Here is a 57,671-nt window from a genome sequence, read left to right as displayed (position 1 = left end):
CAATAAAATCTTTCTGGAATAATATTGCAGGATATATCAATGCCGCTCAAACCAATACCCCTTACTTAGTAAACGAAGAAGAAGGAGTATTCATAAGACGTTTACGCTGGACAAATATTAAGAAAAAAATATACGCATAAAAAAAGCCATCTAAATAGATGGCTTTTTTTTATTATATAGGTTTGAATTAGAAACCTAATTGTTTTTTTACATCAGCCAAAAGGTCTTTACCTTTTGCAACGATTAGACCACCACCTGCTTGCGCATCAATTACGTAATCAAATCCTTGTGCTGCAGCAACTTTTTCAATAGCTGTTTTAGCTTTTTCTGAAATAGGAGCAAACAATTCAGCTTGCTTCTTCTGAAACTCTTGCTGTGCGGCTTGTTGAGCTTCACCTATGTTCTTTTCAAAACCTTGAAGTTCAACTGCTCTTTTATCGTTTTCTTCTTTTGATTTTGCACCTGCTTCATTTTGATATTGAGTAAACTTGTTACGCAATTCTGTCATTGAAGCCTGGATATCGGCATTGTAAGTTTCTTGCAATTTTTTAAGTTCAGCTTCTGCTGCCTTCATTTCAGGCATAGCTGACAATAATTGAGTAACATCTATATGAGCTACCTTACTTTGGGCATTTACAAAACTTGTCGTTGCTACGAACAACAATAAGACTACCACAATTTGTTTTACTTGTTTCATGAGTTAAAATTTAATTCTTATTTGAGTGTTAATTCTTATGGTTTTTAAACCTATTTAAATAGTACCGTTATTATCTTTATTATCGGTATCGCTATTTCTTTCCTTTAATTTTTCTTGTTTCTTAGCTTCACGCTCTTCTAACAATTTTTTTCTTCGCTCTTCGTACGCCTTCTTTCTTTCCTCTCTTAACTTCAACTGCTCTGATCTTGTATCTTCAGCACTCTTCTCTCGTGCTTCTGCCGCCTCAGTAGCCTTATCTAAACGCTCTTGTAACGCCTCACTCACTACTTCCGGCTCCTCATCACCTTCAAAATCATCTAATCTACTTCGATTATCCGCTTTTTTATTTGGTTTACTAACTTTTCTTGTCCGAGCGATACCTCTTAATATCAAATCACTGATATCATGTCTTTTTTCGGAATACAACATTACAACATCCGCAGATTTATCAAAAATAAAATCATACTTTTTATTTACACCTATTTTCTGAACCTCATTAAATACTTGATCCTGTATAGGTTGTATCAATCTCCTTTTCTGCAAAACCAAATCTCCTTGTGGCCCAAAGCGATCTTGTTGATATTCAATCATCTCTTTTTCCAGAATTTGAATTTCCTCTTCTCTTTCTGCAATAAGCTCTGGCGTCAACAACACTTTTTCTGCCATTAGATCTTTCTTCATCTGCTCAACAATACTTTGCTTCTGCTCAATCTCAACCTTCCAACGCTGTACTTTCACCTCTAACTGTTCAGTAGCATCTCTGTACTCGTCAACATTCTCTAAGATATATTCCATATCTACATAGGCCATTCGCACCCCTCTTTGGGCAAAACTCCCGATAGTCATGAACATGACCGAAACTAATAAAAGAACTTTTGTTTTTGAACTCATTGTTGATATCGTTTAATCCTATAGAAAATATCGTGCCAAATTTACTAAATCTTTTAAAATGAAAGGATTAGCATATTGCACAATTATTATATTTCAATGAAAATTAAAACTGCTGACCAATTATGAAGTGTGTTTGCCACCCACTTGGGCCTTGCCCTGCAGATTGTGGCTTAAGATCTTCATCAAATCCGTAACCAAAATCAATACCCAACAAACCAAATGCTGGCATAAAGATACGCAGACCCACACCGGCCGACCGTTTCAATTCAAACGGATTAAAGTCTTGAAAATTGTTGAAGGCATTACCGCCTTCTAAAAATGCAAGTCCGTAAATAGACGCAGAAGGCTTTAATGTTAATGGATAACGTAACTCTAATGAAAATTTATTATATATCAAGGCTCCATCAGGTGTAGTAGCCCCATCAGTATACGGCGTTATAGATTGATTATCATATCCTCTAAGCTGTACAACATCACGGCCATCTAATGTAAAGTTCCCAAGACCATCACCCCCAACATAAAATCTTTCGAATGGCACATTACCTACCGCACTATTATAGCTACCCAAGAAGCCAAATTCTGCGTTACTACGTAATACCAATTTATCAACTAAAGTTGTATACCAATCACCTTTAAACTTCACTTTGTAATATTCCAATAACTTGAAACGTTCTTGGTCGATATCTTCCAATTCCGTGTTTTCCGAGGAAGTTAACCCCACTGTATTTTTCTTATCATCCAACACTTCTGATCTGTTTTGCAAATCTCTATAATCCTTATTACTAAACAAAGACCAAGGTGGAGTAAATTTAGCGGTCACTTCAAAATTAGAACCACCTCTTGGGAAAATACGACCACCTTGTGTCGCATTTCTTGAAATACCGAAGGTATATGCCAAAGAATTTGCCTTACCATTACCAAAATTAAACAAGCCAATATTGTAGTTTCTAAAATCATACAATTGGTAACCAAGCGAATGCGAAATTGTAAAGAAATCATCTGGCCATTGCACACGCTTAGCTAAACCAGCAGTAATACCTGTTATAGAGAATTGCTGATCCTTATTAACCTGAATACCACCACTACCACCATAAGAAGCAGCAAACTGTTGCGTTCTTGATAGACTTAAATTGAAACGGACCGGTTTTTTTCCACCCAACCATGGCTCTGCAAAGTTTAAGCTATACACCCTAAAAGTTCTACTTGCCTGTAAACGCAAGGCAAAGGTTTGCCCATCACCCATTGGTACAGGTTTATATTTCTCACCTTTAAATAAGTTCTGAATAGAAAAGTTACTAAAGGACAACCCTAAAGTACCTATGAAACCACCACCACCATAACCACCTTGTAATTCTATCTGGCTAGATCCCGACTCAACCAAGCTCCAAGCTAAGTCAACAGTCCCTTCATTAGGGTTAGCATTAAGAACATCTGGTGTAATTTGTTCTGCATCAAAAAAGCCTAATTGACCTAATTCACGAATACTTCGAATAATATCTGATTTATCATATTTTTGACCAGGTCTGGTGCGCAACTCGCGGTAGATAACATGATCATTGGTCTTATCATTACCAGAAACGGTAACATGGTTTAAGAATGTCTCTTTACCTTCTATTATTCTTATCTCAAAATCAATAGTATCATTAGCTGCAGAAATCTCAACCGGATTTATTGTTGAAAACAGGTATCCATTATTCTGATACAAACTGGTAACATCAGTTGGGTCAGGTTTCGAATTATCAGCAATTCGTTCTCTTAATAATACACCATTATAGGTATCTCCCTTTTTAACACCTAATACTTGATGTAATTGGCGATCAGTATATACGGTATTTCCAACAAAATCAATATTACCAAAATAATATTTATCACCTTCTTCAACCTTTATTCGCAGGTCAATATTATTCTCGTCTACCTTTATAACTGAATCTGAAATAACTCTAGCATCTCGATAACCGTTCTCTGCAAATTTATCTACCAATAAACCTAAATCATCTTCATAATCATTCTGAATGTATTTAGATTTTTTCCAGAATCTACCAAATTTTTTCTGTTTGGTGCTCTTTAAAGCCTTACGTAATTTCTTATCGGCTAATTGTTCATTCCCTTCAAATATAATCTTGCGTATTTTAACCTTATCACCCTTTTTCACATTGACCACCATACTTTGAGTATTGGTGTCTACTGTATCTTTCGCAGTAGCAATATTTACTTGAGCATTTAAATAGCCTTGCTTCTTATACTTATTTGTAATATAATTTTTAGAATTGGATATAAGACTTTCAGTGATTTTCTTACCCTTCTTTAGATCAGTATCTTTAGTAAGCCCATCAATCTTACCTTTCTTTACACCATAAAAAGTAACATTACTTAAGGTAGGACGCTCAATGATGTTCAATTCTAAAAAGACGGTGTTTTCTTCTATATTGTTGATGTAAAAATCAATTTTGCTAAAAAGCTCAAGTCCCCATAATTTTTTGATGACTTCACTAATTTGTTCACCAGGTAAAGTAATAGGTTGACCAACCCGAAGACCGGTATATGTTTTTACCGTTTGTTCATTATAACTTTGTAGCCCCGTAACATCTAAACCTCCAAGAATATAGGTTGTGCCATCCTCATAGGTATCATCCTGTGCGGTAACAATAAAGGTTGCTAATAATAAAAGGGTAGTTAAAATGTGGTTCAAGGATATGAACCTAGTCATATCTTTAAGTGAGTTGTTCGCTAGTTTTTCCAAATCTTCGTTCTCTGTTCTGGTAATTTATTATGGCTTCTGCCAAATGATTTTCCCTAAAATCGGGCCAAAATACCTCAATAAAATATAACTCGGCATATGCAATCTGCCACAATAAAAAATTGCTGATCCGATGTTCTCCACTAGTACGGATAAGCAAGTCTACGTCTGGCAAATTGTGCGTGTAAAGATGGTTATTAATAATGGTTTCGTCAATATTTTCAATTGAAATTATATTATTTTTAACTTTGGCACTTATCGCTTTTACTGCAGATTGCAACTCTTCACGAGCTCCATAACTTAAGGCCAAAGTAAGCGTCATACCTGTATTTTGCTTTGTTTGATCCATTACCTCAAGTAATTCTTTGTAGGCTTTAGAAGGCAATGCAGATATATTACCTATTGTATTTAAACGTATATTGTTTTTGTTAAAAGTTTTAAGTTCTTTCTTTAACGAGGACACCAATAAGCGCATTAATGTTTGTACTTCTACCTTTGGGCGATTCCAATTTTCAGTAGAAAACGTGTACAAGGTTAAAAAATCGATACCTAATTCGGCACATTGCTCAACAACAATTCTCACCGTTTTTACGCCATGCTCGTGACCAAATACTCGTAGCTTACCACGTTGTTTAGCCCATCTTCCATTGCCATCCATAATAATAGCAAGATGCTTAGGAACATTCGTTTTATCAATATCGTTTATATCGCTCATTTTTATTTTACTCAAAACAATCCATACACGGCTTTCTGCCAAAAGTGTAGGTTAATGTCAACCCTGAAAAAACATACCAATCGTCGCTAAAAATATTTCCAAATTGGAATTCTTCAAAGTTCGAACCTTCGGGATTGCTGGCATCTAAGTTATCAGTAAATGTATACCTAGCACCTATTTCAGCCCCAAAAATAAGAAACTGATTGATACGATACTTAAAACCTGCCGTCATTGGTATAGCAAATGATCCATCTTTTTGTTCGATTTCTTGCAAAACCCCTCCATTAAAATACTCATAATCATATCTAAAATAAGTAATACCCGTATATAAATAAGGGGTAAAAGCTGGCCCCAATTTGTGCAGATTATAATCTACAAAATTAAACTCAAGACCTACAGATCCTTCTAAAACAGAATTATCAACAACATAACCCCTTTGTTGCCTTGCCGTTGAACTTGATTTATTATCATTTGCAGTAAATTGGCCATACATTAGACTTCCACGCCATGCATATCTCTTACTGATATTCCATTTAAACAAACCGCCAAAAGCAATATCAGAAGGTAAAATATAATTTGTTCTTCCTACATCACTAATTGTATTAGCTCCTCCTAAGAAAATACCTGCTTCATAGGTCTGTGCTTTAATCATAAAAAATGAAAAAAGTAGTATTATCAACGTTATGTAACGCATAAATTAGTTTTTACAATGACACCTATCCCCTATTAATAATAGAATATGAGATGATTTTCATGTTCTTATTGGATAAACAGCGATTAAGGCCATTTATTGTTTAAAACCAGACTCAATTTCGCCTATCCTCACCCCAAAGTAGCTTATTTCTTAGGGTCTTTAAAAAACTCTCTGAAGTATACTCTATCATTTTAATAGTAAAGGGTGCTTTACTAATTGTAATCTCCTCTCCATTTTCCAGTGAAGCAATTCTAGAATCTAATGAAACCAAATGATTTTCTTCTCGACCGGACACTTTTAAGCGTATAACGGTATCATCTGAAATTACAAGTGGCCTCGCATTAAGGTTGTGTGGCGCAATGGGTGTTAATACCAAAGATTTTACAGTGGGCACAATTACAGGACCACCACAACTTAATGAATAACCCGTAGAACCGGTTGGTGTCGAAATAATTAATCCATCAGCCCAATAAGAAGTTAGATACTCATTATTTAAATAAGTTTCTACCGTTATCATCGACGTAGTATCTTTTCTACTAACGGTAATTTCGTTAAGTGCAAAATTGAGATCACCAAATTCAGCATCTAGTTCTTTGGTATTCAATTGAACCAAACTTCGCTCAACAATAGTATATGCTCCTTCTTTAAATTCTTGAACTACTTTTCTAACATCTTCCTTTTTAAAAGTGGAAAGAAAACCTAATCTTCCTGTATTTACACCTACTATCGGTATACCCAAATCTTTAACAAAGGTCGTTGCCCTTAAAATTGTACCGTCTCCACCAAAGCTAACGAACATATCGAAAGTAGTGTCCAACCCACTACCCATAGTGAACGTAGAAAAAGATTTTGAGGATTCTAATTTACGATACAGCTCATAGAAATCATGTTCTATAAATACTTCTGCTGACTCTTTATAAAGCTCATCCAATAATTCAACCAAATATTCTATGGCGTTATCTTGATATGTTTGACCATATATAGCTACTTTCATACTATACATTAAGATATTTATCTAAATAATCTGAACGATCCTTAAGATCTTCAAGAAACTGATCATCACTATTACCATAAAGAATATGGTAATTATACCTTCTAAAGGTCTGAACGACCTTATTATAATTATTTGTGGTAATCTTTAAAGTAACTTGAATAATATCATTTTGCGTATCGGTAATAAAACCACCTATTAATTTAGCATTATTACTCTCCACAATTTGGGCAATTTCACTAAATGAATAATCTTTAATACCCGTTGCAACTACTAGAATACTGCCGGGATCTGTAAAAAACGGAGTATCTATAAAAATAGCAACTATATCGGTAAGGTCATAATAACCAACAACTTCTTCTTTCTCATTCAAAATTGGTAAAAGATTAGCCTCATTTCTAGCAAAAGCTTCTAAAACATCAAGCCAATTCGTATCGCCTCGCACAAAAAAACTTTGAAGATCATACCTAAACTCCTCTATTTTTGTCTCAGGAAGCAATGCTTCAGAATCATTTTCCGAGAAAACACCCAAAAACCGTCCATCTTCTACAATAGCTACATGTGAGTACGTCGTATCCTGAAAAAATTCCAAAACTTTTTCAAAAGTATCCTTTATTTCAAAGACAGGTATATTCGTAATGATATGTTCTTGAATATGCATAGGCTTAATTATAACGCAAAATAGCAATTAATAATATCAAAAGGCGTGCCTTATTTGTATTTTTGAAACTCTTAAAAGGTAAATCAGACATAATGACAAAGCTTAGCGTTAACGTAAATAAAATAGCAACTCTCAGGAATGCCCGTGGCGGCAATGTACCTGATTTACTAAAGGTTTCGAGCGATCTAGAAAGTTTCGGAGCACAAGGCATAACTATACACCCAAGACCAGACGAACGACATATACATTATCAAGATGCCCGAGATTTAAAAAACATTGTAAAAACCGAGTTTAATATTGAAGGAAATCCAATTCCGAAGTTTATTGATCTAGTACTCGAAGTAAAGCCAGAACAAGTAACTCTGGTACCCGATTCTATCGAAGCAATAACGTCGAATGCAGGTTGGAACACCATAAAATATAAAGATTTTTTAACTGATGTCATCAAAACCTTTAAAGAAGCTGGTATTCGCACTTCTATATTTGTTGACCCCGACATAAAAATGATTGAAGGAGCAAAAGCTGTTGGCGCCGACCGAATTGAACTTTACACCGAAAGTTATGCTACTGATTACGAACTAAATAAAGAAAAAGCCATACAGCCATTTATTGAAGCTGCCATAAGCGCAAATAATTTAGGACTCGGAATTAACGCGGGGCACGACTTAAGTTTAGACAACATTCAATATTTTGCGAAAAATATTCCTAATTTATTAGAAGTATCAATAGGGCATGCTCTTATTAGCGAAGCCCTGTATTTAGGTCTAGACAATGTAGTGAACATGTATTTACATAAATTAAAATGAAGCAAATTTTACATTCATTAATTTTAGGAGAAGGCAAACCTATTTGTATTCTACATGGGTTTTTAGGGATGCTCGATAATTGGAAAACTCTAGGTAGCTCTTATGCCGAAAACGGATTTCGTGTTCACTTAATTGATCAACGAAACCACGGTAAAAGTTTTCATTCACCCGATTTCAATTATGATATCCTATCTGATGATTTACTTAATTATATGAATCATCATGAAATTGAAAGCACTATACTTATTGGTCATTCAATGGGCGGGAAAACGGCGATGCAATTTGCATGCACTCATCCAGATCGAGTCAGTAAACTATTGATTGCCGACATTGCTCCTAAATTTTACCCTCCGCATCATCAAACAATAATTGATGGCCTAAACGCTATTGATACTAATAATTTGAAATCGCGTAAGGATGCAGATGATCAATTAAAAAAATATATTTCTGATAATGGTACACGTCAATTTTTACTAAAAAATCTCTTTAGAAACGAAGATAAAAAACTATGCTTCAGGTTCAACTTAGAGGTATTGAGTGAGAAAATGGAAGAAATCGGCGACAATATCAATAGCACTGATAACTATAACGGACCCACACTTTTTTTAAGAGGTGACCGATCCGAATATGTAACAAAAAGCGATATTGAAATAATTAGTAGACATTTTCCAAAAGCTACAGTAGAAACTATTAGTAACGCGGGCCATTGGCTACACGCAGAAAATCCTGAAGAATTCCTTGATAAATCTTTAACCTTTTTCAATCAACCTATAAATTTATAATTATGAAACTAATTCTAAGAGTACTTTTAAGCGCTTTATCCGTAATCATTTTAGCAAATGTACTTCCCAATGTTTCTGTAGATAATTTTATGACTGCTATTATTGTAGCTGTTGTTCTAAGTTTACTTAATTTTCTAGTAAAACCAATATTGGTTATTTTAACACTCCCTGTTACTATAGTCACATTTGGTCTTTTTTTACTGATAATAAATGCTATAATCATTTTATTGGCAGATAAACTTATAGATGGTTTCTCTGTAAGCAATATATGGTGGGCATTGATTTTTAGCCTCTTGCTATCCTTTTTACAATCGATCTTCTTTTCATTGCTAAAAGATGACAAGTCTTAGTCGCTTTTGATTTGAAATTCAATACTTTAAAAAATTGGTTGACTTTGCAAAAAATCGTATTTTTGCATCCCATTTTATACATGCAAATAGATAATAAGGAATGAATATTACGAAAGAGCAGATAGACGATTTAAATGCAGTAGTTAAAGTTGCTATCACAAAAGACGATTACCAAGACAAGGTAGATACCATATTAAAGGATTATAAGAAACAAGCTAATATTCCTGGTTTCAGAAAAGGTCAAGTACCTATGGGCCTTATCAAAAAACAATATGGCAAAGCTGTTTTGGTTGATGAAGTGAATAAATTGTTACAAGACAATCTTAACAAATACCTGACTGAAGAAAAATTGGATGTTCTTGGAAATCCTCTTCCAAAGCAGCAAGATAATTTTGATTGGGATCAAGATGAGTTAGCTTTTGAATTTGAACTAGGTTTAGCGCCTGATTTCGAAGTTTCTTTGAAAACTAAAAAAGCGATAACGCAGTACAAAATTGTTGCAGACAAGAAAACGATCGACGAGCAAATAGAACGTATTCAAAAGCAATACGGCAAGCTTGTAAGCAAAGATGTTGTTAGTAAAAATGATGAGGTTAGCGGTACTTTCTTTAACGAAACTGAAGAAATTGACAACAAAACCATGCTAGAAACCGACAAGCTGAAAAGCAAAAAAGCTTTAGATGCACTGAAGGGTAAAAAAGTTGGCGATGTAATTACACTGAAAACAAAAGGGCTATTTAATGAAGACCATATGCTGTCAAATGCTTTGGGCATTGACAAGCAAAAAGCAGAATCATTGGATACAGAGGTAACTTTCACGATTTCAGAAATAAATGAAAGAGAATCTGCCGAATTAAACCAAGAATTATTCGACAAACTTTTTGGACCTGACAGCGTAAAATCTGAAAAAGAATTAAAAGAGCGTATCAAAGAAGATTCTGAAAAACAGTTCGAACAGCAGTCTGATCAAAAATTATTGAACGACGTTACTGAATATTTTATTGATAATACCAAATTTGAACTACCAAGCGGCTTCTTAACCAAATGGATTCAAATGACAGGTGAAGAGCCATTATCTGATGAGCAAGCTACTGAAGAGTATGCAAAATCAGAAAAAGGGTTACGTTACCAACTTATAGAAGGCAAAATAATTCGCGACAATGAACTTCAAGTTCAGTTCGATGAATTAAAAGAATTCTCTAAAGGCTTCATTCGTTCGCAAATGGCTCAATTTGGCCAGTTAGACCCTAAAGAGGAAGAATTAGATAACATTGCAGCACGTGTTCTTGGTAACCAAGATGAAGTAAAAAGACTTTCAGAACAATTGATGAGTCAAAAGCTATTGAATCTTTATAAGGAAAAAGCAAACCTTAAGACAAAGGAAGTTACCTATGAAAATTTCGTGAAAGAAGTTTACGGATAATTTCGAACAATTAATTAAGTATCTTTTCGGTGCCGGAAATGAAATTTTCGGCACCTTTTTTTACTCTAAAAAATAGACATACAATTTATGGATTACGGAAAAGAATTCAAGAATTTCGCAATAAACGATCAAGGCATTAGCAGTACATATTACGACACAATAATGAGCAGCATGTACCCTACCAACATGACGCCTAATATTATTGAAGAAAGGTCTATGAATATTGTTGCCATGGATGTTTATTCGCGTTTAATGATGGATCGTATCATATTCATGGGTACGGGTATCAATGACCAAGTTGCAAATATTATACAAGCACAATTATTATTTTTGGCTAGTGTTGATGCTAAAAAAGACATTCAAATCTATATAAACTCTCCAGGAGGTAGTGTTTATGCAGGTTTAGGCATCTATGACACTATGCAGTTCATAACTCCTGATGTTGCTACTATTTGTACAGGCATGGCTGCTTCAATGGGAGCTGTATTATTATGTGCTGGTGAAAAAGGCAAACGTAGTGGTTTGCAGCATTCTCGTGTTATGATTCACCAACCAATGGGTGGCGCTCAAGGTCAAGCAAGCGATATTGAAATTACTGCAAGAGAAATTTTAAAGCTGAAAGAGGAATTATATCAAATTATAGCGCAACACTCTAATACCGATATAGAAAAAGTACGTGAAGATAGTGACCGTGATTATTGGATGAAAGCTGATGAAGCTCTTAAATATGGAATGATTGATGAAATTTTGGTAAGGGATAAGGAATAATTCCGACTATTTGAATCAAATAAATAAATGATTTTTAAACCAAAAACGAATTTCATTCGTTAAGGAATAGAATAGAGAAGTAAGATAATGGCAAAGGAAAATTTAGAGTGTTCATTCTGCGGTAGAAAAAAACCAGAAACAAATTTATTAATTGCTGGTCTCGACGCACACATTTGTGATCGTTGTATAGAACAGGCACACGGTATAGTTGCTGAAGAATCGAAACAGACAAAGACAAATGATCTTTCTTCTGAACTAGTTTTAAAAAAACCCCAAGAGATAAAGGAATTTTTAGACACTTTCATTATTGGCCAGGAACGCACAAAAAAGGTAATGTCCGTAGCCGTTTACAATCATTATAAAAGATTACTTCAACCTACGTCAAAAGAAGATGATATAGAGATTCAAAAAAGTAATATTATAATGGTAGGGCAAACCGGAACCGGTAAAACCCTAATGGCGAAAACTATCGCAAAATTACTTAATGTACCTCTAGCAATAGTTGATGCGACGGTATTGACCGAAGCTGGTTATGTTGGTGAAGATGTAGAAAGTATTCTAACCCGACTATTACAAGCGGCAGATTATAATCTTGAAAAAGCCGAAAGAGGAATCGTATTCATTGATGAAATAGATAAAATTGCCCGAAAAGGTGATAACCCATCAATTACCAGAGATGTTTCTGGAGAAGGTGTACAACAAGGACTTCTAAAATTATTAGAGGGTACTGTTGTAAATGTTCCACCAAAAGGCGGTAGAAAACATCCTGATCAAAAATTTATTGAAGTTAATACTGAAAACATTCTTTTTATTGCCGGAGGAGCATTTGACGGTATTGAGCGTGCTATTACCAAACGTTTAAATATGCAGGCCGTTGGTTATAGTGCCTCGAAAGCAGATAACTTTTTGGACACCTCTAATATGTTGCAGTATATAATTCCTAGAGATTTAAAAGAATTCGGACTTATACCTGAAATAATTGGTAGACTACCTGTTCTCACCCATATGAATCCGTTAGATAAAAAGACGTTAAGAGCAATCTTAACGGAACCTAAAAATGCAATTATAAAACAGTATGAAAAACTGTTTGCAATGGATGATATTACTTTTACCATCACTGAGCAAGCATTGGATTATATTGTGGACAAGGCAATTGAGTATAAACTTGGCGCTAGAGGTTTAAGATCTTTATGTGAAGCAATCTTTACCGATGCTATGTTCGAGATGCCGAGTACTGGGGAGACTAAATTTAAGGTTACGAAACCTTATGCTGAGGAAATGTTATCTTATGACACCGTAAAGAAGTTAAAAGCAGTTTCTTAATAATTAACTAGAATAGAATATAAAAAAAAGCGTGGATAATTAATTATCCACGCTTTTTTTATGCTTCAAACTTTATATATCTATTAGACCACTTTCTTAATCTGAGGTGCTATTTGCGTTACTTCTTGTAGTAAATCTAAACATACTTTCTGAATTATTTTCTCATCAGAGTAAAGTGTATGACCATAATTGGAAACAATTTCCATATCGATTCCTAATCTGTCAGCCCATTCTTCGCTCGGCTTAAACGAATCATTTTCACCGTATACTAATTGAAATGGCACATTAGGCCTTTCATTCTTTAATCGAATTCTTGTTGCTGAAACACTATAAAACGACTTAACTGGCAAGCCTTTTTTTGCGGCTTCCCAAACGATGGTAGCCCCTGTACTAAAAGCTAAATAATAACATGGTTCTTTTTCCTTTTTCAATAAATGAGAAACAGCTGTATCTATACCACCATCAACAAAAGCACTATGAACATTCTCTTCTGACTGTACTAAAATGTCGAGGTTGGCTAATTGCTGGCTATCATAAAAGGTAATATCAAAATACTGTTGAAGATATCCTAAATATGAAGTAATCCATAAACCTTTCTTAGCGCCCCACATATCTGAAACAATCACTAATTTCTGTGCCATAATAATAGTATTTTAAAGTTTGGTTAAGTTTTCCTACAGCAAGTTGGATTTTTAGCTTCACATAACATCATTTAATTGTTTACTCGCTTAAAATTATCGATGTAGTTCATTTAGTAGAGAATCTTCACGATAAATTGCGATAGTTAAAGTAGTTATACTAAGTCTCTTAAACATTAGTAAAGTTAAGGCAACTATTGAGCCAAAATAAAAGTTTGTTGTGATTAGACTAAAAAATAGTGTATATAGAGCAAATTACTTGTTCATTCGCAAAAGCTCCTCTAAATAATCGCGTTTATTAGATAGACGTGGTATTTTATGCTGGCCACCAAGCTTACCATTTGACTTCAACCAATCATAGAATAAGTTCTTACGAGCAATATGTACCAAGGGTAAGTTTAAAGTAATGTTATTATGCCGTTTGGCTTCGTAATCTGAATTTAGCGATTTCAATGCATCATCAAACACCTTTACGAATGAATTTAAATCTTTTGGTAAGGTTCTAAATTCCATTATCCATTCATGAGCTCCTTTTTCCTTATCTATCATAAAAACCGGACCAGCGGTATAGTCCATGATTTCAGCTTCGGTTTTAGAACAAGCTAACTTTAAAGCTTCCTCTGCATTTTCAATAATCAGCTCTTCACCGAAAACATTAATATGGTGCTTCGTACGACCAGTAACTTTTATTCGATATGGACTTTTTGAAGTAAACCTAACTGTATCTCCAATTTTATAGCGCCACAATCCAGAATTGGTCGTAATTATAATTGCATAATTTTTACCGAGTTCAATCTCCCATAGGGGAATAGCTTCTTGTTGTAACGTGCCATAAACATCCATCGATATAAACTCATAAAAAATACCATAATCCAACATGAGCAGAAGATCCTCTTCATTATTTCTATCTTGAATAGCAAAGAATCCTTCTGAGGCATTATAAATTTCGTAAAATCTAAAGTTATCATTGGGCAGTATTTTTTTATACTGCTCTTTATAAGGATTAAAATTAACCCCTCCATGAAAATAGACTTCCAGATTCCCCCATACTTGAAATAAATTTTCCTTACCTGTTTCTTCTAAAACCTTATTCATTAATACCAGCATCCACGAAGGAACACCCGCAAGGCTAGTAACATTCTCTTGTACACTTTCATGAATAATTGCCATCAACTTACTTTCCCACTCACTCATTAGAGAAACCTTATTACTAGGCGTACTGCTATATTCCGCCCATAAAGGCATATTATCAATAAGAATGGCAGATAAGTCTCCGAAATACGAGCCATTGTCTTCATAGAGCTCTTTACTGCCTCCTAATCTCAAACTTTTGCCTGTAAATAATTGTGAGTTTTCATTATTGTTTAAATAAAGGCATAATAAATCTTTACTTGATTTATAATGACAGTCTTCTAAAGCCTCACTGCTAACAGGAATAAACTTACTCTTGGCGTTAGTTGTTCCACTACTTTTAGCGAATAATTTCACCTTAGTGGGCCAGAAAAGGTTTTGCTCTCCTTTTCTAGTACGTTCGATTATCGGTTCAAATTCTTCATAAGAAACTATCGGCAAACGTTCTTTAAATATCCTATATGATTCAATAGATTCAAATTCATATTTTCTACCAATTTCCGTGTCTTCTGCAAACTCAAGCAATTGTAACAACACTTCTTCCTGAACCTCTTCTGGGTACTTTAAAAAAAGTTCTATCTGATGATAACGCTTCTTCAATAACCAAGAGGCAATGGAATTAAATAAAGTAATTGGCATTTATAGGTATCTTTGTGTTGCTAAAAATAGCGTATCTAAGTATCATTTTCAAATTGATTACCTAATAAGTAAACTAAACATGCAATACGAAGGAGTACTAAAAAAAATGCAAACAGAAATTGGTCATCCAATACAGTATTACATGTTGTTTGAATCTGATTTTCTAAATGTAAATCAAGTTCTCGATAAAACTCTAAAAATAGAATTTATAAAATTTCAATGTCTCAATTGTGGTAATGACAGACCTATCTATAGGCAAGGTTTTTGTAAAAATTGTTTCTTTGAAATACCTTCTGCCGGAGATTGGATAATGCGTCCAGAATTGAGCACCGCACATTTAGATAAAGAGGATAGAGATTTAGCTTATGAAAAAAAGGTACAGCTGCAGCCACATATTGTTTATCTGGCTAATTCGAGCAACATTAAAGTTGGTGTAACTAGAAAAGGACAAATACCAACTAGATGGATTGACCAAGGCGCGCATGAGGCAATCGAAATAGTAGAAGTACCCAATAGATATCTAGCAGGTATTACTGAAGTTGCTTTAAAAAATCATGTAGGAGACAAAACGAATTGGCGTACCATGCTCACAAATAATGTTGTTGATGAAAACCTACAAGAATGGCGCGACAAACTAAAACAGTATATTCCTGATGAGGCAATACAATATTATCTAGAATCTAATCTTGAAACTGAATTAGAATTTCCGGTATTGCAATACCCAACTAAGGTAAAAAGTCTAAACCTCAGCAAAACACCTTCTTTTGAAGGTAAATTAAAAGGTATTAAGGGTCAATACCTAATCTTCGAAGATAATACTGTATTCAACGTACGTGGTAGCGAAGGATATTATGTGGGGCTTACCGTTAATTAATTAACAGTATCCTTTTTCTTTTTACCGAATAGACCCCCAATTATATCTTTTGCTTTTTCTTTCACAGCTTCTTGCTCAGTTTTAGGAGGAATTGAATCCTTCTTAACTGATGTAGTAACGGTATCTTTTTTAGTTGCTAAAATACCGCCAAGAATATCTTTAGCACTAGTTTTGGTAGAATTAGCCTCGTTATTAGTTGAATCCTTAGTTGTTTTATTTCCGTTGATCAAACCGCCAATCAAATCCTTGGCCTTATCAGTACCTTTATTAATAAGTTTTTGTTTTTCTACTTCAATTAACTTTGTAGTTAATTGTTTTACTCCTGATGATAAATCAGTAGTTATTGCAGGACTATTGTATAGACCTCCTATATTGGCAACAACAGGTATGGTTAAATCTGTTAAAGCCGAATCATCTATTTTAGCTATTAGATTGGTAACATCAGTACCTAAATATTTAGCAGGAACCTGCATGGTAGCCTTATAATTCAATTTCTTATCGAATGTATGATTACCCTCTACATTAATAGAAATATCTTTATAATTAAGCGTAAAAGGCTTTACAGTAACTATACCATCTTTAAATGAAAGTGACGTCTTCAAATCTTTCAAATCTAGTTGCTTTAAATCAATGAAATTTAATTTAGAAACAAGCGAATTCAATACAGGTGCCGATTCCGTGCTAATTTCATCAGTCATTAAATCTGCAAACAAATTTCCGCTTAATGACAATAGGTCAGGCAATAAATCATCTGTTAAATTACCTGATAACGAAATATCGGAAGTTAGTTTTCCTTTTAATATTTGCGCGATTGGTGCTATAGTTTGAAATAATTCTATTGAACTGAACGTTTCTTGAATGCCTAACTGATTTAAGTCTAATTTCATGGCAAAAGTAGGAGTATCATTTTTTGTAGATACTTCACCATTAAAAGCCATTTTACCACCAAACAAACCAGACGACATGTTACTTAATGTAGCTGTTTCATCTTTAATTCTCAATACCCCAGTTACATCACTTAGTACGATATCATCATATAATACCTGCTTTGCATTTGCATTTATGGTGGCATCAAGAAATGAAGGGATTTTAATTTTTTCCTCTTGAACTACTCCCCCACTATTACTATCGCCATTTCCAGTTGTCGTTTCTGTTTCAGCGACCATAAAATCACTCAAAGCAAAAGTGTTCGATTTCAAATTAAAATTACCTTCAACCTTTTCATCGTTAAACATGAATCCTAAAAGGTTATTAATAGTACCTGTTACATCAAAGTCAGTTTTACCCGTAGTTCCGTTTAAACTGTTTAGTGTAACAGTTTTCGGATTAAAGGTTAAACTAGCCTTAGTAAACTTAACAGGGTTAGCAAGTTCTTCAGAATTGTATTCGAAATTCGTAACACTTAGATCTCCTGTGGTATTCGTTTTCTCATATTGCTTTTTTTCTACAGAAGCCATATCGAAGGCAGTTGTAATATTTGCTTTCAACAAACCCTTTAAATCATATTCAGCAGGTATAGGGTAAGCTTTTGAAATATTAGCTAAATTCATTGCACCATCTATATGTGCTTTTACCTTAGTATTACCCATTAGCTCAGTAATATTTGAGGTAAGATTAAACTTATCCTCATCAATCATAAAAGAAGCCTTATTGATATCTACGTAGGTATCTTCTGTAATACCTGTTTTGTTATTTAATTGAATATCAAAAAAGACGTTTCGAACCGCCTTTGGCAAATCAGGATATTTAAATGAAGCATTATCTGATTTTATTTCAATATTGAATTTCGGAATATGAGTATCATCTACTATACCATTGAAATTACCATTTACAATAAAGTCGCCAGTGGTAGTAACATTCTCAATATTCTTAGAATAAATCTCTGGAATTACACCTAAGAAATTTTTAAAATCAGAAGAAGGTGTTTTAAAGGTTAAATCTATTTCTTGATTATTATCATTAAGAATAACGAAACCATCGAATACCAATGGCAATTGATTAATTAGCGCCTCGTTCTTTAAAAAGGAATATTTGTTTTGGTTTAAATCTATCCCGATTAAGGCATCCAATTTTATTTTATTTTTATTCAAGTAATTAACACTATCCATCTCAAACGAAACAAAGGCATCGGTATGCGTGTCTAATTCTGATGTCGCTAAAGACAAATCACCAGTTCCTTTATGCTGAAAATCATCTAACTTAAAGGTAATGCCTGTAGATTTATCGGTATAATAAATTCTTGAGTTTGAAATTTCATAAGATTGTAAATCAAAAGAAAAACCATCTGTGGTAGTTGGTTCATCTACCGCAACAGTTTCAGAAGCAACTGCAATATCATAGTTAGCATTTTCATTTTCATCAACAACAACATTCACTAATGCACCTTCTAAATAAATATTATTAATTGCGATGGCATCCTCCGTACCTTTAAACAATTGCATAATACCCATAGTCAAGTCCAATTCATTAGCCTTAAACAAAGTATCACCTTCAAAAGGTGCTTTATTAATTAGAACTACATCTTTAAATTTCACCTCTGCATTAGGAAAACTGCTTATCAAACTCAAATTTGCATCTGAGAAATCTAGTGTAGCATTCACATTCTTATTGACATTATTTTTAATAATATCGCCAATCTTTGCTTCTAAGAAAAAGGGAGCCGCAATTAAGATTGCGATAATCAATAAAAGAATTACACCTACAATTTTTAGTATTTTCTTACCCATAGTATATTTTTATACTGTTTTATTTTATGCTATTACTCTAATATATCTAACTCCAATTCTTCATTTGGTTTTAGATTAAAACGTTTTCTCATAATATATACGAAGAAATAGAGAAAAGGGGTGTCTAGAAATGCTATAAAAATCTTAAAAATAAATCCGCTTACCACTAGTCCGAAAAATAGTTCCCACGGTAGTACTTTAAATACGCATAACAGACCCACAACGGTAAACGTGTCTAGAAATTGTGAAAGAAATGTTGAAAAGTTATTACGTAACCATAAATACTTTCCATTAGTCAATTTTTTCCAAAAATGATAAATTGCAACATCAACATATTGCGCTAATAAATAAGCAATCATTGAAGCTAATACAGCAATGGGTGATAAAGCAAAAACCTGAGTAAAGGTTTGGTCATCTATTGGTGAAGATGGTATTGCAGGAGCCGCTTCTGCTAGCAAAATAATACTCATTGAAAAGAAAGAAGCGAAAATACCGGCAGTCACTATTTGATTTGCCATTTTTCTACCATATATCTCTGATATAAGATCGGTAATTAAAAAAGTTATTGGGTAAGGTAAAATACCAACAGAAACCTCAAAGAGTGAAACACCTAATACCGTAAAGTCACCAAACGGATTCCAATAAATAAATTTTTGAAATATGAGATTTGATACCACTAAGGAAGTAATAAACAGTGCCCCTAAATACAAATAAATACGCTGTGCTAGCTTCCTATCCTTTAAGGTCATAGTTTATTTAATATCCAAAGCAAAAGGCATTCTAGCCTGTATCCCTTTTTGTTCTTTGAATGACTTCAACTCTTTAAGAATCAAATAAGCTTCATCTCCAATTTCATTTTTCACTAAATTTTCTTTCAGTTGTACACTAGCTCCTTCCAAATCTTCCATGAAACGTTCAAATCCGCTTTTATATTTTGGAAATTTCTTCACCCCATAAGACTGTAAAGAAGCAATCTCTGCAGCGGCTGAAATAGCATCATCTAAATTACCCAGCTCATCTACCAACCCTATCTGCAATGCCTCAGTACCGCTCCAAACGCGACCTTGAGCAACACTATCTACTTGCGCCATGGTCATATTTCGACCTTCAGATACACGTTGTAGAAATGTTTGATATGTATCTTCTATACTTTCTTGAATCTGATTTTTAAAACTCTCTTGCATCGGTTCGAACAAAGAATATTCAACGGCATTCTTATTGGTACCAACCTGTTCTGCATTTATTCCAATATTATCTGCCAGTTCAGTCAAATTCGGTACTGTACCAAAAACACCAATGGAACCTGTAATTGTAGTTGGTTCAGCAAAGATCTTATCTGCACCAGCTGCAATGTAATACCCACCAGATGCTGCAACGTTACCCATAGAAACAATTACTGGTTTCACTTTTTTAGTAAGCGCCACTTCTCTCCAAATAATATCTGAAGTCAAAGCACTACCTCCAGGAGAATTTACTCTTAATACAATAGCCTTAACACTTTCATCTTCTCTTGCCTTTATTAAAGCTTCATTGATAATTCCTTGTCCTATAATATTTGGACCACCCTCACCGTAAAAAATTTCTCCTTGAGCAAAAACAACTGCAATCTTATCATCACCAGATTTCAAAATCTTTTTATTAGAATATTTCACATAATCATCTAGCGTACTAATATTGATTTTATCGTCTTTCTTAATAGTTAATGCTTTAGCTAATTTAGCTTCATACTCATCATAAAAAACAACATCATCGACAAGCCCAGATATTTTGGCATATTTAGGAGATCTACCACCCAAAGTGTCAGCAATGATATTTAAATCAGATTCTGAAATACCCCTTGTATGTGAAATATCAGTTACCATAGAATTCCACAGCGACTGAAGCAAAGAAGACAATTGACTTCTGTTCGCCTTACTCATATTATTCTCTAAATAAGGTTCTACCGCACTTTTATATTTACCATGGCGAATCACCTCCATTTTCACACCCGACTTTTCCTGCAATTTCTTATAATACAGAACTTCAGTAGAAAGCCCCTTAAAATCTAACACACCCACAGGGTTCATAAAAATTGAATCAGCAACACTTGCTAAATAATAATCGCGTTGCATATAAAAATCTGCATATGCATATATAAACTTACCTTCAGTTTTAAAATTTTCTAATGACTCTCTAATCGCTTGTGTTTGGGCCAACCCAGCGATAATAAAATTATTGTTAATACTAATTCCTTTTATGCGATCATCATTTTTCGCTACCTCAATGGCATGAATAATCTCATCCAAACCCTGCTTTTGTTCAAAGATGCCAGAAAAGGGATTAAGCTCGTTTGTGCCTGTATAGTCTGAAATAGGACGTTGTAACTGAAGCTCTAATACTGAATTATTTTTCACCGCAACAGTATCTTCCCCACTACTTACAAGCGTGACAAATATTAAAAACATAACAAATAAGATTCCGAATGCGAATAAGGAACCCAAAATAGAAGCTAAAAAATTTCTCAAAAAATTCATGCAAATCTTTCTTTTAAATAGTTAACAAAGATAACCAATGTGAATATGTTTTAGTTATTTTGTTCCAATATTATGGGAGTGTACAAAACAGCATATTTATCTATTGGTAGTAATTTAGGAAACAGAGAAATTCTGTTACAAAAAGCCATTTTCGAAATTGACAATAAAGCAGGTGATATTAGACAGGTTTCTAGCGTTTATGAAACACCTTCATGGGGTTTCGAAGGTGAAGACTTCCTAAATGCGTGTGTTGAAATACAAACACTTCTTTCACCTGAAGAATTGTTATCCAAACTATTAACGATTGAAAAAAGTTTTGGAAGAAAAAGAACCGAAAGCCATAGTTATCAAAGCAGAACGCTAGACCTAGATATAATCTACTATGAACATGATATTATTAAAACAGAAACCTTAACGATACCGCACCCAAAATTGCAAGACCGTAAATTTATTCTTAAGCCATTAGCTGATATTTCTCCCCAATACTATCACCCTATATTAAATAAGGATACTAGGAACTTGCTTCAAGAATGTAAAGACAAAAGCATCATCACTAAACAAATTAAAAAACTTTTCAAAAATAGACATACGTTTTTTGCCAGTTTCGAATACGTGGCTATTGAAGGTAATATTGGCGCCGGTAAAACAACCTTAGCTACTAAAATATCAGATGATTTTAATGCAAAATTAATATTGGAACGATTTGCTGAAAATCCGTTTTTACCAAGTTTTTATGAGGACCAGGCTAGATATGCTTTTCCACTAGAGATGTCTTTTTTAGCCGATCGCTACCAACAGTTTACGGAAGACACAAATCAGCTTGATCTTTTCAAAAGTTTTATGGTTAGTGATTATGACATCTATAAATCATTAATTTTCGCAAAGGTCACCTTACAGCAAAACGAATTTGAGCTTTATCGCAAAGTTTTCAATTTCATGTACAAGGAGGTTAAAAAACCAAGAATATACGTTTATCTGTATCAAACCACAGAACGCCTTTTAGAGCAAATAAAGAAGCGCGGCAGGGATTATGAACAAAATATTGAGCTCTCTTACTTAGAACGAATAAATAGAGGTTATTTTGATTTTTTAAAGACCTATCCCAAAGAAAATCAGCTAGTTATAGATGTTAGCGATTTAGATTTTGTAAGTCATGATAGTGATTATAAAACAATCTTAACAAAGATTGAAGACTTTGCATTATCATCACTATAGTGCAAAATATTGTGTGATTTCTTGCGTAAATGAAAAGGATTCACTTAATTGCAACAGCACAAGTGCAACTAACTAACTCAAACTATACTTGAAAACCTGGTCATTGACCAGGTTTTTTTATGCATTTAATTTATTCCAGCAATCCCACACTACAACACCAACACTAACCGAAATATTCAAAGAATGCTTTGTTCCAAACTGAGGTATTTCTAAAATTTCATCACTTGCGGAAACAACATTTTGTGCAACCCCTTTCACTTCGTTACCAAAAATAAGAACCTGTTTTTTATCTTTCGCGGGTGAATAATTATTTAATTGAGTAGCATTCTCTGCTTGTTCAACCGATATAACGTGACAACCTTCATTTTTTAGCTTTTCCACTAAATCAATGGTCTCAGGCACATACTCCCAATCTACACTTTCAGTGGCACCCAAAGCGGTCTTATGAATATCTTTATGAGGTGGTTTTGCCGTAATACCGCACAGATAAATTTTTTCGACCAAAAAAGCATCTGCTGTTCTAAATACTGAACCAATATTATTTAAGCTACGAATATTGTCCAAAACAATAATTATCGGAGTTTTACCGGCAAGTTTAAACTCCGCAACATCTTTTCTATCTAGCTCCTCATTTCGTAATTTCCTCATGCTTTAATTTAAATTTCTATAGACAATTCAATATGATAAACTTATCGGCAAATATCAACAATGATTTAAAATCCATGGATAAAATCATACTTTCGTGAGGGTGCAAAATTAATGAGATAAAGATAAAGTGGCGGATAAAAGCAAGACAAAAAAGGTAACACCTTTAATGAAGCAGTATAATACCATCAAGACTAAATATCCTGATGCATTATTACTTTTTAGAGTAGGTGATTTTTATGAAACCTTTGGTGAAGACGCTGTTAAAGCTTCTCGCATTTTAGGAATCATTCTTACTAGCAGAAATAATGGTGGTGAACGAACCGAATTAGCGGGTTTTCCTCATCATTCATTAAACACCTATTTACCTAAATTAGTAAAGTCAGGTCTACGTGTTGCCATTTGTGATCAGCTCGAAGACCCTAAACAAACCAAAACCATTGTCAAAAGAGGTGTTACTGAATTGGTAACCCCTGGGGTAGCAATGAATGACGACATACTTCATTCAAAAACTAATAATTTTCTTTGCGCAATTCACTTTGGAAGAAAGAAAATTGGAATTTCTTTAGTTGACATATCTACAGGCGAATTTTTAACCTCGGAAGGTGGTGAAGAACAAATTGATAAATTACTACAGAATTTTTCTCCGAATGAGATTTTAATTTCTAAAGCTCATAAAAAAGAGTTCACTGAAGTTTTTGGTAAAAATTATCATCTATTTCATTTAGAGGATTGGGTTTTTCAAGAAGATTATGCCCTAGAAAATCTTACTTCACATTTTAACACTAAAACCTTAAAAGGATTTGGTGTTGATCATTTGAATTGTGGTGTTATTGCATCTGGTGTGATATTACATTACTTAGGTGAGACGCAACATCGTCAATTACAGCACATTTCGAAATTACAGCGAATTGCCGAAGATGATTATATATGGATGGATAGGTTTACCATCAAAAATTTAGAACTATACCATTCTACGAATGCAAATGCGGTAACACTTTTAGATGTAATCGACAAGACCATTTCACCAATGGGCGGCCGTATGATTAAAAGATGGCTAGCCTTACCCTTAAAAAATCTTGAGAAGATTAAAAGAAGACAACAAATAGTTTCATTTTTATATAAGGAGGAAGTAGTTCTTGAAAAATTTCAGCACCACATTAAACAGATGGGTGATTTAGAACGCTTAATTTCTAAAGTAGCTACAGGCAAAGTCAACCCTAAAGAAGTTGTTCAGCTTAAAAACTCATTAGAAGCTTTAATACCGGTTAAACAACTAGCAACAGCTTCTAAAAATGAATCTTTAGCATTAACAGGTAATCAAATACAATCTTGTGACCTGCTAAGAGCAAAAATAAAAGAAATGCTTAGCGAAGAAGCACCTGTCAATATTTTAAAAGGTAGCACTATCGCAAAAGGTTTTTCTGAAGAATTAGATGAGCTTAGAGGATTAGCGACCTCGGGTAAAAATTATTTAAACAGCATGTTAGAAAGAGAGACTGCCGCAACTGGCATAAGCTCACTAAAAATAGCATCTAACAATGTCTTTGGGTATTATATCGAAGTAAGAAACACCCATAAAGATAAAGTGCCAGATACCTGGATACGCAAACAGACCTTAGTTAATGCTGAACGTTATATTACTGATGAGCTAAAAGAGTATGAAGCAAAAATACTAGGGGCAGAAGATCGTATTTCAAGTTTAGAACAACAACTATTTTCACAATTGGTAGTTTGGATGCAAGAATATATTGCCCCAGTACAAAACAACGCATATCTTATCGCACAACTTGATTGCCTTTGCGGATTCGCCCAGTTGGCAAAAGAAAATGCTTATAACTGTCCAGACCTTAACGATTCTACCGATTTACAGATTAAAGATGGAAGACACCCTGTTATTGAAAAACAATTGCCTTTAGGGGAACAATATATTACCAATGACCTAGAGTTAGACCGATCAAACCAGCAGTTCATAATGATTACTGGGCCGAATATGAGTGGTAAATCCGCATTATTAAGGCAAACCGCGTTAATTGTGCTACTTGCTCAAATGGGAAGTTTTGTACCGGCTGAAAGTGCCAAAATAGGTGTTGTAGATAAAATATTCACCCGTGTTGGCGCTAGTGATAATATTTCGATGGGAGAATCTACGTTTATGGTTGAAATGAACGAAACCGCATCAATACTTAATAACCTTTCTGATCGCAGTCTTGTTCTACTAGATGAAATCGGCAGAGGCACCAGTACTTATGACGGTATTTCAATAGCCTGGGCCATTTCAGAGTACTTACATGAACACCCGGCCAGGGCAAAAACAATGTTCGCAACACATTATCACGAACTTAATGAGATGACCAACACCTTTAATCGCATTAAGAATTTTAATGTTTCTATAAAAGAATTGAAAGATACTGTTCTCTTTCTTCGAAAATTGGTGCCTGGTGGTAGTGAGCATAGCTTCGGTATTCATGTTGCGAAAATGGCAGGTATGCCACAACAAGTAATACAAAAGGCAAATAAAATTTTAAAGAAGCTAGAAAATAAGCACGTTAACGAAGAAATTGGTGACCAGCTTAAAACTACTTCTAATGAAATGCAATTGAGTTTTTTTAATTTAGATGACCCTTTATTAGAAGAAATAAAGGAAGAAATCACTCATTTAGACATTGATACCCTTACTCCAGTAGAGGCTTTAATGAAGTTAAATGAGATTAAAAGGCTGTTAACCAAGGACAAGAAGGCAACCTCTTAATTTTTTTTATTCTTTTGCTTAAAATTACTTTGGTTTTTACAGAATTGTATTAAATTTGCACCCGCATCTTTTAAGAGATGCACGTTCATTAAAATTGCGAAAGTAGCTCAGGGGTAGAGCATCACCTTGCCAAGGTGGAGGTCGCGGGTTCGAATCCCGTTTTTCGCTCAGAAAATGTTGTTAATCAGCATTTTTTATTCAAATGCCAAATATGCTCGAGTGGTGGAATTGGTAGACACGCCGGACTTAAAATCCTGTGCTCTTTGGGGCGTGCGGGTTCAAGTCCCGCCTCGAGTACCAAAACCCTTGTTAATCTTATGATTTTCAAGGGTTTTTTATTTATAATTATGTACTATAAATGTACGGTAACTACGCGAAAAAATTTCGAGGTTTTTATTTATATATTTGTTGGTATATAAAATAACACCTAGAGTGGAAATAAATGATTTTTCAATAGTTGATTTGTTTTGCGGGGTTGGGGGACTTGCCCATGGCTTAGTGAAAGAAGGATTTATAGTGGATGCAGGAATTGATTTTGATAAAACTTGCGAATATGCATTTGAGAAAAACAATAATGCTAAATTTTACCATAGAGATATTACTACATTAACTAGCAATGAACTGCAATCTGTTTATAAGGGGGATAAAAGAAAAATCTTAGTAGGTTGCGCTCCATGTCAACCATTTTCTATCTACAATCGGAAAGGAGTAAAGGATAATGAGGATAGTTCTAAAAATGAAAAATGGAAACTATTGTATTCATTTGCTAAGTTAGTTGATGAAACTGAGCCTGAAATTGTGTCTATGGAAAACGTACCTCTCCTACTAAAATTTAATGGAGGTAAAGTTTTTACTGATTTCAAATCAAAACTGGAGGGTAAAGGGTATAAAGTTTCTTGGTACATTGTAAATGCGCAAGATTATGGTGTCCCACAAAGAAGGAAAAGACTAGTTTTGTTTGGCTCTAAATATGGTAAAATTGATTTAATAGACAAAACAGTTTGTAATAATCAATATGTAACTGTAAAAGAAGCTATTGGTCATTTACCACCTGTAGAAGATGGTGTCCCACATCCCAATGACCAACTCCATAGAGCTAGAAAGCTTACCCCTTTAAATAAGAAAAGAATTCAAGCAACAAAACCAGGAGGAAATTGGAATGATTGGGATGAAAGCTTAATATTAGAGTGCCATAAAAAGGAAAGTGGCAAAGGTTTCAAAAGTGTATATGGTAGAATGAAGTGGGATGAAGTAGCACCTACGATGACAACATATTGTATTGGACTGAGTAATGGTAGGTTTGGTCATCCTGAACAGGACAGAGCAATAACTTTAAGAGAAGCTGCATTAATTCAAAGTTTTCCCCAAAATTATGATTTTATTGACCCTAATAGTCAAATGTCCAATGCTGCTATCGCAAGACAAATTGGAAATGCTGTTCCTGTAGGACTAGGGATAGCTATTGCTCAAAGTATAAAAAATCATATTGAACAGATTGAAAACAACTAATAATATAGAAGAAGTTAACCAATCATTAAAATGGAGAGTAGACGTTAACGCGTTTCGCCTTTTAGGAAGGGAACTTATCACTGATAGAATTACTGCAGTATTTGAGTTGGTAAAAAATTCTTATGATGCTAATGCCGAAACAGTAACAGTTTCCTTTTTTGATATAGCAGAAAACCCTAGTAATGGTCAAATCATTATTAGTGATAATGGAACAGGAATGTCTTTTAAAGATATTCAAGATAAGTGGATGGTGGTAGGCACCAATAGTAAACGTGCCCAACTTTATTCTGACCCACCATATAAGAGAAAGTTTGTAGGTGAAAAAGGAGTGGGACGATTTGCAGTGGATAAACTTGGTGAGCGCGTTCAAATTAAAACTAAGCAATTAGGAGATGAAAATTGGCTTTGTGTAAATATAAATTGGGATGAGTATGAAAAGCTTTCTGAGGATTCTAATGAGGGACAACTTTCATTATTTACAGATGTAGAAAACAAGTACAATTATGAGCCTGCTTCTAAAAATGAAAAAGGAACTAAAATTGTTATCACAAATATTTATGATATTTGGACTACAAATGATTTGGAACGGTTATATAAAGAATTATCAAAGCTTGTTTCTCCTTTTTATCCTGTCAACCCTCCTTTTGATATTTTTATCCATTCTAATGATTTTTCTACATATAGCAACAGATTTGTAGAAGCTGACCCTGTTAAATATTATTCGCATTATGCTGAAATTGAATTTAATGAAGCAAAGGGGATGCAAGAATCTTTAATATTTAATAACGATACAGGTTTAATTAATAAAACTTTAATTCCGAAACAAATTTTCGGAAAAGTCAAGTTGAAAATATACCACTTTAATGAGAGTGCTAAGAGAAAATATAGAGCGGCTTATAAAAATGATGATACTCGTATTGATGGAATTAAAATTTATAGAGATGGCATAATAGCTACCCCTTTCGCCGAATATGAAGAGGCACTTGATAAAAAAAGAGATATTCTAGGATTAGACAAAAGACGTTATAGCGGTGCTTTTGATACAGTAGGAACAAGGGAGGTTATAGGCATATTAGATATAACTAAAAAAGATAATCCACTAATAATTGACGCCACAAATAGGCAAAATTTTATAGATAATGCAGAGTATAGAAAATTAAAGGAGTTTATAATCAAACAACTTTCAGCATTTGAAGATTTAAAAAAACACGAAAGAATAATTAAAAGAAGTGATGTAGAAAATAAGTTAATTGATGCAAGTTCGGATGTAAAAACCTTTGAAAAGGAATTACAGAAAATTGAGAAAGCAATTGAAAAAACCAACCCAAAAGCTAAGGAAAATATAGTTCGATTAAAGGAACAAGCAAAAGGATTACATCAAGCGATAAGCAAAGGCATTTCAGAACAGAAAAAGTTTCAAAAGGAAGTTGAACGAAAAGAAAAAATATTATATCGTATTGTTTCAATGCAGGAGTTTGCAACCTTAATTACCCATGCAGTAAGAACTTCTATAGCTAAAGTGAAACACTTAGGGGAATTTTTTAAGCTCAATTATCCAAATCCAAAATTAGATAAATATTTCAAACAATATGCTGTTTTAATTTACACGGAAATGGAAGCACTGTTATCTGTTACAGATTTTATGCTAAATTTTGCAAATGTTGACCCTTCAAATTACGAAGAATTTAATGTATCAAAACTTATTACATCTTTACTTAAAGACCAGTATCAAAAAGTATTTAAAAAAGAAGGGATTGATTTAGAAGTTGATATTAAAGATGACTTCGTAATAGAAACAAATAAAAATGCTTTTCAAGATATTTTTCAAAATTTAGTTTCAAATTCTATAAAAGCTCTTAAAGATACTCAAGACAAAAAAATTAAATGTACTGGATTTTTGAATACAGATAGTTTTATAATTTATTTTTCTGATAACGGCTATGGTTTAGATATGGATGATAAAGAATGGATTTTTGGTCTTTATAATACTAGAACTGCAGAACAAGGAGGAGCTGGTGTTGGCTTATATATTGTAGAGAAACAAATACTGGCACTTAACGGAAAAATTGAAGTTATTGAGAATGAATTTAAACCAACAGGTGCTACTTTTAAAATAACTATTCCATTTAATAATAAATAAAAAATGAATCAATTAGTTCCAACTAAAATTGTGGTTATTCACGATGACATTTTTGATGAAGAAAATAATACTTCCCCGATAATGGTTAGTTTGAAGATGAAGTATGGCGAATCTAATGTGATATTATTTAGACATTCCCAAGTAGGCTTGGATTATGTGTTAAATAATCTTGGTAAAAAAATGGTTGTTTTGCTGGATAGGAATTTTCATGATGGAAAAGAAATTGATGGTATTGAGGTTTTTGAAAAAATTAGAGAAGAAACCTCATTAGTGTATGTTATATTAGTTACCGTTAGTAAAATTTCAGAAATCGATGGTGAGGTATTAAAGAAATTAATAAATAAAGACCTTTTCAAACTTGAAAGTTTTACAGCAGATTATAGTAAAATAGTTAATCTCATTGATGAAGCTGTTAAAGTTCTTGATGTAAGAGTAGACGCTGTTATTGAAGAATGGATAGTTAGACATCCAATCGAAAAAAGAGACCAAGTAATTCTCAAAACTAAAGACGGTAGTACTTATACAATGAATGAATTACTTGAAAGCATAAGAAAGCAAACAGATATAGGTATAACGTTTGAAAAAAATTTATTAAAACTAGCTATTGAATTATTCAGTAGACAAAAATTAAAATTGGATGATTAATTTAATTGTCAGTTATGATGACAATGATGTATTGTTAGGTGATTACTTTAATCTCAGTTATCAAGATATTACTACCTATTTCTCAGCAATTAGCGATGTTACAATATTCCCTATAAGAGGTTTAGACTGTACAGAAGTAAATGTCATCAATTTAATTGGATCCTTAAATCATGATAAATTTGGTTTTATAGGATTATCTCATGGAAATGAATCTCAATTATTAACTGATAATGAATCATTTGTAGATATTGAAAACGTAGCTCATTTTAAGAAATCTTTGTTTTATACACCTGCTTGTGATACCGGTATTAAATTAGGAGATAAAATAGTTGATGATGGTTGTTATGCCTTTATAGGATGTATTAATGAAACTTGTGTAACCTTTGAAGAATTTAATCACATCTATATTGAATGTGAAAACTATTGTATTAAAGAATTTTTAGGTACAGACATCACAATTAAAGAAGCGTTTCAAAATATGTTGAATTTTTTTGATGACAAAATCATTGAACTCCTTGACCAAAACGATGATGAAATATTAGTTGCAATGGAATTAATTGGCAATAAAGATAGTTTCGTTCTGTTAGGCAATGAAAATCTAGTTAAACAAGATTTAAAATAATATTGCTTTAAATTCTACTATAAGTATTGCAAATTATTGGATTACAAAACTAAAGACACAACATGATTTTCATAGCTTTTTCCGTATTTAGTAACTAAACAAATTTCTCACTTCTAAAAATATACTTGTACCTTAAGACAATTTCAAATAAGATTATTAAAACTAAATATTATCATTTAACATAGAAAAACAATTAAGTTACTCCGACGGGTTTCTTTATGCACTGCAATATGTTGCGCTCTTCATTTTAGATTTGGTTTACACGGATTTGAAGTCCTGTTATAAAATATGTTATATCTAATCGTTAATATGAACTAAAAAAATAAATACCACTATACCACAAAGCCAATATTTGAAGAGCTTACTCGTTTTTTTATAACAATAACTAACAACTAAATAACAGTATAAAAAATGAGGGCAACTAAAGACAACACTACCCTCTTATCACAAACCACTAATCTTTCGACTTATTATAAAGCATAATAATTAAGCTACCACTTCTTTTTACCATATTCCCTTTGATTTTCTAGGGTTTTTTATTAAATCTATTTTTTATAATTAACCTATGACTTTTTAAATCAATAGAACTCAAAGCCATTCGGTATTTCTTACCTTTAAACTTGACTTTATTACATGCTAAGAAAAATTATTAAAATTTTAGGTGCGTTAGGTCTAGCACTTGTACTAGTGATTTTGGCCTGCAATTTTATTATTTCAAACACTACTGAAGACAAAACGTATTCTGACATTAACGCAATACCTACAAACAGAGTAGGACTCATATTAGGCACATCTAGCCGAACATCAAATGGCTCGTCCAACCCTTACTACACGCACCGTATAGACGCTACGATAACGCTTTACAAAGCACATAAAATTAAATTTATATTGGTTAGTGGTGATAATGGCACCATCTATTACAATGAGCCAGATACGATTAAAAAAGATTTAATCAAGGCAGGTATACCAGAACACGTTATTTTCTTAGACTATGCCGGCTTTCGAACCTTAGATTCTATGGTTCGTGCAAAATTTATTTTTGGCCTGGATAACGTTACTGTAATATCACAGAAATTCCATAACGAAAGGGCTATATATATAGCCAAACAAAAAGGGTTAAACGCAATTGGCTTTAATGCCCAAGACTTATCCACATCTCAAGGGATGAAGGTACAACTAAGGGAATATTTCGCTCGCGTGAAGGTATTTATAGACGTCCTACTAAATACACAACCTAAATTCTATGGAGATCCAATACAAATTAAATAGTTTAAATTTATAGGAACCAACTAATCCTATAAACTGTGTCAAAAACAAAAACTCTACTAAGAAATTTAGGCCCAGGATTGTTATTTGCTAGTATGGCTATAGGAACTTCCCATTTAGTTCTATCCACAAAGGCTGGCGCACAATATGGTTGGATGATGATTATCCCCATAATATTAGCTGATATTTTAAAATATCCATTTTTTGAATTTGGAGTGCGCTATACTAGTGCCACCAATAAAACCTTAATAGAAGGCTATCTAAACCGCGGTAAAAGCTATCTGTGGTTTTACGCAGGCATTACATTGTTTTCGACTTTCACCATTTTAGCTGCCTTATATACAGTTACAGCTGGCTTGTTAATAAACCTATTTGATATCAACACTAGTTCGATTGCAACTGTCGCCCTTTGGCTTTTTATACTTATAACCGTTATTCTAATTTTTGGAAAATACAAGTTCTTAGAAATCAGTCTAAAATTCGTGGTTAGTATTCTTTTTATTGCATTAGTAATCACAACAGCATTAGTAATACTACAAGGTCCTGTTGCTCATGTTCCCGATTTTAAACCTACCCCTATTTTCAACGAGGTTGGTATTCTTTTTTTAATTGGTTTAATGGGCTGGATGCCTACAGCGGTCGAAGCCTCAAGCTGGGTAAGTCTATGGAGTATTGAGAAATGGAAAAATCAAGAGAAACCAAGTTTAAAAGAATCACTACAAGAGTTCAATATTGGGTACGGAATCACTGCTGTACTAGCGGTTTTATTTATGATTATTGGTTGGTTCACACTCTATGGCACAAACATACAATTAAGTGATAATGCCGTTAATTTTGCCGACCAAGTAGTCTTATTGTTTACCCAACATATTGGGTCATGGGCTTACATATTTATAGCTATTTCTGCATTTGCTACTATGTTCAGTACATGTATGACCGCTCATGATGCTATAACCAGAGTTAGTTTGGACATAATAGCCCTTTTAGAACCCGAATTGAAATTTAATAATACCAAACTGGCATTTGCCATTGGAGTGAGTCTTCTAGCTATTATTAACTTTATAGTAATTGCTGCTTTTGGCGCAAATATGGGTAAGCTGGTTGCTTTAGCAACCTTCGTTTCTTTTATAGCGGCACCACTAATCGGTTATATGAATTTAAGAAATGTGACGAGTAAAGACCTTGACCCAAAATATTGGCCGAGTAAGAACTTGAAATTATTAACCTATATAGGAATAGTCTTTTTGACTTGTTTTTCTCTTTACTATTTTTATATAGTAATTTTTTAATTAGAGTACTTAAACTTATGGATTAACCACAACAAATAAAGTACGTTCATTTTGCTTGTGAAGAAAATCTAGGCAATAGGCCCCATTTGTACAATTATTCTTTATCATCTCTTCTCCATAACCTATTGCATCAACAATATTATTTGAAGTCAGACCATTTTTCAGTAAATAATCCTTTATAACACTGGATCTATCTTGTGATAGTTTCTTATTATATGAATTACTACCTCTGCTATCTGTATATGTTTCGATCTTTAATTTTAATTGAGGAAAACGCAACACCGCATCAACAACTTTTTTCAATTCTGTTTCTACCTGAGCATTTAAACCTGCCTTTCCTTTATCAAAATAAAACTTGTCAAGTTTCAATATAGTTTTCCCTTCACTTTCTAAAACTAAATCTTCCAACTTCGCAAGTCCTAAAACATAGGTACTGGTTTGAATCTCTTCCATACCTTCTTCTGAATAAGAAGTAGAGAAAATAGAATAACCATCCTTTACAGCCTGAATAGTCACTTGTTTTTGCCACGGAATTTCAATTCTAAAATCACCTTCAACCGTAGAATTCACCTCCTTTAACAATACACCCTCATGATTTAATAACCTAACTTGTACTTCCCCTAGACCAACCTTTTTCTTAAGATTAACAACCTTTCCTCTTAAAGAAAATGTCTTTAACCCTGGCGCATTCTTTAATGAAAAACTATAAAGATCATCACCACCTTTACCACCTTTTCTATTTGATGCAAAATAGCCAGACCAATCTTTATTTTCATTTTCTTTTATAATAAATCCGAAATCATCTTTTGTGGAATTTATGCCTTCTCCTAAATTTACCGGTATGGTAAAAGAATCAGAACTAATAATATTTGACTTATAAACATCCATACCGCCAAGTCCGTAAAAAACATCTGAAGAAAAATACAGACTTCCATCAAAAATAAACGGAGATATTTCATTGCCTGGAGAATTTATTCTTGGTCCAAGATTAACTGGCGCAGACATTATTTGACCGTTATTGGTATACACATAGTATAAATCTGTACCACCATAACTATCATCGAAATTGGCAGCAAAATATAACCTTTCTGACTTGTCATCAAAATATGGATAATAAAAAGATGTACTTAGGTCTTTTAATATAAATCTAAATCGGCCACTATCAGTTAATGTTCCAATTGCCAATGCATTCTTACCATTTTCATCGTAACTCAGTTCTTCATCTTCGGTATTCGACAAAATGTAGAAAAATGTAGCTAATTTATCAGAGTAAAATGGCGTTGATTTATGAAATTTTGTCTCAGGTATTTCACTAAAAACGGCTACATCTACCAAGTTATTATCTGATGTCAACCTCGCAGAGTAAATATCTAAATAAGAATCTCCTGTGGGTTCATATACGCTTTTTGATTTCTGTACTCTACTACTACTAAAAAGTAAACCATTCTTATAAAAAGCCGGTGAAAAGTCACCTTGCGGGCTATTAATAGCCGTTTCTTTAATTAAACTATTATCGTTTGAAGCAGGAATATCTAAAAGGCTGTAATTGAACTCTGCATTCTCTAAAAGCTCAGGAGACAACATAGCTGCTTTTGACCTTAAAAAGGTCTTTACTCTATCTCTTTCAGAGTTTTTAGATAAACTTTGCAACATTTTATTAAATCGGTTAACCGACATAATAGTATCGTTCTTATTTACCTCTAAATAGAGTTCTGAAGCATCATCAAACGCACCTGTATTAAAATAAGAGTCCGCAAGATTTAATAACTGGTGATTTGTTAACGGATTCTTCTCCATTTCAATTTTATACTGCGCTATTGCTTTTTGATATTGATAGCCATAATATAGATTATCAGCTTTGGATTTTTTATCCTGCGCCGAAACCATCAATGGAACAAAAACTAGTAATATTATGATTAATTTAACTCTCATGTTCGTGCACTTTAAAAGAATCGAGGTGAATCAATTTGTTTAGGTTTACCTTTTGAATTTTTGTCACTACTATCCTTGCTAGTGTTCGCTCCACCTCTACCTAAATAGAATTTAAAGATAACCTCATGTGACCCATTATTATACTCACCAAGTAAATTTGTGTTATAATCATAAGAGTATCCTACAAACATAGAATTTGAAACTTGAAAACCAGCCAAACCACTAAATGCATTCTCTATTCGATAAGAAACGCCAGCGGTGAATACATCGGAAATTAAAAAGTTACTAGATAAGTTCACATTCACTGGTGAGCCTGCAAGTGTGTTTATTAAAAAGGCAGGTTTGAATTTAAGATTATCTGACAAATCAAAAACATAACCTCCAATAAAATTGAATTGTAATTTATCTTCTACAATAGACGCTACATCATCATTATAAACACCTTCGGTCAAGAAATTAGGAACTGATGCTCCTAAATACCAATTTTCAGAATACAAAAAGGCTCCCGCACCAACGGTAGGGTAAAACTTGCTTAACATTTCACCATTAAGATTTTCACCTGGATTCTCAAAAGTTCCTTTTGTTAAATCAACATTTAAAAAAGAACCTCCAGCATCGATTCCAAATGATAATTTAGTTTCATCTGAGACCATCACTTGGTATGAGTACGAAATATCGGCATAGGTTTGCGAAACAGGCCCTAGTTGATCACTGACAACATTAAGCCCGAGTCCAACTTTTTCATTCTTAAAAGGCAGATTAGCACCAAAACGAAAGGTTCTAGGTGCACCAGGTATATCAATCCATTGCGCCCTATAAAGCCCAGATAATTCTGGTGTCTCAACGGTGCCGACATAGGCTGGGTTAAAACTACCTATATTATACATGTATTGAGTATACTGCGGTTCTTTCTGTGCAAACGTGTTAAAGCCTAACAGAGAAAATAGCAAAAGTGCTACAGTATAACTCGATTTATTAAAGTTATAATCCATCATATATTTTATCTAATAAGCTGTATCCAACCCTTATCTAGAATTGCAGGTTCGTTATTAATACTATAATTCATAATATAAAAATAGGTACCCCTAGGCACTTCCTTACCTTTGTATGTCCCATCCCAGACATCGCCATCATTTACTTTTTCAGTTTCGAACACAAGATTACCGTAACGATCATAAATCTTTATGTTATACTGCAAAGTTACCTCTAACCGTGTAACAGGATCTGTACGGTTAATGCGCAAAATTTCGTTCTGGTTGTTTCCATTAGGCGAGAACTGATTATATAAGAATCCTGGGTCTGCCTGACTCTTTTCAATAACCTCAACTTCAACAGTAGCCTCATCGTTCAAGGGGTTACCATCTCTTGGAGAAGAACGTACAAGATTAACTGTATTATTGAATACCCCAGTTTGAGGAACTCTCGCCATAATTCTCAAAGTTGCAGTTTCATCAAGGTTTAGTGAAGGTATGGTCCAATTTCCTGTAGAGGCATCATATACACCATTTAAATCTGATTCTGCGGAAACAAACTCAAATCCGTTTTCTACTAAAATAAAATCGTTTAGAATAATATCAGTAACTACATCTGTTTGAGAAATATTAGTAACCTTAATTATGAATTCCACCTCATCACCTACCAACACCTTATTTGGTCGCGCTTCTTTCTCAACTAATAAATCAACACCTTCTGGCACCTCTGTATTTAAAGTTACAGTAGATTCATCATTGGCAGTATTGCCATCTGATGGTATAGACTCCAACAAAGTAGCCGTATTTTCGTATGGCCCTTCTTCAGAAACAGTAACTGTTATGGTAAGTACTGTAGACAAGCCCGCTTCAAGTTCCGCAATGTTCCACATACCTGAAACTTCATCATAATCAAGAGAGGATTTAGAAACAAAATCAAATCCTAGCTCTAATAAATCACCCACGACAATAGCTCTTGCAGTTCTATCAGATAAGTTTGTAACCGTTATTTCAAAAACAACAGTATCACCAATTTGTGCATCTTCATTATCCACAGATTTCAAAACTTCTAAATCTATTGGATCATCACAGTTTGGTGTTGCAACAGGGTCACAAGGGTCATCTGGATCAGAGCCATTTGTTTGTTCATCCAAATCGGACAAACCATCACCATCTGTATCACAAAACCCATTAAAACGGTTAGGTATACATGGATTGTTATTGGCCGGATCTTGTTGATTATTTACTCCGTCATTATCGGTATCCTCCGTATTTGAATCTAAAGCATCTATAACTCCATCACTATCCTCATCCAACGGATTCGCTATATCAGGACCAACTTCTACACCATCTTCAATTCCATCACCATCAGTATCTGGATTGTTAGGGTCTAAGCCTAAGGCAACTTCTTGACCACCTAAAAGTCCGTCGTTATCGTCATCCGATTCACAATCACTAACATTAATTATCACCTCTACCGTTGGGTTCACACAAGGTGCCGTAGAATTTGTAGTTGTAAATCTAAAAATATATGCTCCTGATGCCAAATCTTCAAAATCAACAACATTGGTAGAACTTATATTAATATTAGTCTCAGGCCCCGAAACGAATACCCAAACTCCAGGATCGGCACCAGTAAGTCTAGTATCTAAATCTATACTCGTTAGTCCGTTTGCCGTAACATTACAAATAGCGCCATTTTGTGCCGTACCTGTAGTTGCCTGAAATCCTATTCTAGCAATTACTGGTTGCCTTTCTGTAGTACATTCGTTTTCGGTAGCCTCTACATAATAGGTAGTTGTTGCAGTTAAAGATGGCGTTGTGTATGTTTCGCCCGTTGCTATTGGTGTAACTGCATCTAAAGAATCATACCAATTAACGGAAGCACCATCACTTGGCGTAACACTTAATAACAATGTTCCTGGCCCACAACGTTCATTACCCGTAATTGAAAGTATTTCTGGAATAATATTTCGAACAATTTGAACTTCAATATTACCACTTGCACAATTATTTGCCGCATCATAGAAAAAGCCATAATAGGAGGCCGGTGTGCTAATATTTTGAGCTTCTGCAGGGCTTAAGTGAGAAGTTATAGTTAGCGGATTTGAAACTCTACTCCATGTCAGAACGGTACCGCTAGGAGCTATACTCGTAGTGAAATCAAATAGATTGGCTGAAAAAGCACTACCCGTATCAACTACACAATAAATTGGAGAAACAGATGCATCTAAAACTGGCGCAGCAACACAATTATCATCATCATTTATTGTACCTATAGCTGTACCTCCATTTACTAGCTGTACATTATTGGTCGGTAAGCCTAATTGAACTTCAAAAGTTTCTGTATTTTCTAAAACTGCATCATTATTAATAGGTACCGTAATCGTCTTAGTTTCATTTGCTGTACCCGTAAAAATCAAGTTGCCGGGAGTACCAGTATAATCTGTACCACCTCCTGTAGCCGTATCATCAAAAAATGAGTATGATACTTGTGTACCGCCAACCACTGCAATATCTAAAACAACATTAAACACTAAATTCCCTGATACATCATCTTCATTTTGGGCATTATTTAAAATTGTCAATGTTGCAATATCATTATCTACATTGGTTACCGCAACATCTGCAATTGTAGTTTCGTTCAATCCATTATAATTCACATCAGATGAGGTAACATTACCTGTGATTATCGAATACCCTATATCCCCGTCCACGACGGAATCGTCAACGCCCGTTACCGTGACGGTAGTGTTCGTATTCCAGTTGGCCGGTGTTTTTAATACAGAAGCCGCAACCGTACCTTCACCAGTATTACTGCTGGAAAGCGCAATTGTTACATTATTGGTCGGTTGGCTGCCAAGAGTAACAGCAAAAGTAGCCGTCCCACCTGCCTCTGTCGTGTTTCCGCTAATCGCCGAAACATTTACCCCAACAACATCGTTATCCGAATTAATGACCGAAATATCAGCAACGGCAGCACCGTTCAAAGCATTATAGTTCGCATCAGCCGAGGTAACATTACCAGTGATAATTGAATAGCCTATATCCCCGTCCACGACCGAATCGTCGATGCCCGTTACCGTGACGGTAGTGTTCGTATTCCAGTTGGCCGGTGTTTTTAATACAGAAGCCGCAACCGTACCTTCACCAGTATTACTGCTGGAAAGCGCAATTGTTACATTATTGGTCGGTTGGCTGCCAAGAGTAACAGCAAAAGTGGCCGTTCCACCTGCCTCTGTAGTGTTTCCGCTTATTGGTGAAATATTTATACTGGCTACATCATTATCTTGGTTCGTAACCATTATATCCGGAACGTCCCCATTATTTAAGGAATCATAGTCAGAATCCGCAGAATTTAATATTCGTACTCTAATATCATCATCAATATCCCCATCTATAATATCATCATCTAAGCCAGTAACGAGCAAATCAGCTCCGGTATTCCAATTGGCTGGAGTAATAGTTATTGATGACGGCCCACCAGTCTCCGTATTATCATATTGGTCAATTTCAAGTTCAACATCCGCTGTTGGCTGGCTTGTTAGCGTAAATGTAAATACGGTAGTTCCTCCACCTTCAGTAGTAATTCCTGTTGTAGTATTGACATTTACACCCGCTTGATCATCATCAATATTAATAACAGAAACATCTCCAACAATACCACCACCCAAAGCATCATAGTTGGCATCCGTTGAAGTCACATTCCCAGTCACAATTGTATAATTAATATTTCCGTCAATAATAGAGTCGTCTATTCCCGTAACAGTGACCGAAACTCCTGTATTCCAATTTGAAACAGGTATTATAACGTTATTGGGAACGGTTCCCTCTGCCGTATTACTACTAGTCAGTGCAACGGTTACTGGTGCCGAAGGCTGGCTGTCCAAAGTTACAGTAAAGAAAGCTGTGGTTCCATCTTCACCTGTATTCCCACTAATTGCAGTTACATTTACACCCGCTACATCGTTATCGACAATATTAACTATTGCAGAACTATTTCCGGGATCAATCATATAACCTCCATTCAAATCAATACTCCATACAACGGTCTCTGTATTTTCGATAATATTATCATCGATAACACTGACCCCAACCAAAGCCGTACCAGAGCCACCACCATTGGTTAATATTCGAACTGAAGATGGTAGCCCCGAAAAATCATCACCAACATCAGCAGTGCTAGCACCATCAATTGATAAAAATACATCATAAAATGAAAAGTTATCACCATCCACAAGTACTTGGTAAGAACCATTCACGGGACCTTCCTCATCGGCATTGGGTTGAACTGCAGTAATGGATACCGTTACTTGACCGAAAACACCTCCTAGTGAAACTGAAAGGAAAAGCAAACCAAAAACCAAAAAAGACCTGTTAAAGATAGTCTTTACAGTAGTGTTCAAGAAACTTGAAAGTATTTTCATTTTCATAGTGCAAATTTTCAATTCCAATTTTCAAATTGGAATTAACAGATAACGTTTCCAACCAAAAACAAGGGCCTCAATATTACAAAAAAATCAAGGTAAACCGCTCACAAACAGTCAAAAAAAGGATTTATGGGTTAAATGGTACTAATAAGGAAACAATGCCTAATCTGTAAGCTCTGGGGATTGCGTTGTAACCGACGGTTCAATTTTTCTTACTAAACCTTGCAATACTTTACCCGGTCCTATTTCAGTAAAAATTGTAGCACCATCTTTCACCATTTGCTGAACACTCTGTGTCCATTTTACAGGTGCAGTCAACTGCAACATTAAGTTTTTCTTAATCTCAACAGAACTATTTACTGCAGTTGTCGGCACATTTTGATAAATAGGGCAACTTGGGTTTGCGAAGTTAGTATTGTCAATCGCAGCTGCTAATTCTTCTCGTGCAGGCTCCATTAAAGGGGAGTGAAAAGCACCACCTACCGGCAACATTAATGCACGTCTCGCACCTGCTTCTTTCAATTTCTCACAAGCTTGCTCTACCGCAGCTATCTCCCCTGAAATTACTAACTGACCAGGACAGTTATAATTTGCAGCTACTACAATACCTGAAGTTTCTGCACATATTTTTTCAACTATATTATCTTCTAAACCTAAAACCGCAGCCATTGTAGAAGGCTTAAGCTCACAGGCTTTTTGCATTGCCAAAGCACGTTGTGAAACCAACCTTAGTCCGTCTTCAAAACTTAGCGTATTATTCGCTACAAGTGCAGAAAATTCACCCAAAGAATGACCAGCTACCATATCTGGCTGAAACGAATCTCCCATTACTTTACTCAAGATAATAGAGTGTAAAAATATAGCAGGTTGTGTAACTTTCGTCTCTTTTAATCCTTCTGCAGTACCACTGAACATTACCTCTGTAATATCGAAGCCTAAAATATCATTTGCCTTTAAAAATAACTCTTTGGCAATAGGATATTTCTCATACAAATCAAGTCCCATTCCAACAAATTGAGCACCTTGCCCAGGAAAAACATATGCGTTCATAACTTTTAGTTTTGGTGCGGCAAAAATACGGATTTTAGTCAGACTCCAATATTCTAACTACGAATAACACTTATTCAGATTCTTTAAACCAACCAGAGTACATGGTATAAGCTTCTGCAATTCTATTTATTTCTCCTGAACTTAATTCGGGACTAATATCTTTTATTTTCTTGGCTGGCATACCCGCAAATATGCTTCCAGATGGTACATGAGTACCTTTAGTAAGTACAGCACCAGCTGCTATAATACTATTACTTTCCACAATACAATCATCCATAATAATACTACCCATACCAATCAACACATTATCATGAACGGTACACCCATGTACAATAGCATTATGCCCAATAGACACATTATCACCTATTGTCGTTGGTGATTTTTTATAGGTACAATGAATAACAGCCCCATCTTGAACATTAACCTTATCACCCATTTTTATGTAATGTACATCACCTCTTAATACGGCATTAAACCATACACTGCATTGCTTACCCATTATAACTTCACCTACAATAGTTGCATTTTCAGCAATAAAGCAATCTTCGCCTATTACAGGTTCTTTACCCTTAACACCTTTTATCATACTTTTTATTCTTTATTTTAATTAAAATAGGATAGAAAATCTTTCTTTTTAGATGCAGACACCATAACCTCTTTTCCATTAGACATAACCACACTACCGCCTTTTCCTTTTCTATATTTCACCACCTCATTTACATTCACCAAAAACGATTTATGCACACGGGCAAAAGGAAATTCCAATAAAGCATCTTCAAAATACTTTAAGGTTTTACTCACGAGTATTTTCTTGTTCAGCAAATAAATTTCGGTATAATTATCATCGGCCTTACAATATAGAATTTCAGAAACATTCAATATTTGAAATCCGTCTTGCTGGGGCAAAGTCAACTTGCCTTCTACGCCTTTTGACTTTGATGTTAAAACCCCACCCTCTAAACTTGCCTCTTTTTCCCGTACACCTTCTATATAATTAACTGCATTAATTAATTCATCAATATTTATGGGCTTTGTTAAATAATATGCAGCATGATTATTCAACGCATCTTTTGCATAATGGTCATAAGCTGTGACAAAGACGGTTTCAAAAGTTCTATTGGGTAACTGGTCTAATAAATCAAACGCATTACCAAAAGGCATCTCAACATCTAAGAAAACTATATCAAGACTATTTTTTTCTATGAGTACTAGTGCCTCTTGTATAGAAGCCACCTCACCTACCAAATCTATACTCGGACAATATTTGGTTATGTAATTCCTAAGAATTTCTCTACTATTGGCCTCATCTTCGACCAAAATTGCTTTCAAACTCATTTTTCTTTTTTTAATATAAAAAGCACCTTAGTTCCTGAACCATCCTTTTCTAAATCGGATATTTCAATATCAACTTTGTCTGAATACATATCGTTTAAAATCGCGACACGTTTTTTTATAATACCCATACCCTTCGATTTTTGCTTCTTTTGATTTTGAGTTTTGATGGATGCAGATTTCTTTCGACCGATACCATTGTCCATTATACATATAGCTATTGAATTGCTTGTGTTTTCTTTTACCGAAACCGACAACAAACCTTTAGTCTCTCTATACCTTAAACCATGCCATATGGCATTTTCAATATAGGGTTGCAATAACATTGGCGGTATTTGATACTTAGAAATTTGAACTTGTTCATCAACAGTAATTTTATAGTCAAACTTATCTTCAAACCGTGAATGTTCTAATTTCATATACAGTTCTAATTGCTGTAACTCTTTTTCTAATGGAATAAAATCTTCCTCAGAATTTTCAAGTACAGAGCGCATTAAAGTCGAGAAATCACTTAGGTACCTATTTGCACTACGCTCATCACTTTTAGAAATAAAATTATTCACAGAATTTAAGGCGTTGAATATAAAATGCGGGTTCATTTGTGACCTCAACGATTTTAAAGCCAATAAATTATTAGCCAATTTTTGTTGCTGATTACTTCGATAAAAGAAAAATGCCGCCAAAAGGGTCAACAACAGTCCGAAAATTAAAGAATAAATAACCCATTGCTGCCGTTTATTACTTTCTTGCACCAACTCTTGTTCGGTTAACGCCAAATCATATTTACTTTGAGACAATTCTCGCTCTTGTTCTAGTCCTGTTAGTCTATTTTGAGCGTTGGCAATTTCTCTATTAAATCTATTTGCCCTTGATATTTCTTGTTCCTTTCGAACATATAACGAATCAACTAATGAAACATACGACTGGTAAGTTTCTAAAGCCTTAGTGAAATCACCTTTTTCCTTATAAACCTCAGATAGCTTTCTAGTGGCATCTTTTTGAACAACGAGATCATCTTCTGAATCTGCCTCAACAATACTCCTTTCTAAAAACGGAATAGCTTCGTTATACTTATCTTGAGAAATGTAAGCATTCGCAATCTTATAATTTATACGCTGCGAGGTTATAGTATCACCCAGCTCTAGCTTTGAAATACTTGCATTGGGTGAGCTCAATTTTTTCAATTCTTGCAGGCTATTTTTACGCATCGTAATTTCTTCACTATACCTATTTTTTGCATTGTAAAAATCCGCTACTTTTTCCTTTTCCTGTAAAGCTCTTTTAGGCGCTTGTTGACTGGCTAATTCGAGTGAGTTTCCATAATATGCCTCAGCCTCTATAGTTTGATTACTTTGAGAATACGTATCGGCAATTTTAGAATTCAAATCCGTCATTTTCGAAGTAATCTGATTCTTATCAGCAATCAACAAGCCTCTACTATACAATTCAATAGCTTCAGAAACATTACTGTCGCCTTTTTTAGCATCGCCAAGTAATTCATAGAATTGAACACTTTGGTATGGTGGCATTGATTTGATTTCCAATAATGGATTCAACAATTCAATCGATTCTTTAAACCTCGACGTTAAATTATAGGCCCTACCCAATAATAAAGTGGTTGCAATAGTTTTATTGGCATCTAACGCATCTTCATAATTATCGATAGCTAAATCTAACTGCTTATGGTATTGGTATATTTCACCAAGTTTAGATAAAGACTTTGCCAGCTCTTGCTTTCTCCCCCTCTTACCCAATATACTAATAGATTGCGCTACATAATCGATACTTTTTTCAATGTTTTGACTTTTGTACTTTTCTGCAGAATCTAGTAATAATTGATGTTTCAGAGAAACATCGGGTACAGATTTAGATCTACTACTAATTGAAGATGTATCAAAATCTTCTACCAAAATAAGAACATCATCATTTTTATTTACCCTGTATCTTAGCGTCTCTATATTTTCATGTTGAATAGTAAGCTCATCACCTATATACGTTCTTATATTAAATTCACCGAGTCCATTTGTCAAGACTACACTTCCCATATTATTTGAAACAGATATTCCAGATATAGGTTTTCCAGAACTCTTTACCTCAACTCTACCTTTTAAATTAAACTTTACAGCGCCATTTTGTATTTGAGAATGACTTGCAAAAGTCCCCAAAACAAAACCGAGTAATATGTAGATCAATAAATTTTTCATTCGAAATGCTTACTGTAAACTTAGCTGATTTATATGGCACAAAAAAATATGAAAAACTCCAAAATCCATCTTTTAATCACCACTTTAATGAGTTAACAAACCCAGCGAACTACTTAACTAAGTGAGAAGGTGCGTTCACTCATTACTTTTATTTTACAAACTAATTAGCTTTTAGTTTTAACCTCGAATTTAAAACTGAAAAATATGAAAATCTTCAAATTAATGGGAACTTTAGCCATAGCATTCCTAACACTATCAACGGTATTTGCTTGTACTACTAATAATAAGAAAAAACCGATTACATTATTAGCCCAGGCAACCGAGTCGCCAAAACCGAAGAAAGACAACACTGTTCAAATAGCATTACTACTAGACACTAGTAATAGTATGGACGGATTAATTAACCAAGCCAAATCTCAACTTTGGGATATTGTAAATGAGTTTAGTTTAGCAAAATGCGGAAATGAAACTAGACCTAAATTACAGATTGCTCTTTATCAATATGGCAATGATAATCTTTCAGCGGAAGAAGGATATATTCAACAAGTACTAGCATTTAGTAGCGATCTTGATGAAATTTCTGAGAAATTATTTTCATTAACCACCAATGGCGGAGAAGAATATTGCGGTAAAGTTCTACAAACTTCATTACACCAATTACCTTGGAATAAGGACCCAGATTTATTACGTATGATTTTTATTGCGGGTAACGAGCCATTTGACCAAGGTCAATACAATTACAGAACAGCATTAACAAATGCCAACGAAAAAGACGTAATCGTAAACACTATTTTCTGTGGAAACTATGAACAAGGCATCAACACAGATTGGAAAAATGGCGCTACACTTACCGGTGGCGAGTATATGGCAATTGACCATAACAAAAAGGTAGTACATATTAAAACACCTTATGATGAAATCATTATAAAGCTTAACTCGCGACTTAATAAAACCTATATTTCATATGGTTCTTTGGGTAAATCAAAAATTATTGCTCAAGAAGTACAGGATGAAAATGCAATGTCGATGCAAGAAGCTGTTGCTGTAAAAAGAACGGTAAGTAAAAGCTCAAGGCTTTATAATAATAAAAAATGGGACTTGGTCGACGCCTATGATGATGCCGAATTTGAAATCAGCTCAATAGAGAAAGACGAATTACCAGAAGAGCTACAAAGTAAAAACGAAAACGAAATTAAGAGCTATGTGGCATCGAAGAAAAATGAGCGAGAAAAAATTCAAAAAGAAATAAAAGAGAATAACACAAAACGATTAGCGTATATCGCTGAAAACCAGAATAGCGACAAATCTGGTGAGTTAGAAAATGCAATGATCCAAGCGATTAAAAAACAAGCCGAATCAAAAAACTATAGTTGGGAATAAAATCAGAAAATAAGAAGGTCTGTTCGAATAGAGCAGGCCTTTTTTTAGTTCGCTGCCGGACAGAAACAATCGTATTTACGTTCGGTTTGTCCAAAATCGTAACCAATAGTAATTTGATGAAATCCTCCATTATCAAAACGGATATCACCCATTTGATATGAATAATTATAAGAAACCATAAAGTTACTAATATTGGCCCCTACTATGGGTGTTACGAGTTGTAAACGTTGTTCTCCAAAACCACTTGCAGTTTGAAACTGGGCACCATCAAAACTTCTTCTATAAGAAAGTCCGCCCCAAACACGACCAAAATCAACATCCTTATACACCTTGGCGTTGATATCCATGGTTTTCTCTTTAGTAAACTCAGTCATTTGAAACAATACTGAAGGTTCTACTTGCCATTCACTTTTTCCAAATACATACCCTGCAGAAACTAGATATCTTCTAATATTATCAATAACCAATTGGTCTGGATTATCTTGTCTATCTCTATAATATACATTTCTCTTACTACCCGTTAAAGCATTAGTCACTGCAAAATGAGTATAGAATTCTTGAAAATTATAAGAAATACCAATGTCAACATTGGTGTACGAAGCACTCAATTTTATTCCAGAAACAGCCGGATCCGGTGTTACAGACCTAAACTCAGTTTCATCTAAACTACTTTGTAAAATTGTACCACTTAATCCGAAAGACAATTGATTTAAAACTCGCATATCGCTACTACCCATTCTTAAATGGTGCGCATATGTTAACTTCAAACCTGTTTGAGAATGATATCCATTAGCATCATTAAAAATAATAGCCCCGACACCACTAGGTGTATCTCCTATTCTAAAATGTGCATTTATCGTTTGTAAACTAGGTGCATCATCGACATCGAACCACTGCTTTCTAGCAGTCGCCCTTATCTTTCCTCCTTCACCTATACCTGCCATTGAAGGAAATACCAAATAATAATTATCTGATAAATAATCAAAATAAACAGGAATACCCTCTTGTGCTATAGATTTTGAACCTATCATAAGCACGGTAAACAATAGTAGAATATGGTATCTCATCTTTGGGGTTATAAACTATACCTTAGTTTTGATAATATAAAGTGTATAACGAGTTAACCACAACATTATTATGTAGGACTAAACTAAGATTTCCTTCGTATTTTTACATAAATTAATTGAGAAATGAAAGAGTATTCTATTACGGTTGTTAAGACCAATAACCCCAACATACTAAAGTTCGAAACTAATCATCTATTAGTTCAACGAAAAAATTACGAATACAAAAATATTGACGAAGCCAAAGATTCACCTTTAGCACAACAATTATTTTATTTGCCATTTATTAAAACAGTTTATATTTCTGGCGATTTTATTGGCTTAGAAAGATATGATATTGTGAAATGGGAAGATGTAAAAGACGAAGTTGCACAACAATTGGTGGAGTATTTAAATGCCGGTGAACCAATTGTTCTAGAAGAAGATTTGGACAAACCGATACCTGTTACCGTTTATGCTGAGGTTACACCCAACCCTTCAACAATGAAGTTTGTTGCAAGTAAAAAAATCGTTGGTTCTGCATATGAATTTAAAAATTTAGATGAAGCCATAGATTCTAAGTTAGCGACAGCATTATTTCAATTTCCGTTTGTAAAACAAGTTTTTATTGATGAGAATTATGTTTCGGTATCAAAATATGAAGTTGCCGAATGGGATGATATCAACGTAGAATTAAGAGAGGTTATTAGAAATTTCATTGCTGACGGAAAAGAAATTGTCGCCGACAATGCAAAATCAATAGGTACTGAAGCTCAAGTATCTGAAACAGTTTCATCAGAAAATACAATTGCATTAGATGAGACATCTCAAGAGATTGTTGATATATTAGAGGAATATGTAAAACCAGCTGTAGCCAGTGATGGCGGCAATATTATGTTTAAATCATATGACAAGGAAAGTAAAACTGTAAACGTAATTTTACAAGGCGCCTGCAGTGGTTGCCCTTCTTCAACTTTTACTTTGAAAAACGGTATTGAGACCATGCTTAAAAATATGATGGGCGACAAGGTTAATGAAGTTGTTGCTCTAAACGGCTAATAAATCATTGAAATGAATCAAAGGTTACCTTCTAATTTTGTAACTTAGAAGGAATCTAAAAATCATTAATTATGGCAGTTTTAAAAGTAATTGAAATATTAGCAAATTCTGACAATGGATGGGAAGACGCTGCAAAAAAAGCAGTTTCTGAAGCCTCTAAATCGGTGAAGAATATTAAATCGGTTTATATCAACGAACAAAGTGCTACTGTTGAAGATGGTAAAATCAAGAATTACAGAGTCAATGTTAAAATCACATTCGAAGTGAAATAATAAAATTTAAACAATTTTAAGAGCGCCTTTTGGCGCTTTTTTTTGTCCTAAACTCGAAAAATACACTCATGCCAAAGTCACCAAAATTCACCAATAATCTTGTCAAAGAAAGTAGTCCCTACTTATTACAACATGCCCATAACCCTGTAAATTGGGAAGCATGGAATACTGAATCGTTACAAAGGGCAAAAGACGAACAAAAGCTACTATTAATAAGCATTGGTTATGCAGCATGTCACTGGTGCCATGTAATGGAGCACGAGTGTTTTGAAGATGAAGAAGTTGCAGATGCCATGAACTCCCATTTTATCAACATTAAGGTCGACCGAGAAGAAAGACCCGATATCGACCATATTTATATGGATGCTTTACAAATGATGACTGGTAGCGGTGGCTGGCCTCTAAACATATTGGCACTACCAGATGGCCGACCTTTTTGGGGCGCTACATTTGTAAAAAAACAAGAGTGGATTCAGGTATTAAATCAGTTACAAGATCTATATAAAAATAATCCTAAAAAAATTATTGGGTATGCCGAAAACATGGCACATGGTCTAAAAGAAATAAATACCATAGCCATTGAAGAAAATAGTGATTTCATAAAAACTTCAGCTATAACAGAAATAGTAAAAGATTGGTCTACTTATTTCGACACTTTTTTAGGAGGTTACAAAAGAGCTCCAAAATTTATGATGCCAGTAAATTTAAATTTCCTATTGCATTATGGGCATTCACAAAAAGATAAAGAAATTAATGAATATATACATACCACTTTAACTAGAATGGCATGGGGTGGCGTTTTTGACCATGTTGGCGGTGGTTTTTCAAGATACGCTGTAGATACTAAATGGCATGTTCCCCATTTTGAAAAAATGCTTTATGACAACGGATTACTAATTAGTCTGTATGCCAAGGCATATGCTTCAACTAAAAATACCCTCTATAAAAATGTAGTACAAAAATCTATTTCTTTTCTTAAAGAAGAACTTTTAGATGTAAGCAATAGTTTTTACTCATCATTAGATGCCGATAGTATATCAGAAACTGGAAAATTGGTAGAAGGTGCATTTTATGTTTGGAAGGAAAAACAACTTAAGGATATACTTAAAGATGACTACCCTCTTTTTAGGGATTTTTATAATATAAATTCATATGGGTATTGGGAAGAAGATAATTACGTTTTAATTAGAGATGCGGAAACTACAAAAATTGCCAAGAGACATGATTTGACAGAAGAAATAGTATTCCAAACAATAACAAAAGATTTAAAAATATTAAAAAAAGAACGAGAAAAAAGAGATAAACCAAGGCTTGATGATAAAATTTTAACCTCTTGGAATGGTCTTGCTCTTAAAGGACTGACAGATGCCTATAGATATTTACATGACAAAGAGTATTTAGAATTGGCACTACAGAATGCACATTTCATCCTTTCAAAGTTAATTGATGAAAATGGCGGTCTTTACCATAATCATAAAAATGGCAAGAGCACAATTTCCGGTTTTCTAGAAGATTATGCTGCTGTCATTGATGGTTTCTTAAGTCTCTATGAAGTGACTTATGATGAAGCCTGGTTAAGTCATAGTCTGAAATTAACGCACTACGTAATCGATAATTTTTCAGACACCTCTACAGGATTGTTTTATTTCACCTCGAATAAAGAAGAAATCATTATTCGAAAAACTATAGAGGTTGCTGACAATGTCATACCCTCATCCAATTCTATTATGGCCCAAAACCTTTTAAAGCTTTCAAAATATTTTCCAGAAGAAGGCTTTGATGTGAGATTGAATCAGATCATGAAAACGATGAAGAAATCAATTATCGATAATCCTCAAAATCATGCTAACTGGCTACATTTATCGCTATTAATGAGTCAAGATTTTAACGAAGTGGTCGTTATCGGTGAAAATTTTGAACCCATATGCAAAGCCCTAATGAATACGTACTTGCCAAACACTATATTTGCCGCTTCAAATTCTAAGACTAGCAACCTACCCTTGTTAATGCATAGATATGTCGAAAACAAGACATTAATATACGTTTGCAAACATGGCACTTGCCAATTACCAGTTGAAGAAACCGAGAAAGCCTTGAAATTAATTTAGGCTAAAATCTAACAATTATTTCTTCTTAACATATTGATTTTTCACACAACAATTGTTAGGTAATAAGTAATTAAAAATTAAAAGTGACTATGGATAAAATAATGAATCTTCAAGAACATGCAGATAAAGCCTTAGATTGGATGTGGGCCGTATTGCCTAACATAGTAATTGCGCTTTTTCTATTATTTGCAGGTACATACGTTATACGTTTCATCAATAAAATTGTGCGTAAGTTCTTTTTAAAGAAAGACTATGATTTGGCTTTAGAGACTTTTCTACAAAGCTTTATCAGTATAGCATTAAAAATGATATTGTTTGTACTTGTTATTACTCAATTAGGAGTTCAGACAACCTCTTTAGTAGCGGTACTTGCTTCAGCAGGTTTGGCAATTGGTCTGGCATTACAAGGGTCATTGGCGAATTTTGCTGGTGGTGTACTCATATTATTATTCAAACCTTTTAAAATTGGAGATTGGATATCCGCTCAGGGTGTTGATGGAACCGTAAGGGAAATATCAATTTTCACCACTAAATTGAGTACGTTCGGGAACCAAATTGCCGTAATACCAAATGGTCAACTTTCTAATAATACTATCGTTAACTATAATGGTTTAGACACTAGAAGAGATAAAATTGATGTTGGAATAGGTTATGGATCTAATATAAAACAAGCTAAAGAAATTCTATTAGCAATTTGCAACGAAGGTGAGACCATTCTTAAAGCACCAGTCCCTGAAGTTTATGTAGGCGAATTAGCTGATAGCTCGGTAAACCTCACCTTACGTTTTTGGGCAAAAAATCCAGATTTTTGGGCAGCACATTTTTATGTAATGGAAGAAATCAAATATCGATTTGATGCTGCAGGTATTGAAATACCATTTCCGCAGCGTGTCCTTACGCAACTGAAAAATTAAGACATAATCTCTATAATTTAAAAGCCCTTGATTCTTCAAGGGCTTTTTTTATAAAAAACTTAAAGGAGCTACTTACTTTCTTTTGGTCTGTAAAACAAAGTCCTTTAAATAATAAGGTTCGAAATAAGCAACATCCTCAAAATCTTTATTTTTAAATTTATAGGATGATATCGGTGCCATTTCTTTTGCCGATGGCACAACATCAAGATGAAAGATAAGATTGTCATTATTGAAAACTCCTTTAATCTTCTCTGCTCCACTTCCAAGAAAATGCACAGAGTTTGAACTTATATATTTTTCAAAAGATTGTTCATCTATAATTTCTGCCTTTGTCTCCCTAATTTGTTGTAGCTGATTATCGAAAACTGCAGAATACACTTCCATACGCCTAGCATCTAGAACTGGTATAATAATAGCTTCATCATTTATGATATCTAATTGTGCTGCCATACTTTTCAATGTAGAAACAGAAATTAACGGTATGTCTAAAGCGTAACACAGCCCTTTTGCTGCAGAAACTCCGATTCGGAGTCCCGTATAAGAACCCGGACCTTTACTCACTGCTATAGCGTCTAAATCTTCCAATTTAATAGCAGCTTCCTTAATCACTTCTTCAATAAACACATGTAATTTTTCGGCATGTGAGTAGTTAGCCGAATTCAATTCTTTCAGTGCCAAAATAACGCCATCTTTTGCTATGCAAACAGAACAGTTCGTCGAAGATGTTTCTAAATTTAATATTAAGCCCATGTTGCAAAGGTATTACATACTATAAAATGAAAAAGCCTGTAACGATAAAATGTTACAGGCCTTTTCATTCTTTTAGTTACCACTATTCTAAAGAAATAGGAATACCGAAATAAAATTCCAATATTTTTAATCTAAAGATATAATCATACTTAGCACGTATTAAATCAGCTTCGGCATTATCAACAAGTGATTGTGATTGACTAAATTCAAAGGCATTCATTAATCCTACATCGTAACGTTCTTTAGAATATTGAAAAGCAAGTGTTCTTGCCTCCAACGTTTTTTCTGCTGCTTGAAATGCCTTAAAAAAATTAGTGACATTTACATAGGCTTGGTTTACATCAGTCTCTAACTGCAACTTTGTTTTTTCATAATCAATTTGAGCAATGTCAATACTAATTTGTGAACGCTTAATATTGTTTCTAACACTCCATCCATTAAAAATAGGAATGTTCATTTGCGCTCCATAAGAAATACCATCGTTAATATATAACTGGTCTTTAAAAGGAATTTTCTCTCCAGTAAAGGGGTCATTATTTTGATCAGAATATCTAGTGTTATAATTAATAAATGCTCCTACACTCGGGTATTTGGCACCCTTAGCAATTTCTAAGTCTTTTTGAGCCAATTCTACTCCTGTCAAAGCAAATTGTATATCATTTCTAAAGGTTAATGCTTTATCAAAAATAACCTTAGCAGAGTTGTTCAATATATCCGATGGAGGAATATCAAACTCTTCTTCTGCAATATCAAAATTTTCGTAATCTGTAATACTTAGTAACTGTGCTAAACTAATTTTTGAAATTAAGATTAAATTCTGCGCATTAATCATTTGCTGTTCTTGAGTTGCAGCAGTAGCTTCTATTTGTAATAAATCGCCACTAGGCAAAACACCAGAATCCACTAAGTCTTTAGTACGCTTTAAATCTTGTTCGGTAATAGCCAATTGAGCCTTAAAGACTTTTAAAGATTCTTTATTTGCTAAAACATTTAAATAAGCATTGGCGACACTTAGCTTTATATCATCTTTACTATCGTCTAATCTATACTGACTACTAATTGCCGTTAGTTTGGCTCTTTCGATTCTATTATAATTTTGAAGACCATCAAAAAGTGTCACTGATGAAGTCATACTTCCCGAAGCAGAAAAGATAGTTGCTGAAACTAAATTATTGGTAGTAGGGTCTAATGCAAGTCCTGTATTTGCAGATGCACTTATAGAACTATTTAAACTTGGCAATAATGCTCCTGTTGCATCAGATTTATCTAATGCGGCATTTTCTAAATCCAACTCAAACTGCTTAACAGTAAGGTTGTTCTCTACAGCATAATATACACACTCTTCTAGTGTCCATTTCTTTTGTTGTGCCATACCTACCACAACAGAAAATATCAGTAGTAATCCTGTGATTTTTACTTTCATTTTATTCTTTTTTAAACCAACCCAACTAAAGGTTGACCGATTCGTTTTTTGATTTGATTGATTGAATTAATCTTCATTAGTGCCTTTATCTTCACTTTTAGCCTCTAACTTATTCCATATTTTAATCTTGGCGTTTTCATCGATACCAGAAACAATTTCAACATCGATACCATCACTAACACCTAAAACCAACTCTTTCTTCTCAAACTCGTTCTCACCAGTTTCAACCTCTACATAAGGCTTATTAGTTTCTTTGTCAAATTGCAATAAAGCTTCCTTGATAGATAACACATCTTTCTTCTCTTCTAATACAATTGCTGCATTTGCACTATAGCCAGCACGTACATTTGTACTATCAGACACTACTAAATCCCCTTCTATCTTAAATTGAACAGCACCCTCTTCTTCAACACCTTTAGGTGCTATAAACTTTAATTTAGCATAAAATTTTTCATCTTGTAATGCACCCATACTAATTTCTAATGGCATGCCTACTTTTAATTTACCTACTTCTGCTTCATCAACTTCACCTTCAAATATCATTTTAGACATATCGGCAATTGTAGCAATAGTAGTACCATCATTAAAATTGTTACTCTGTATAACCTGATCCCCTACTTCAACAGGAATCTCTAATAAAGTACCTGTTACTGTAGCCCTTATATTTGTATTTGCACTTGATGAGCCACCTGCAGAACCAACTCTTATAATTTGATAATCTGCTTGTGCGTTCTGTAATTCTTGAATAGCTTGATCATATCTAAGTTTCAATGTATTGTAGTCTTGACTAGATATCACCCCTTTATCAAAAAGTGTTTTGTTGCGGTCATACTCAATTTTGGTATTTCCTAAAGCAATATTTGCGCTGTTAACCCTACCTTTTGCTTGATTTAAAGATTGTTCATTTGGCACAACTTTAATCGTAGCAATTAAGTCTCCTGCTTTTACTTCCGTACCTTCTTCCAAGTAAACTTTTTCAATGATACCTGAAATCTGAGGCTTAATTTCAATTTCATCTTGTGGTATTACCTTGCCGGTAACCACCACTTTATTTACGATATCTCTTTTTACAACTTGTTCTGTTTCATATGTTTTTAGAGGTGTGCTATTTTTCTTTAAAAAATAGACTACTGCAGCTAATATTCCTATAACCGCCACTCCTAGTAATCCGTACTTTACATACTTGTTCATGCTCAACTATTTGATTGTTATTTATTCTTTTCTAATTGGTTTGTTACTCTTCTCTTAATGCATCAATCGGTTTAATTCTAATGGCTCTATTGGCAGGTATTAGGCCTATCAATACACTTAGCCCTATCATTAAAACAAAAGAGACTATAAATTGCGGAATGCTTATCATTAGATTATAAAATGGCAAATCACTATTATCCCCTATCATGTTATTAGCGATTGCCAGGAACCCTACTGCTATAGCAAAACCAACAAAGCCAGCAAATACTGTGATTACAATTGATTCCAATACAATTTGACGTTTAACTACTTTGGGCGTAGCACCCAATGCACGTCTAATTCCTATTTCTTTGGTGCGCTCCTTAACTGTAATTAAAAGGATATTACTAATTGCGATTACACCTGCCAGTAGGGTTAGGATTCCAACAAAAAAGGATACTCCTTGTAAAACACTGGTAAAAGCCGAAACATTATTGAATACTTCAGATAAGTCGAAACTCCCAATCGCTCTTTCATCTGTAGGATTGATATCATATTTATTTTTCAACAATCGCTTAATCTGACTTTCAACTACTGGCACTTTAGTATCCGCTTGCACAGAAATTGCCATCCAACCCATTCTATCACCCGACCCAAAAGCTTTCTGGAAAGTTGAAAAAGGAATATAAACTGAATTTTCCCCATCGATATTTATATTCTGATTAGGCTTATATATTCCGACGATATTAAAAAATACACCGTTAATACGAACATCTTCACCAACAGCCTTTTCACCCTTTTCGAATAGAAGCTTATAGGTTTCTTCACCAATAACGCAGACCTTTTTTGCATCGGTCATATCGTTCTCATTCAAGAAACGACCTTCAACCAGCTTCTTTTTCATGATGTCATCAATATTAGGATAATCTCCATATACCGCTGAACCACTAGTAAGTCCATTTCTATATACCGTTACCACTCCTCTATGACTTCCAAGTTCAATACGTGGTGCCAATACTTCTATTTCTTCAATCTGTTCTTTTAAGATGGTTGCATCTTCTAATTTAAATTGAATTCTTCGTCCTCTTTCAAACCCTTTGTAAGGTTCAGAGGTACTTTGACTCCATACGAACAAACTGTTAGAAGCTGTACCGGCAAATATTTTCTGAAACCCGTTACTCATACCATTTGCCCCTCCTAATAAAAGAACAAGAATAACCATGGCAATAATAACTCCTAACATCGTCAAAAATGTGCGAAACAAGTTTTTACCTAGTGTGGCAAAAATCTCAGACCATAAATCTCTATCTAATATCCACATACTATTTATCGCTTAATGCTACAATTGGTTTCACTTTTGCTGCTTTCATTGCCGGGATTAATCCCGCTAAAACCCCTGCTACAATTAATATTACTGTCGCCGTTACTACTATCGACATACTTACCGACGGATTTGCAAAAGCACCTGAATTTATATTTGGACCAACAATGGCTAATAAACCCGTTGCTATTGCCAACCCTATAAAACCTGACAAAGCAGTTATAAAAATTGATTCGAATAATACCAGTTTAATTATTGACCAAGGCTCGGCACCCAATGCCTTTCGAACTCCTATTTCTTTAGTACGCTCTTTAATGATAAAAACCATGATATTACCTATGCCAACTATACCAGAAAGTAAAATCAAAAGCCCCACAATGGTTACGGCAATATCAAGACCACCAGTGAAGTTGCTAATATCTTCAAAGACTTCTGCATAATTGAAAATTCGTATGCCCGCTTGATCCTGAGGTGCAATTTTAAAACGGCGTCTAAACACACTTTCTAATCTGTCTGAAAATGCTAATGCTTTGGTTAGGTCGTATTCAGGGTTATAGGTCAATGCAATCTGATCTATATGATTTGTTTGACCATACATTTTTTGAAATGTACTTGTAGGCGCATAAATATTACGCTCTGCATTATCATCACCATCATCGGTAAAAGTCCCGATTACCCTAAAAGGAAGACCGTTAAATTCCACGAATTTCCCTATTGCATCTTCACCTTTAAATAAATCTTCTTCAACCTTTCTGCCGATTACAGCAACTTTCGAAGCGTTTAATAAGTCATTCGTATTTATATATCGCCCCTTATTAACAATGGTCTTCTCTATAATCTGGTGATCAGGATAAACGGCTTGAACATTATAGC

General features: G+C 34.2%; 47 protein-coding genes and 2 tRNA genes (2 of these 49 running past the window's edge). 23 read left to right on the top strand and 26 right to left on the bottom strand.

The features are described 5' to 3' along the window. Positions 1–140, top strand: the end of a protein-coding gene (locus tag AAC084_RS07225; RefSeq protein WP_339838870.1) for a glycosyltransferase family 2 protein. The gene continues 715 nt to the left of window position 1, outside the view; only the last 140 of its 855 coding nucleotides appear in the window; the start codon falls outside the window, past its left edge; it ends in the stop codon at positions 138–140. 47 nt (positions 141–187) lie between these two features. On the opposite strand, the gene AAC084_RS07220 is transcribed toward AAC084_RS07225, so the two are convergent. From AAC084_RS07220 to AAC084_RS07190, 7 genes are all read right to left on the bottom strand, one after another. Then, positions 188–697 carry an OmpH family outer membrane protein gene (locus AAC084_RS07220; RefSeq protein WP_339838868.1) on the bottom strand — a complete coding sequence of 170 codons (510 nt, stop codon included), beginning with the start codon at positions 695–697 and terminating at the stop codon, positions 188–190. A 54-nt stretch (positions 698–751) separates the two neighbouring features. Beyond that, positions 752–1,588 carry an OmpH family outer membrane protein gene (locus tag AAC084_RS07215; protein ID WP_339838866.1) on the bottom strand — a complete coding sequence of 279 codons (837 nt, stop codon included), beginning with the start codon at positions 1,586–1,588 and terminating at the stop codon, positions 752–754. A gap of 103 nt (positions 1,589–1,691) precedes the next feature. Then, positions 1,692–4,295 carry an outer membrane protein assembly factor BamA gene (gene bamA, locus AAC084_RS07210; RefSeq protein WP_339838863.1) on the bottom strand — a complete coding sequence of 868 codons (2,604 nt, stop codon included), beginning with the start codon at positions 4,293–4,295 and terminating at the stop codon, positions 1,692–1,694. Between the two features lie 4 nt (positions 4,296–4,299). After that, the gene (locus tag AAC084_RS07205; RefSeq protein ID WP_339838860.1) at positions 4,300–5,040 is read right to left on the bottom strand and encodes an isoprenyl transferase; all 741 of its coding nucleotides are present in this window, start codon (positions 5,038–5,040) and stop codon (positions 4,300–4,302) included. Positions 5,041–5,047: 7 nt separating this feature from the next. Next, entirely contained in the window at positions 5,048–5,734 is a 687-nt protein-coding gene (locus AAC084_RS07200; protein ID WP_339838857.1) for a DUF6089 family protein, read from the bottom strand. A gap of 112 nt (positions 5,735–5,846) precedes the next feature. Further along, complete coding sequence (locus AAC084_RS07195; protein ID WP_339838855.1) at positions 5,847–6,728, bottom strand: NAD kinase; 882 nt, start codon at positions 6,726–6,728, stop codon at positions 5,847–5,849. A gap of 1 nt (position 6,729) precedes the next feature. Continuing rightward, positions 6,730–7,386, bottom strand: coding sequence for a CBS domain-containing protein (locus AAC084_RS07190; protein WP_339838852.1), 657 nt, complete (start codon positions 7,384–7,386; stop codon positions 6,730–6,732). 92 nt (positions 7,387–7,478) lie between these two features. On the opposite strand from AAC084_RS07190, the gene AAC084_RS07185 reads away from it, so the two are divergent. The 6 genes from AAC084_RS07185 to clpX all read left to right on the top strand — a co-directional run bounded on the left by AAC084_RS07185 (position 7,479) and on the right by clpX (position 12,838). Beyond that, entirely contained in the window at positions 7,479–8,192 is a 714-nt protein-coding gene (locus tag AAC084_RS07185; protein WP_339838849.1) for a pyridoxine 5'-phosphate synthase, read from the top strand. Further along, positions 8,189–8,974, top strand: a complete 786-nt coding sequence (locus AAC084_RS07180) for an alpha/beta fold hydrolase (RefSeq protein WP_339838846.1) — start codon at positions 8,189–8,191, stop codon at positions 8,972–8,974. Before AAC084_RS07185 ends, AAC084_RS07180 begins: the two co-directional genes overlap by 4 nt. A gap of 2 nt (positions 8,975–8,976) precedes the next feature. Continuing rightward, positions 8,977–9,324: a phage holin family protein gene (locus AAC084_RS07175; protein ID WP_339838844.1), complete on the top strand. Its 348-nt coding sequence runs from the start codon at positions 8,977–8,979 to the stop codon at positions 9,322–9,324. A 100-nt stretch (positions 9,325–9,424) separates the two neighbouring features. Then, complete coding sequence (gene tig, locus AAC084_RS07170; protein WP_339838842.1) at positions 9,425–10,747, top strand: trigger factor; 1,323 nt, start codon at positions 9,425–9,427, stop codon at positions 10,745–10,747. Positions 10,748–10,834: 87 nt separating this feature from the next. Beyond that, positions 10,835–11,515: an ATP-dependent Clp endopeptidase proteolytic subunit ClpP gene (gene clpP / locus AAC084_RS07165; RefSeq protein WP_339838839.1), complete on the top strand. Its 681-nt coding sequence runs from the start codon at positions 10,835–10,837 to the stop codon at positions 11,513–11,515. Between the two features lie 87 nt (positions 11,516–11,602). Then, entirely contained in the window at positions 11,603–12,838 is a 1,236-nt protein-coding gene (clpX, locus tag AAC084_RS07160) for an ATP-dependent Clp protease ATP-binding subunit ClpX (protein ID WP_339838836.1), read from the top strand. An 83-nt stretch (positions 12,839–12,921) separates the two neighbouring features. On the opposite strand, the gene AAC084_RS07155 is transcribed toward clpX, so the two are convergent. Together AAC084_RS07155 and AAC084_RS07150 are read right to left on the bottom strand one after the other, a co-directional pair. Continuing rightward, positions 12,922–13,479, bottom strand: coding sequence for a hypothetical protein (locus AAC084_RS07155; RefSeq protein ID WP_339838833.1), 558 nt, complete (start codon positions 13,477–13,479; stop codon positions 12,922–12,924). Positions 13,480–13,731: 252 nt separating this feature from the next. Next, positions 13,732–15,246: a GH3 auxin-responsive promoter family protein gene (locus AAC084_RS07150; RefSeq protein ID WP_339838830.1), complete on the bottom strand. Its 1,515-nt coding sequence runs from the start codon at positions 15,244–15,246 to the stop codon at positions 13,732–13,734. Between the two features lie 79 nt (positions 15,247–15,325). Between AAC084_RS07150 and AAC084_RS07145 the strand changes: the two genes are divergently transcribed. Then, on the top strand, positions 15,326–16,120 hold the full coding sequence (locus AAC084_RS07145) for a DUF2797 domain-containing protein (protein ID WP_339838827.1): 795 nt from the start codon (positions 15,326–15,328) through the stop codon (positions 16,118–16,120). Here the strand turns inward: AAC084_RS07145 and AAC084_RS07140 are convergent. The 3 genes from AAC084_RS07140 to sppA are packed head-to-tail and all read right to left on the bottom strand — an operon-like array spanning position 16,117 to position 21,359. Beyond that, positions 16,117–18,846, bottom strand: a complete 2,730-nt coding sequence (locus tag AAC084_RS07140) for an AsmA-like C-terminal region-containing protein (protein ID WP_339838824.1) — start codon at positions 18,844–18,846, stop codon at positions 16,117–16,119. The two genes, AAC084_RS07145 and AAC084_RS07140, sit on opposite strands and share 4 nt — an antisense overlap. 32 nt (positions 18,847–18,878) lie before the next feature. Next, positions 18,879–19,595 carry a queuosine precursor transporter gene (locus AAC084_RS07135; RefSeq protein ID WP_339838821.1) on the bottom strand — a complete coding sequence of 239 codons (717 nt, stop codon included), beginning with the start codon at positions 19,593–19,595 and terminating at the stop codon, positions 18,879–18,881. A 3-nt stretch (positions 19,596–19,598) separates the two neighbouring features. Then, positions 19,599–21,359: a signal peptide peptidase SppA gene (gene sppA / locus AAC084_RS07130; protein ID WP_339838818.1), complete on the bottom strand. Its 1,761-nt coding sequence runs from the start codon at positions 21,357–21,359 to the stop codon at positions 19,599–19,601. A gap of 72 nt (positions 21,360–21,431) precedes the next feature. Here sppA and folK point away from each other — a divergent pair, with 72 nt between their 5' ends. Then, entirely contained in the window at positions 21,432–22,574 is a 1,143-nt protein-coding gene (gene folK, locus AAC084_RS07125) for a 2-amino-4-hydroxy-6-hydroxymethyldihydropteridine diphosphokinase (RefSeq protein WP_339838815.1), read from the top strand. 117 nt (positions 22,575–22,691) lie between these two features. Here folK and AAC084_RS07120 read toward each other — a convergent pair whose 3' ends face one another. Then, positions 22,692–23,222, bottom strand: a complete 531-nt coding sequence (locus AAC084_RS07120; RefSeq protein WP_339838812.1) for an RNA methyltransferase — start codon at positions 23,220–23,222, stop codon at positions 22,692–22,694. A gap of 166 nt (positions 23,223–23,388) precedes the next feature. Here AAC084_RS07120 and mutS point away from each other — a divergent pair, with 166 nt between their 5' ends. From mutS to AAC084_RS07075, 9 genes are all read left to right on the top strand, one after another. Next, positions 23,389–25,971, top strand: a complete 2,583-nt coding sequence (mutS, locus tag AAC084_RS07115) for a DNA mismatch repair protein MutS (RefSeq protein WP_339838810.1) — start codon at positions 23,389–23,391, stop codon at positions 25,969–25,971. 96 nt (positions 25,972–26,067) lie between these two features. Further along, a tRNA-Gly gene (locus tag AAC084_RS07110) sits at positions 26,068–26,139 on the top strand. 45 nt (positions 26,140–26,184) lie between these two features. After that, positions 26,185–26,271 (top strand) — tRNA-Leu (locus AAC084_RS07105). Positions 26,272–26,403: 132 nt separating this feature from the next. After that, the gene (gene dcm / locus AAC084_RS07100; RefSeq protein ID WP_339838809.1) at positions 26,404–27,480 is read left to right on the top strand and encodes a DNA (cytosine-5-)-methyltransferase; all 1,077 of its coding nucleotides are present in this window, start codon (positions 26,404–26,406) and stop codon (positions 27,478–27,480) included. Beyond that, positions 27,467–29,620: a sensor histidine kinase gene (locus AAC084_RS07095; protein ID WP_339838806.1), complete on the top strand. Its 2,154-nt coding sequence runs from the start codon at positions 27,467–27,469 to the stop codon at positions 29,618–29,620. Before dcm ends, AAC084_RS07095 begins: the two co-directional genes overlap by 14 nt. A gap of 3 nt (positions 29,621–29,623) precedes the next feature. Then, positions 29,624–30,265, top strand: coding sequence for a hypothetical protein (locus AAC084_RS07090; RefSeq protein WP_339838803.1), 642 nt, complete (start codon positions 29,624–29,626; stop codon positions 30,263–30,265). After that, complete coding sequence (locus AAC084_RS07085; RefSeq protein WP_339838800.1) at positions 30,258–30,887, top strand: hypothetical protein; 630 nt, start codon at positions 30,258–30,260, stop codon at positions 30,885–30,887. The genes AAC084_RS07090 and AAC084_RS07085 overlap by 8 nt, the downstream gene beginning before the upstream one ends. A 633-nt stretch (positions 30,888–31,520) precedes the next feature. Then, entirely contained in the window at positions 31,521–32,156 is a 636-nt protein-coding gene (locus AAC084_RS07080; protein WP_339838797.1) for an ElyC/SanA/YdcF family protein, read from the top strand. 35 nt (positions 32,157–32,191) lie between these two features. Further along, positions 32,192–33,442 carry a divalent metal cation transporter gene (locus AAC084_RS07075; protein ID WP_339838794.1) on the top strand — a complete coding sequence of 417 codons (1,251 nt, stop codon included), beginning with the start codon at positions 32,192–32,194 and terminating at the stop codon, positions 33,440–33,442. 15 nt (positions 33,443–33,457) lie between these two features. Here the strand turns inward: AAC084_RS07075 and AAC084_RS07070 are convergent, their stop codons facing one another. From AAC084_RS07070 to AAC084_RS07040, 7 genes are all read right to left on the bottom strand, one after another. Continuing rightward, positions 33,458–35,374, bottom strand: coding sequence for an OmpA family protein (locus AAC084_RS07070; protein WP_339838792.1), 1,917 nt, complete (start codon positions 35,372–35,374; stop codon positions 33,458–33,460). 11 nt (positions 35,375–35,385) lie between these two features. Then, a complete protein-coding gene (locus AAC084_RS07065) occupies positions 35,386–36,369 on the bottom strand; it encodes a type IX secretion system membrane protein PorP/SprF (RefSeq protein WP_339838789.1) in 984 nt (327 codons plus the stop codon). 5 nt (positions 36,370–36,374) lie between these two features. Then, positions 36,375–40,775: a gliding motility-associated C-terminal domain-containing protein gene (locus AAC084_RS07060; RefSeq protein WP_339838786.1), complete on the bottom strand. Its 4,401-nt coding sequence runs from the start codon at positions 40,773–40,775 to the stop codon at positions 36,375–36,377. A 159-nt stretch (positions 40,776–40,934) separates the two neighbouring features. Further along, positions 40,935–41,822: an ACP S-malonyltransferase gene (gene fabD / locus AAC084_RS07055; protein WP_339838783.1), complete on the bottom strand. Its 888-nt coding sequence runs from the start codon at positions 41,820–41,822 to the stop codon at positions 40,935–40,937. A 70-nt stretch (positions 41,823–41,892) separates the two neighbouring features. After that, positions 41,893–42,408 (bottom strand): gamma carbonic anhydrase family protein, encoded by a 516-nt coding sequence (locus AAC084_RS07050; RefSeq protein ID WP_339838781.1) that lies wholly within the window; start codon positions 42,406–42,408, stop codon positions 41,893–41,895. A gap of 17 nt (positions 42,409–42,425) precedes the next feature. Next, a complete protein-coding gene (locus tag AAC084_RS07045) occupies positions 42,426–43,157 on the bottom strand; it encodes a LytTR family DNA-binding domain-containing protein (RefSeq protein WP_339838779.1) in 732 nt (243 codons plus the stop codon). Then, positions 43,154–45,358, bottom strand: a complete 2,205-nt coding sequence (locus AAC084_RS07040; RefSeq protein WP_339838776.1) for a histidine kinase — start codon at positions 45,356–45,358, stop codon at positions 43,154–43,156. Before AAC084_RS07040 ends, AAC084_RS07045 begins: the two co-directional genes overlap by 4 nt. A gap of 204 nt (positions 45,359–45,562) precedes the next feature. Between AAC084_RS07040 and AAC084_RS07035 the strand changes: the two genes are divergently transcribed. Beyond that, entirely contained in the window at positions 45,563–46,738 is a 1,176-nt protein-coding gene (locus tag AAC084_RS07035; protein ID WP_339838773.1) for a vWA domain-containing protein, read from the top strand. A gap of 44 nt (positions 46,739–46,782) precedes the next feature. On the opposite strand, the gene AAC084_RS07030 is transcribed toward AAC084_RS07035, so the two are convergent. Continuing rightward, positions 46,783–47,805 (bottom strand): type IX secretion system membrane protein PorP/SprF, encoded by a 1,023-nt coding sequence (locus tag AAC084_RS07030; protein WP_339838770.1) that lies wholly within the window; start codon positions 47,803–47,805, stop codon positions 46,783–46,785. A 123-nt stretch (positions 47,806–47,928) separates the two neighbouring features. Here AAC084_RS07030 and AAC084_RS07025 point away from each other — a divergent pair, with 123 nt between their 5' ends. The 4 genes from AAC084_RS07025 (at position 47,929) to AAC084_RS07010 (ending at position 52,134) form a co-directional block, all read left to right on the top strand. Then, on the top strand, positions 47,929–48,840 hold the full coding sequence (locus tag AAC084_RS07025; protein ID WP_339838767.1) for a NifU family protein: 912 nt from the start codon (positions 47,929–47,931) through the stop codon (positions 48,838–48,840). Between the two features lie 71 nt (positions 48,841–48,911). Then, positions 48,912–49,112, top strand: coding sequence for a dodecin family protein (locus AAC084_RS07020; protein ID WP_027064938.1), 201 nt, complete (start codon positions 48,912–48,914; stop codon positions 49,110–49,112). Between the two features lie 68 nt (positions 49,113–49,180). Continuing rightward, positions 49,181–51,220 carry a thioredoxin domain-containing protein gene (locus tag AAC084_RS07015; RefSeq protein WP_339838764.1) on the top strand — a complete coding sequence of 680 codons (2,040 nt, stop codon included), beginning with the start codon at positions 49,181–49,183 and terminating at the stop codon, positions 51,218–51,220. 89 nt (positions 51,221–51,309) lie between these two features. Further along, positions 51,310–52,134 (top strand): mechanosensitive ion channel domain-containing protein, encoded by an 825-nt coding sequence (locus AAC084_RS07010; RefSeq protein WP_339838761.1) that lies wholly within the window; start codon positions 51,310–51,312, stop codon positions 52,132–52,134. Positions 52,135–52,206: 72 nt separating this feature from the next. Here the strand turns inward: AAC084_RS07010 and tsaB are convergent, their stop codons facing one another. The 5 genes from tsaB to AAC084_RS06985 all read right to left on the bottom strand — a co-directional run. Continuing rightward, on the bottom strand, positions 52,207–52,884 hold the full coding sequence (gene tsaB, locus AAC084_RS07005; protein ID WP_339838759.1) for a tRNA (adenosine(37)-N6)-threonylcarbamoyltransferase complex dimerization subunit type 1 TsaB: 678 nt from the start codon (positions 52,882–52,884) through the stop codon (positions 52,207–52,209). 82 nt (positions 52,885–52,966) lie between these two features. Next, complete coding sequence (locus AAC084_RS07000) at positions 52,967–54,307, bottom strand: TolC family protein (protein WP_339838756.1); 1,341 nt, start codon at positions 54,305–54,307, stop codon at positions 52,967–52,969. 66 nt (positions 54,308–54,373) lie between these two features. Beyond that, positions 54,374–55,498, bottom strand: coding sequence for an efflux RND transporter periplasmic adaptor subunit (locus tag AAC084_RS06995; RefSeq protein WP_339838753.1), 1,125 nt, complete (start codon positions 55,496–55,498; stop codon positions 54,374–54,376). Between the two features lie 43 nt (positions 55,499–55,541). Continuing rightward, positions 55,542–56,798: an ABC transporter permease gene (locus AAC084_RS06990; RefSeq protein WP_339838750.1), complete on the bottom strand. Its 1,257-nt coding sequence runs from the start codon at positions 56,796–56,798 to the stop codon at positions 55,542–55,544. Position 56,799: 1 nt separating this feature from the next. Next, positions 56,800–57,671 carry the 3' portion of an ABC transporter permease gene (locus AAC084_RS06985; RefSeq protein WP_339838745.1) on the bottom strand. The gene runs 358 nt beyond the window's last position, so 872 of the gene's 1,230 nt are visible here — the last part of the coding sequence; its start codon lies off the right edge, out of view; the stop codon is at positions 56,800–56,802.

Origin of the sequence: uncultured Maribacter sp. (assembly GCF_963977385.1) — a bacterium.
Lineage (GTDB): Bacteria > Bacteroidota > Bacteroidia > Flavobacteriales > Flavobacteriaceae > Maribacter.
Note: the sequence above shows the minus strand (reverse complement) of the source record. Positions and strands in the feature narration are given on the sequence as shown.

Bases quoted from the DNA above. Each gene is read 5' to 3' on its own strand.
- AAC084_RS07220 (WP_339838868.1), bottom strand. From the start codon at position 697: ATGAAACAAGTAAAACAAATTGTGGTAGTCTTATTGTTGTTCGTAGCA.
- AAC084_RS07215 (WP_339838866.1), bottom strand. From the start codon at position 1,588: ATGAGTTCAAAAACAAAAGTTCTTTTATTAGTTTCGGTCATGTTCATG.
- bamA (WP_339838863.1), bottom strand. From the start codon at position 4,295: ATGACTAGGTTCATATCCTTGAACCACATTTTAACTACCCTTTTATTA.
- AAC084_RS07205 (WP_339838860.1), bottom strand. From the start codon at position 5,040: ATGAGCGATATAAACGATATTGATAAAACGAATGTTCCTAAGCATCTT.
- AAC084_RS07200 (WP_339838857.1), bottom strand. From the start codon at position 5,734: ATGCGTTACATAACGTTGATAATACTACTTTTTTCATTTTTTATGATT.
- AAC084_RS07195 (WP_339838855.1), bottom strand. From the start codon at position 6,728: ATGAAAGTAGCTATATATGGTCAAACATATCAAGATAACGCCATAGAA.
- AAC084_RS07190 (WP_339838852.1), bottom strand. From the start codon at position 7,386: ATGCATATTCAAGAACATATCATTACGAATATACCTGTCTTTGAAATA.
- AAC084_RS07185 (WP_339838849.1), top strand. From the start codon at position 7,479: ATGACAAAGCTTAGCGTTAACGTAAATAAAATAGCAACTCTCAGGAAT.
- AAC084_RS07180 (WP_339838846.1), top strand. From the start codon at position 8,189: ATGAAGCAAATTTTACATTCATTAATTTTAGGAGAAGGCAAACCTATT.
- AAC084_RS07175 (WP_339838844.1), top strand. From the start codon at position 8,977: ATGAAACTAATTCTAAGAGTACTTTTAAGCGCTTTATCCGTAATCATT.
- tig (WP_339838842.1), top strand. From the start codon at position 9,425: ATGAATATTACGAAAGAGCAGATAGACGATTTAAATGCAGTAGTTAAA.
- clpP (WP_339838839.1), top strand. From the start codon at position 10,835: ATGGATTACGGAAAAGAATTCAAGAATTTCGCAATAAACGATCAAGGC.
- clpX (WP_339838836.1), top strand. From the start codon at position 11,603: ATGGCAAAGGAAAATTTAGAGTGTTCATTCTGCGGTAGAAAAAAACCA.
- AAC084_RS07155 (WP_339838833.1), bottom strand. From the start codon at position 13,479: ATGGCACAGAAATTAGTGATTGTTTCAGATATGTGGGGCGCTAAGAAA.
- AAC084_RS07150 (WP_339838830.1), bottom strand. From the start codon at position 15,246: ATGCCAATTACTTTATTTAATTCCATTGCCTCTTGGTTATTGAAGAAG.
- AAC084_RS07145 (WP_339838827.1), top strand. From the start codon at position 15,326: ATGCAATACGAAGGAGTACTAAAAAAAATGCAAACAGAAATTGGTCAT.
- AAC084_RS07140 (WP_339838824.1), bottom strand. From the start codon at position 18,846: ATGGGTAAGAAAATACTAAAAATTGTAGGTGTAATTCTTTTATTGATT.
- AAC084_RS07135 (WP_339838821.1), bottom strand. From the start codon at position 19,595: ATGACCTTAAAGGATAGGAAGCTAGCACAGCGTATTTATTTGTATTTA.
- sppA (WP_339838818.1), bottom strand. From the start codon at position 21,359: ATGAATTTTTTGAGAAATTTTTTAGCTTCTATTTTGGGTTCCTTATTC.
- folK (WP_339838815.1), top strand. From the start codon at position 21,432: ATGGGAGTGTACAAAACAGCATATTTATCTATTGGTAGTAATTTAGGA.
- AAC084_RS07120 (WP_339838812.1), bottom strand. From the start codon at position 23,222: ATGAGGAAATTACGAAATGAGGAGCTAGATAGAAAAGATGTTGCGGAG.
- mutS (WP_339838810.1), top strand. From the start codon at position 23,389: ATGAAGCAGTATAATACCATCAAGACTAAATATCCTGATGCATTATTA.
- AAC084_RS07090 (WP_339838803.1), top strand. From the start codon at position 29,624: ATGAATCAATTAGTTCCAACTAAAATTGTGGTTATTCACGATGACATT.
- AAC084_RS07085 (WP_339838800.1), top strand. From the start codon at position 30,258: ATGATTAATTTAATTGTCAGTTATGATGACAATGATGTATTGTTAGGT.
- AAC084_RS07080 (WP_339838797.1), top strand. From the start codon at position 31,521: ATGCTAAGAAAAATTATTAAAATTTTAGGTGCGTTAGGTCTAGCACTT.
- AAC084_RS07070 (WP_339838792.1), bottom strand. From the start codon at position 35,374: ATGAGAGTTAAATTAATCATAATATTACTAGTTTTTGTTCCATTGATG.
- AAC084_RS07065 (WP_339838789.1), bottom strand. From the start codon at position 36,369: ATGATGGATTATAACTTTAATAAATCGAGTTATACTGTAGCACTTTTG.
- AAC084_RS07060 (WP_339838786.1), bottom strand. From the start codon at position 40,775: ATGAAAATGAAAATACTTTCAAGTTTCTTGAACACTACTGTAAAGACT.
- fabD (WP_339838783.1), bottom strand. From the start codon at position 41,822: ATGAACGCATATGTTTTTCCTGGGCAAGGTGCTCAATTTGTTGGAATG.
- AAC084_RS07050 (WP_339838781.1), bottom strand. From the start codon at position 42,408: ATGATAAAAGGTGTTAAGGGTAAAGAACCTGTAATAGGCGAAGATTGC.
- AAC084_RS07045 (WP_339838779.1), bottom strand. From the start codon at position 43,157: ATGAGTTTGAAAGCAATTTTGGTCGAAGATGAGGCCAATAGTAGAGAA.
- AAC084_RS07040 (WP_339838776.1), bottom strand. From the start codon at position 45,358: ATGAAAAATTTATTGATCTACATATTACTCGGTTTTGTTTTGGGGACT.
- AAC084_RS07035 (WP_339838773.1), top strand. From the start codon at position 45,563: ATGAAAATCTTCAAATTAATGGGAACTTTAGCCATAGCATTCCTAACA.
- AAC084_RS07030 (WP_339838770.1), bottom strand. From the start codon at position 47,805: ATGAGATACCATATTCTACTATTGTTTACCGTGCTTATGATAGGTTCA.
- AAC084_RS07025 (WP_339838767.1), top strand. From the start codon at position 47,929: ATGAAAGAGTATTCTATTACGGTTGTTAAGACCAATAACCCCAACATA.
- AAC084_RS07020 (WP_027064938.1), top strand. From the start codon at position 48,912: ATGGCAGTTTTAAAAGTAATTGAAATATTAGCAAATTCTGACAATGGA.
- AAC084_RS07015 (WP_339838764.1), top strand. From the start codon at position 49,181: ATGCCAAAGTCACCAAAATTCACCAATAATCTTGTCAAAGAAAGTAGT.
- AAC084_RS07010 (WP_339838761.1), top strand. From the start codon at position 51,310: ATGGATAAAATAATGAATCTTCAAGAACATGCAGATAAAGCCTTAGAT.
- tsaB (WP_339838759.1), bottom strand. From the start codon at position 52,884: ATGGGCTTAATATTAAATTTAGAAACATCTTCGACGAACTGTTCTGTT.
- AAC084_RS07000 (WP_339838756.1), bottom strand. From the start codon at position 54,307: ATGAAAGTAAAAATCACAGGATTACTACTGATATTTTCTGTTGTGGTA.
- AAC084_RS06995 (WP_339838753.1), bottom strand. From the start codon at position 55,498: ATGAACAAGTATGTAAAGTACGGATTACTAGGAGTGGCGGTTATAGGA.
- AAC084_RS06990 (WP_339838750.1), bottom strand. From the start codon at position 56,798: ATGTGGATATTAGATAGAGATTTATGGTCTGAGATTTTTGCCACACTA.